The organism is Catenulispora subtropica, from assembly GCF_039531675.1.
GTDB lineage: Bacteria > Actinomycetota > Actinomycetes > Streptomycetales > Catenulisporaceae > Catenulispora > Catenulispora subtropica.
On sequence record NZ_BAAAQM010000063.1, the window covers coordinates 1 to 57,671 of the forward strand.

A 57,671-nucleotide genomic window follows, 5' to 3' on the forward strand; every position below is an offset into this window, starting at 1 on the left:
CCCAGGCCCACCACCAGGGCGGCGGCGGCGACCGCGGCCGGGGTGGCCACGGCGTGGCCGACCGCCGCCGCGCGCCAGGCCGCCGCGGCCAGCGCGAGCATGCCCACGGTCTGGAGCAGCAGCCTGAGCGGGGTCCGCGCGAACACCCGAGCGCGCAGCAGGTACGCCACCCCGAGGTCGGCGGCGGCGATCGCGCCGAGCACCCCGTGGCCGGCGGCCGAGGCCGCGCCGCCGACCGCCAGCACGCCCCCGCCGAGCAGGAACGCGCCCATCAACCGGTCCAGGCGCGCCGAGGTCCGCCACAGTTCGGCCTGCTCCCGGGCGGGCAGGTCCACCTGGATCCGCTCGGCGGTCGCGGGCAGGGCCGGCAGCCGCTGGCCGGCCATCCGGAACGCCAGACGGGGCACGGCCAGCACGAACGCCAGCCCGAGCACCCCGGCGACGACAGCGCTCTGCGACAGCGCGGTGTGGAACGCGACGCCCAGCGCCCCGGACACCACGGTCCCGGCCGCGATCACCGTGGTCGTGGCGAACGGCTCCAAGCCGCCGGCGCCGCCGCCCGGCTCGTCGAGGACCGCGGTTCCCGTCTGCGAGCGGCGCGGCGCTCCGGCGGCCAGTGTCGGATCCGCCGAGCCCACGGCTGCCGCGGTCGCCGCCGACGCCAGCAGCGCCGCCGCCCCCGCCCACAGCGCCGCCGCCGACTCGGGGTGTTCCGCGGTGTGGGCCACCGCGTCCGCGGCGAGCCAGCCGCCCACCGCGGACCAGCCCACGACGGCGATGCCCAGCACGGTCCCGGCGGGGCGCACGTTGAGGAACCGGGCCGCGACCGCCGCGCCGATCAGCAACAGGACGGCCACCGCTCCGGCGATCCCGGCGCGCTGCCCGACCGGTCCCGGCCCGGCGGCGACGCCCGCCGCCCCGGCCGCCAGCGCCACCGCGCCCAGAGCCGGCCCCGCCCAGTGCCCGGCGGCCTCGCGCAGCCGGTCCTCGCGCTCGCGCACCGCGGTCGCCAGGCCGTCCACGACGTCGTCGAACACCGCGGCCGGCGCGGCCGCCCGGCGCGGCCGCAGGTAGAGCGTCTCGCCGTCGTGGACGCGCAGCTCGGCGAGGGTCCGCGCCTCGGAGAGCGGCGCGCCGCCGAGCCGTTGCAGCACCCAGCCGTCGTGGGCCAGTCCCTGGTCGGCCAGATCAGGCCCGGCAAAGCTCAATACCGCTGGTAGGAAGTCCGCCAGCGGCACCGCTGTCGGCAGCGCCAGTTCCAGCACGTTGGCCGGGGTCGCGATCGACAACCGGCACAAGTCGGCCTCAGGCAGCGTCGCTCGATTGCTCAACGTCCTGTTCTTCTTCCCTTTGCGCACGGACCGGACAAGTGGTCGACTATCGCGGGTCGTGCGGACGGACCGCCAGGGGAAGCAGAGCGAACGTTGAGCATCCGTGAATACCGGCCGGTGCCGCGCCGCACCGCGCCGCCTTTCCCTCAAGGTGAGATCGTCTTCCAGGAACCGCCCGCGATCCCGGAGCCGGTCCCGGGCGGGCTCGGCCAGGCGGTGATGGCGCTGCCGATGGCCGCCAGCAGCGGCGCGATGGCGATGATGTTCCTGCAGCCGGGCGCCCGCGCCACCAACTATCTGGCCGGCGGCATGATGGCGGTGTCCTCGCTCGGCATGGTCGGCATGCAGATGGGCCGCGGCGGCGGGGACAAGAAGTTCAAGCTGGCCGGCGACCGCCGCGACTACCTGCGGCACCTGGACCAGAACCGGCGCCAGGTGCGCAAACACATCGACGCGCAGATAAAAGCCCTGTTGTGGCGGCACCCGGACCCGGCGGCGCTGTGGTCGACCGCGATGAGCGGCCGGCTCTGGGAGCGCGGGCCGGCCGATCGGGACTTCGCCGAGGTGCGGCTGGCCACCGGCCCGATGGCGCTGGCGGTGCGGCTGGCGCCGCCGCAGACCAAGCCGGTCGAGGACCTGGACCCGGTGTCGGCCAACGCGCTGCGCCGGTTCCTGCAGGCCTACAAGACCATCCCCGACCTGCCGATCGCCGCGAACCTGCGGGCCTTCGCCCGGGTGGCGTTCGACGGCGACGGCCCGGCCGCGCGCGCCGTGGCGCGGGCGCTGCTCACCCAGCTCGCCGTCTTCCACAGCCCCGAGGACCTGCGCATCGCCGTGCACTGCGGCGACACCACGCGCGAGCGCTGGGAGTGGGTCAAGTGGCTGCCGCACGCCCTGCACGCCACCGAGTCCGACGCGGTCGGCCGGGTGCGGCTGATCAGCGACAGCTTCGCCGACCTGGAGCGGCTGCTGGACCCCGGCGACTTCCGGGAGCGCGGCCCGCACGAGCCGCCGGGACCGGGCGCGGCGCCGGCGGCCCGCGAGCCGTTCACCGTGATCCTGCTGGACGGCGGTGAGCTGCCGCCGGACCACCGGGCGCTGCGCACCGGGTACCGCAACGCGGTGCTGCTGGACCTCACCGGCGCCCCGGTCGCGCCGGACGCGCCCGTCGCGACCCTGCGGTTGCGGGCCGCCCGGGAGGGCGCCGACGCCGTGCTGGCGGCGGTGACCCCGGACCGCTCCGGCGGCGAGGACGTCAACGCCCTGGGACGAGCGGCGACCCTGAGCACCGCCGAGTCCTCGGCCGTCGCGCGGATCCTGGCGCCGCTGCGCGTCGCCGGAGCCGGCGAGGCGTCCGGGCGCGGCGCCGGCGACATCTCGTTCACCAGCCTGCTCGGCATCCGCGACGCGCGGGGCCTGGAGCCGGCGCAGACCTGGCAGGCCCGGCCGAACCGGGAGCGGCTGCGCGTCCCGATCGGCCTGACCGAACAGGGGCTGCCGGCCGAACTGGACATCAAGGAGGCCGCGCAGGGCGGCACCGGCCCGCACGGCATGATCATCGGCGCCACCGGCTCCGGCAAGAGCGAGCTGCTGCGTACCCTGGTGCTGGCGATGGCGGTGCGCAACGACCCCGAGATCCTGAACTTCGTGCTCGTCGACTTCAAGGGCGGCGCGACGTTCCTGGGGCTGGACAAGCTGCCGCACACCTCCGCGGTGATCACCAACCTGGCGGACGAGCTGCCGTTGGTGAAGCGCATGTACACGGCGCTGCACGGCGAGATGGTGCGGCGTCAGGAACTGCTGCGCGCCGCCGGGAACTACGCCTCGCTGCGCGACTACGAGGCGGCGCGCGCCTCCGGCGTCCCGCTGGCGCCGCTGCCGTCGTTGTTCCTGGTGGTCGACGAGTTCAGCGAACTGCTGGCGGCGCACTCCGAGTTCCTCGAGCTGTTCGTGATGATCGGGCGGCTGGGGCGCTCACTCGGCGTGCACCTGCTGCTGGCGTCGCAGAGGCTTGACGAAGGGCGCATCCACGCGCTGGAGGGGCACCTGTCCTACCGCGTCGGCCTGCGCACGTTCTCGGTCGCGGAGTCCCGCGCCGTGCTCGGCGTCGGCGACGCCTACGACCTGCCGTCGACCCCCGGGCACGGGTTCCTGCGCTGCGGCACCGACCCGCTGATCCGGTTCCGGGCCGGATACGTGTCGGCGCCGTACGTGCCGCCGAAGGCGGGCGAGGAGACCGAGGACTCGGGGCGCTATCACGTGATCCGGTACCGGTCGTCCTACCTCGCCCCTCGGGTCGCCCCGACGGCCGAGCAGGAGGCGGCGGAGCCGGAGGAGGAGTTCACCAGCCCGCCGATCTCCGAGACCACGCTTCAGGTGCTCGCCTCGCGGATGCAGGGGCGAGGCCGCCCGGCGCACCGGATCTGGCTGCCGCCGCTGTCGGCGCCGCCGACGCTGGACGCGCTGCTGCCCGAGGCCGTGGCGGCGCTGACCGGCGGGCTGCCCGAGCCGGATCCGCGCGCCACGCACTACGGGCCGTCGCCGGCCGGGGCCGCGACCCCGGCGCGCGGCGTGTCCGGGCCCGACGACACGCTGCTGGCCGTGCTCGGCGTCACCGACCGGCCCTTCGAGCAGCGGCACGACCCGCTGGTCGCGGACCTGGCCGGCGCGGCCGGGCACGTGGCGGTGGTCGGCGCGCCGCTGTCCGGCAAGTCGACGATGCTGCGCACCCTCATCAGCTCCCTGAGCCTGCGGTACCCGCCGCGGGACACGCAGTTCTACTGCCTGGACTTCGGCGGCGGCGGGCTCACCGCCCTGTCGGATCTGCCGCAGGTCGGCGGGGTGGCCGGACGCCTGGACGCGGAGAAGGTGACGCGGACGGTCGCCGAGGTGCAGATGCTGCTCGCCGACCGGGAGCAGGCCTTCGCGGCGGCCGGCGTCGGCTCGATGAGCGAGTACCGGCGGCGGCGCCGGCTCGGCGAGTTCGCGGAGGATTCGTTCGGAGACGTCTTCCTCGTCATCGACGGATGGTTCACCTTCCATCAGGACTATGAGCGGATGGAGCCCGCGATCCAGGACATCGCCGCCCGCGGGCTGGGGTTCGGCGTGCACCTGGTGATCACCGCCGCACGGTGGACCGAGGTCCGGCCGTGGCTGCGCGACCTCATCGGCACCCGGCTGGAGCTGCGGCTCGGCGATCCGATCGACTCCGAGGTGAACGCGGCGCTGGCCAAGGAGGTGCCGGCGGTCCCGGGGCGCGGCCTGACGACCGGACGCCTGCACTTCCTCGCCGCGCTGCCGCGCATCGACGGGGACCGAGACCCCGCGACCCTCGGGGAGGGCACGCGGGACCTGGTGCGCCACATCACCAAGGCGCACCCCGGGCAGGCCGCGCCGCCGGTGCGGATGCTGCCGACGCTGCTGCCGGCCGCGCGGCTGTCCCAGCCGGCCGCGCGTTCGGCGGTGGCCCTGGGCTGGGACGAGACCCGGCTGGAGCCGGTGCTGCACGACTTCGCGACCACGCCGCACCTGATGGTGTTCGGCGAGAACGAGAGCGGCAAGACCAACCTGCTGCGGCTGGTGGCCCGGGCGGTGACCGAGCGCGCGGACCCCAAGGAGGTCAGGGTCCTGCTGGCGGACACCCGGCGGCGGCTGCACGACGCCGTCCCGGCCGCCAAACAGCTCGGCTACGCGGTCACGGCGACGGCGCTGGAGGATCTGCTCAAGGAGATCACCCCGGTGCTGCTGCAGCGCGTGCCCGGACCGGATGTGGAGCCGGCGCGGCTGCCGCTGCGCGACTGGTGGACCGGGCCGGAGCTGTACATCGTCGTGGATGACTACGACCTGATGACCGGCAGCCGCGGTACGCCGCTGGCACCGGTGCTGGAGCTCCTGCCGCAGGCCGCCGAGATCGGGCTGCACCTGGTGCTGGCGCGGTCCACGGCCGGCGCCGCCCGCGGCATGGGCGACCAGGTGCTGCGGCGGCTCTGGGAGCTGAGCACGCCGGGGCTGCTGCTGTCGTGCAGCAAGGACGAGGGCCAGTTCCTCGGGGACGCGCGGCCGATGCGGCTGCCGCCCGGGCGGGCGCAGCTGGTCTCGCGGCGGGCCGGAACGATCCTGGTGCAGACCGCGTGGGCCGGCGAGGAGGCGGTGTGAGGGCCGGACTGAGGCGGCGGCCGTCGCCGGGCGGCGCCCTGGTCGTGGCGGCGCTCGTCTCAGGGCTCGTCGTCGCTCCGGTCGGCGGCGCTCCGAAGGCTGTCGCGGACGACTGCACGCCCTCGGTCTCGCCGGTGGCGCCGTCTCCGCAGACGCCGTGGGCCCAGACCGCGTTGCGCTACGCGGACCTGGCCCCCTACGTGGCCTCGGGAGCGAAGATCAAGGTCGCGGTGGTCGACTCCGGGATCGACGTCTCGGCGCCGCAGCTGGCCGGAGCCGTCGACGTCGCGGGAAGCGTGTCGCTCGTCGATCCGAAGACGTATCCGCCGACCGCCGACGTGCTGGGCCACGGGACGATGGTCGCCGGGATCATCGCGGCGCGGGCGCGCCCCGGGGTCGGGGTCGTGGGGCTGGCGCCGTCGGTGGTCAGCCTGCTGTCGATCCGGGCGTATCGCACGTGCGAGAACGAGAACGCGCCGATCGCGCAGGGCATCCGCGAGGCGGTCAAGCGCGGGGCGAAGATCGTGAACATCTCGGCCGGCACCTCGACCGACACTCCTGACCTGGCCTCCGCGGTCCAGGACGCGGAGGCGGCGGGCGTGCTGGTCGTCGCCGCCGCCGGGAACCTCGGCGACCAGCAGAACGGGAACCCGCCGCAGTATCCGGCGGCGTACCCGGGGGTGGTGGCGGTCGCGGCGACCGGTCCGGACCGAGCGGTGACGTCGTACTCCGAGCACGGTGCCTACGTGGAGCTCGCGGCGCCCGGCGGTACCGCGGAGGCGCCGGTGATCGGCGTCGGACCGGGCGGTGGCGGGGTGTCGGCCTCCGGGATCGGGACGTCGTTCGCGACGCCGTTCGTCGCCGCGACGGCCGCGCTGGTGTGGAGCCGTGATCCGGGGCTGACCGCGGAGCAGGTGCGGCAACGGCTGTACGCGACCGCGGACCGGATGGCCGCCGGGGCTCCCGACGAGAACTACGGATGGGGCGTCGTGGACCCCTATGCCGCGCTGACTCAAGTGGCGGCGCCTGGGTCCGCCGGCCCGCCACGGGCCTCGGTGCCCGCGCCGTTGACCTTCGCGACGCCCCCGCCGAAGCCCGACGCGACCGGCCGAGCCCTGGCCGTCGGCGGGGGCGGGATATTGTCCGCCGGGGGTGTCGCCGGGGCCGTGTGGCTGGCCCGGCGCCGACGCCGGGGCATCGCGTGAGACCGACTCTTCCGACCGACGAGATCCATGGGGAACCGCTGTATGTGGGGTGAGGGAACCGTCCTGGCCGGGCGCTACCAGCTGCGCCGGCGTATCGGCGGCGGGTCGATGGGCGACGTATGGCAGGCCCAGGACACGGTCCTGGGGCGCGACGTCGCCGTCAAGATCCTGCTGCCCGCGCTGCTGGACGACGCCGGCTTCGCCGCCCGCTTCCACACCGAGGCCCGGGTCCTGGCGGCGCTGAGCCATCCCGGCATCGTGTCGGTGTACGACTACGGCCAGACCGACGATCCGCGCACCGCGTTCCTGGTCATGGAGCTGATCACCGGCCGGCCGCTGTCGGAGCTGCTGGACGAGTCCGCGCCGCTGTCCGAGGCCACGACGCTGACGCTGGTCGCGCAGACCCTGGAGGCCCTGCAGGCCGCGCACGACCAGGGCATCGTGCACCGCGACGTGAAGCCGGCCAACCTGATGCTGCGCGGCGGCGCGGTGGTGGTCACGGACTTCGGCGTCGCCCGCACCGCCGACGCCCGCCGCCTCACGGCCGCCGACGTGGTCCTGGGGACAGCCGTCTACGCCGCCCCGGAGCAGGCCCGGCACAGCGCCGTCACCGCCGCCGCAGACCAGTACGCGGTCGGCGTCATCGCCTACGAATGCCTCACCGGCGCTCCGCCCTTCGACGGCGACACCCCGCTCGGCATCATGATGAAGCACCTGCAGGAACCGGTGCCGCCGCTGCCGGACACGGTGTCGGCGCCGGTCCGCGAACTGGTGATGCGGGCGCTGGCGAAGGACCCGACGGCGCGGTTCGCCAGCGCGCGCGAGATGGCCGGGACGGCGCGCCGCATCGCCGACGGGAACAGCTCGATCACGCGGATCGGGTCGCCGCAGGACAGCTTCCAGACCGGGGTCGACGTGGCGGCGGCGGTGGCCGCGGCGGCGCCGAAGGCCCGGTCGGACGGCGACTTCCTGTCGTTCACGGTCGTGCCGAAGGCGGCGGAGGAGCCGGAGGAATCGCAAGCGACCGAGGTCGAGGCCGAGACCGAAACTGAGGCCGATCCGGAACCGGTCGAGGAGAAGGCCGCGACGGGGGCGGTGGCGGAGGAGATAACGCCGCCGTGGGCTTCGTACGCGGTGCGCCCGGCACAGGGCGAGGGCGCGGACTGGGCGTCGTTCACGGTGACGGAGCCGAGTCCGGAGGAGACGGTGTCCCTGCCGGGAGAGGACGAGGTCGCGACCGTTCCGCTGCCCGACGGTGAGCCAGAACTCGAAACGGATGAGGAGGCACAGCCCGAAGCGGCTGCTCCGGCACGGCCGGCGCGGCTGGCCCGCGACGACTCGTTCACGGCCGGCGTGCAACCGGAGCCCGTGGCCGCTGAAGCGGCTGCACCGGCCCGCCCCGTGCGGTCGGCTCGAGAGGATTCGTCCACGACCGGCGGGCGACCCCGATCAGTGGTTCCCGAACCGGCGGAGGTGGTTGAGAGCGTCGGCGGGCGCGAAGCTCCGGAAGCCCCTGATGATCACGGAGCCGAGGGGCCTGAAACAGAGCTCGTCGAGTCCCCGCCGGAACCGCCCAACCGCCGCCGCACCCTCGTCTTCACCGGCGCCGCCGCCTTGGTCGCGGCCGTGGTGGCGGTGGCCGTCGCCTATCCGCTCTCGCGCTCCACCACGGCGGCGCCGGCCGCCGTGGCCTCGTCGACGAGCCAGTCCGCGCCGGGAGTTACAGGGTCGGGGTCCTCGACCAGCGTGTCGCAGGGCACGTCTTCGTCCAGCGGCTCGTCGAGTGCGTCCTCGGCTTCGTCCTCCTCGGCGTCGTCGAGTTCGAGCAGCTCGTCCGCCGCGGTCAGCAGTTCGTCGAAGCCGGCGGCGCCGAGTGCGACGCAGGGCGGGGCGTCCAGCCGGCCGAGCAGCGCCGCGCCGCCGGCGTCGAGCGGTCCGGCGTCGTCGGTCTCGTCGGCGTCGCAGGCGCCGCCGCCGGTGAGCTCGACCACGGCGCAGGTCCCGCACAAGTCCGGGCAGATCACCAATGTCGGGGACGGCGGCGCCATCGACGTCTACGGCAACTCCAGCGGGGCGCCGCTCTACACCGACGGTTCGCAGCTCACCGTCGAGCCGCCGTCCGGGCGGCAGGGGCAGACGTTCCAGGCCACCGCTTCGACCGCCGGCGGGCACACCGTCTACCAGTTCGGCGACGGACTGGACACGAATCAGGTGCTCGACGCGGACTCCTCGGGCGACGGCCGGATCGCGTTGTGGCACTGCTCGTGCGGGAACACCAACCAGCTGTGGTGGCTGGCCCGGGACGCGAACATGCCCGCCGGGGCGTTCTACCTCCACAGCGAGCGGTTCGGCGACTGCCTGACCGACAACGGACAGGGTCAGGCGGTGTCGTTGAAGCCGTGCGCGAGCGGCAACAAGGCGCAGCAGTGGTTCCTGCCGTGAGTGCCGATGCCGGTGCCGGTGCCGGTGCCGGTGGGGAGCCTCGTCAGAGGTCGTAGGGGATGCCGCGCACCGCGTGGTCGGCGTGCCCCACGACCTCCTCCAGCAGCCGGCGGATGTGGCCGCCGCGCAGGCGGTAGAGCCGGGCGCGGCCCTCGGCGCGCTGTTCGACCAGGCCGCCGAGGCGGAGCTTGGCCAGGTGCTGGCTGGCGGCGGTCGGCGTGCAGCCCGCGGTCTCGGCCAGCGCCGTGACGCCGAGCTCGCCGCCGCGCAGAGCCCACAGCAGACGCAGGCGGCTGGGTTCGGCGAGCAGGTCCAGGAAGCCCACGGCGGTGTCCACGACCTGATCGGGCAGGGTCGGGTCCGCGGGGTCGTGCCGGTGCTCGGGCGCGGGCTCGGCGGCGGGGGTCGGGGGCTGCGCGCCTTGGTGGGCCATGCGCGCCATCCTCTCACCCGCCCGCTCGGGGGGTCCGGCCCCAGGGGGCGGGCCCCATTCCGGACGGGGCGGAACGGGGCCGCGGCCGGTCAGGCCGTTTCGACCTCGAATTCCTCAGCCTTCACGCCGGCGAGGAAGGCAGCCCACTCGGACCGCGAGTAGACGATCACCGCGCCGTCGGGCCGCCGTGAGTGCCGGACGCCGACCGAGCCGTCGGCCAGCCGGGCCACCTCGACGCAGTTGGTCGCGCCGTTGCTGTGGCTGCTCTTGCGCCAGGCGGCGCCGGTCAGGTCGGCACCGGCCGGGGTCGGGCCGGTGAGCTCCGCGCCGATCGAGCAGGCGCCGTACGTATCGGTTCCGTTCGCCGTGTCAGGAGTCGGATCGTGCCGGTCGTGCTGGTCGTTCCTGGTGCTCAACTAGCTCTCCATCTTCGTCAGCAGGTCGGCGAGCCAGAGCGCCGACCTCTCGGGGGAAAGCGCCGCGGCCCGCAGCTGATCGAACACCGACGCGTAATTGCGCACCTCGTCGACGGTCTCCAAGAAATGCGTTCGCGTCAGGTTGTCCAGGCATACCACGTCGTGTTCCAGAGGATTACCGAATCCTACAATCGCGAAAGGTTCGTCGAGCCCGGAATACGCACCCGCCGAATGGGTGATGATCTGGATGACGACATTCGGCCGCCGCGATTCTTCGAGGACCCGTTCGATCTGGCCGCGCATCACCTCCGGCCCGCCGACCATCTGCCGCAGCGCGCTCTCGTGCATGACCACGCGCAGCCGCAGCGGGTCCGGGCCGCCGAGCATCCGCTGCCGGGTGCGGCGCACGGCCACCAGCGCGTCGACGTCCAGCGGCTCGGTGCGCACCCGCCAGGCCTCGGCCACCGCCCGGATGTAGGGCTCGGTCTGCAGCAGGCCGTGGACCAGCTGCACCGTGTGCGCGTCGATCGTGGTGGCCGCCGCCTCGACGCTGATGTAGTCCGCGTACGGCTCGGGGATGGCCCGGCGGTAGTACTGCCACCAGCCCTTGTCGCGGATCTGGCCGGTCAGGTTCAGCAGCGTCGTGCGCAGCTCCTCGTCCCGCACGCCGTACACGTCCAGGGCGGCGGCCACGTCGATGCGGCGCAGCCGGCCCTGGCCGTTCTCCAGCCGCGACAGCGTCGAGTCCGAGATCTCCAGGCGCTCGGCGGCGCCCTGCAGGGTGAGGCCGGCCGAGAGGCGGAGCCGGCGCAGGGCCGCGCCGAGGCGGCGCCGGCGGATCGGCGGGGCGGTGGCGGCGGAGGGCGCGGCGGCGGGCGCCCGGGCGGCGGGCGATGGCACCGTGGCCGGTGGGGCGCCGGCCGGCGGGTGGGAAGACACGGGGGCGGCTGCGCCGCCCCCGTGCTCTGTGTCGTCCGGGTCCTGCGATCTGATCTGAGCGCGGGGACCGGAAGGTTCTGCGGATGTCATCGCCACCCCCTGGCGGTTCGCTTCTGCGATCGACGCCATTCTGCCCGACCCGGCCCCGGTGATTTCACGGAATCCCCTGCGCGCATCCGCCCGCGGTGGGATATTTCATTACGGGGTGCGCGCTGGGGGAGTCAAGTCGCGCAGACTTCGACGATGTGAGGCTGTCATGCAGCAATTACGCCACCCCGCCCCGGCGTGCCGCGCGAGCGGCCGTGAGGCCGGCGGCGGGGTGGCCGTCCGCGGGACCGGCGAACCGGCCGGATCGCGGACTCCGCAAAGCAGTGCTTTGTCCTGGTCGTTCCCGGGCTCCGCCCTGGACGTCAGCCTGTCGCGGCGCTGGCTGGCCGCCGCGGTCGAGGCCTTGTGGGGAGCCGGTGAGGACGCCGACCGGCTGGTGCTGGCCTACAGCGAGGTGGCGACCAACGCGGTCGTGCACGGCCGCGGCCCCGTCACGGTATCCGTCCGAATCCGCCCCGGAGCCGCGGTCTGCGAGGTCGGCGACTGCTCGACGTGCACGCCGGAGCCCCGGCACGCCTCTCCCGAGGACGTCTCCGGCCGCGGTCTGGATCTCGTCGCCCAGACCGTCGACCGGCTGCGGGTGACCGCCGGCGAGGGCGGCAAGAAGATCGTCTTCGAAGTCGGGCGCCGGCCGGGCGCGGCGGCCGGGTCCGGAGGAAGTCCGGTCCCCGAGTCCGCCGAGGGTCCGGTCGCCGAGGAAGAGGGCGCCATGAGCAGGGCCGCCCGAAGGCACCATCCGGCGCGAGCGGGGGCATGAAACGAGCCCGCGACCGGATGGTCCGGCGGTCGCGGGCTGGTGACCAACTGAAGGGATCAGGGTGCTGCCGCACCAGCGGCAGGTGCGGCACCACCCGGCCCAGCGGCCTGTCGCTCGGCGGCCCTCCGCATCGGGACCGGCTCCGGCTGGCGTTCCCCGCCGGCTCCGGCTGGCGTTCCCCGCGGGAGACCTGACCGGAGCCGCGGACCGGCCGACTGCCCGCGGCGTGCGGCTCAGACGCCGGCGCGCTCGATCCACACCGCGGTGTCCACCGGGATCCGGCCGTCCTCCGCGAGCGGCCCGCTCGCCAGCAGCACCCGCCCGGGGACCGGCTGCGTCACCGGCTCCGCGCCGAAGTTCACCACGCACGCGAAGCCGTCGCCCCGCTCGAAGGCGAGCACGTCGCCCGGGGCGTCCAGCCACGCGAAGGGCCCGTCGCCGAGCCCGGCGGTCTCCCGGCGCAGGCGCAGCGCATTGCGATACAGCCAGAGCATCGAGTCCGGATCCGCGGCCTGGCCCTCGACCGTGTAGCCCTTCCACGCCTCCGGCTGCGGCAGCCACGGCGGCGTCCGCGCGCCCTCGGGGCTGAAGCCGAACGGCGGCTCGGTCCCGGACCACGGCAGCGGCACGCGGCAGCCGTCGCGGCCGGGGTCGGCGGGGTTGCGGCCCTTGCGCTCCCACATCGGGTCCTGGCGCAGGTCGTCGGGGATGTCCTCGACCTCCCACAGACCGAGCTCCTCGCCCTGGTACACGTACACCGAACCGGGCAGGGCCTGGGCCAGCAGGGCGGCGGCGCGGGCCCGGCGGGTGCCGAGGTCCAGGTCCACCGGGCGCCCGAGGTGGCGGGCGTAGATCGCGAACGACGTGTCCTCGCGGCCGTAGCGGGTGACCACGCGGTCCACGTCGTGGTTCGACAGCACCCAGGTGGGCGGGGCTCCGACCGGGGCGTGCAGGCTCAGCGTCGCGTCGACCACCTCGCGCAGCTTGGCGGCCTCCCACGCGCAGCCCAGGAAGGGGAAGTTGAACACCGTGTGCATCTCGTCCGGGCCCAGGTAGCGCGCCAGCCGGGCCGCGTCCGGCAGCCAGACCTCGCCGATCAGCACCCGGTCGCCGGGGTAGGAGTCCGCGACGGTGCGCCAGGCGCGGTAGATGTCGTGCACCTCCGCGCGGTCGGTGAACGGCGTGTCGTCGCCGTCCGCGACGTCCGGCAGCTCCGGGTCCTTCGCCGGCAGCGCGGCGGAGTCGATGCGGAAGCCGTCCACCCCGCGGTCGAACCAGAACCGCAGCACCGACTCGAACTCGGCCCGGACGTCGGGGTGCCGCCAGTTGAAGTCCGGCTGCGCCGGGTCGAACAGGTGCAGGTACCACTCCCCGGGTTCGCCGTCCGGCTCGACGACACGGGTCCACGTCGAGCCGCCGAAGTGGCCCTGCCAGTTGGTCGGCGGCAGTTCGCCGTCCGCGCCCCTGCCGGGACGGAACCAGAACCGCTCCCGCTCCGGCGAACCCGGCCCGGCGGCCAGCGCGGCCTGGAACCACGGGTTCGCCGAGGAGGTGTGGTTCGGCACGATGTCGATGACGATCCGGATGCCCAGCGCGTGCGCCTCGGCGATCAGCGCCTCGGCCCCGGCCAGGTCGCCGAACAGCGGGTCGATGACGCGGTAGTCGGTGACGTCGTAGCCGGCGTCGGCCTGCGGGGACAGATAGAAGGGGTTGAACCAGACCGCGTCCACCCCGAGCTCGGCCAGGTGCGGCAGCCGCGCGCGCACGCCGGCCAGGTCGCCGACGCCGTCGCCGGTGCCGTCGGCGAAGCTGCGCGGGTAGATCTGGTAGATGGCGGCCGAGCGCCACCACGGCGCCTGGGAATGCTGCAGCGCGGACACGGGAACCTGCTCTCTGTACTCGAAGCAGACGCGGATGCGGAATGCGAGACGTGATGTGACGGGACAGGATTCAGGGCCCTGTCAGCCCTTGACGCCGCCCACGGTCAGGCCGGCCATGATGTTGCGCTGGAACACCAGGAACAGCGCGATGGTCGGGATCGAGGCCAGGAACAGCCCGCCGATCAGGGCGTTGTCCGGCATCGAGGTGGCCGCGGTGTTGACGCCGACGTTCAGCGTCTCGTGCTCCGGCACCGTGATCAGCGGCCACAGGAAGTCCTTCCAGACCGCGACCACCGCGAAGATCGACACCACCCCGAGGATCGGCCGGGAGATCGGCAGCACGATCCGCCACAGTGTGCGCAGCGGTCCGGCGCCGTCCACCGCGGCGGCGTCCAGCAGGTCGTTCGGGATGGAGTCGAAGAACCGCTTGAGCAGGAACACGTTGAAGGCGTTGGCCACCGTCGGCAGCCAGATCACCCAGGGGGTGTTCTGCAGGTTCCAGTGCACGATCGGCAGGTCCAGCACCGTCAGGTACTGGGGGACCACCAGCGCGGTGGCCGGGATCAGCATCGAGGCCAGCATCGCCGCCAGAATCCAGTTGCCGAGGATCGGCCGCAGCTTGGACAGCGAGTAGGCGGCCGCGACGCAGAAGACGAGCTGGAACACCAGCGCGCCGCCGGCGTAGACGATCGTGTTCCACAGCAGCTGCGCCATCCCCAGCCGGTCCCACGCCAGGGTGAAGGCGTGCGTGGAGGGGTGAGCGGGCAGCAGCACCGGGGGAGTGCGCACCAGTTCCTGCGAGCTCTTGAAGCCGCCGGTCGCCAGCCAGAAGAAGGGGAAGATGAAGACCGCGGTGGCGGTCAGCAGCGCGATGCCGAGGGCGATCCAGTACGCCCGCTTGCCGCGCGGGGTGTTCAGCCGCGAGCGGGAGATCAGGGTCCGGTGATAAGTCTGGGCAGCCATCTCAGTCCTCGCCTCCGCGGCGCTCCAGCCAGACGTACACGGCTGAGAAGATCGCCAGGACCACCAACATGATCACGCCGAGCGCGGCGGCGGTGTTGAACTTGTTGTAGGTGAACGCGTAGTTGTAGAGCAGGTAGACGATCGTGGTGGTGGAGCCCTCGGGGCCCCCGCCGGTGAGCACGAACGGTTCGGTGAACACCTGCATCGTCGCCACGATCTGCAGCATCAGCATCAGCGACAGGATGAGCCGGGTCTGGGGGATCGTGACGTGCCGGACGCGCTGCAGGATGCTGCAGCCGTCCAGTTCCGCGGCCTCGTAGAGATCGCCCGGAATCCCTTGCAGCGCGGCCAGGTACACCAGCGTCGCCGAGCCCATGTTGCCCCAGGTCGAGACCAGCACCAGCGAGGGCGTCGAGCTGGATTTGGACGCGTACCACTGTGAGGTGGGCAGGTGCAGGAAGTGCAGCCCCTGGTTGAGCAGGCCGTACCCGGGGTCCATGAAGTAGCGGAACAGCAGGATGCCGGCCACCGGCGGCAGCATCACCGGCAGGTAGACGAGGATCCGGAAGTAGCCCTGGGCGTGCCGGAACTCGTTGATGACGATCGCGACGACGAACGGCGTGGCGAACCCGAAGACCAGCGCCAGGCCGCTGAACTTCAGGGTGTTGCGCCAGGCCGACCAGAACTCGGGGTCGTTCACGATCTGGCGGTAGTTCGCCAGGCCCGCCCAGGTCGTCACGTTGCGGTGGGTGCGCTGGAAGGACATGACGATCTCGCGGACCATCGGGTACCACGTGAACAGCGCGAAGCACAGCAGCGCGCCGAGCAGGAAGGCGTGCGCCCGGGCGTTGCGCGCGGCCGCGCGGCGCAGTTCCTTCCAGGCGCTCCGGCGTCCGCTCCGGGCGGTGCCCCCGCGCACCCGCTCGGGGGACATGACATAGGCCATCGTTGTCGACTCCTTGCTTCTCGATCGGCGCTTGTCGACCGGCCCGGCTCCCGACCGGCCGGGGACCGCCGCGGGGCGGCCGGCCCGGGTCCCTCATCCCCGGGCCGGCCCACCCCCGCGCGAGGCGGCTACTGGTTGGCCAGGATCTGGTTGACCTGCGACTCGGCGTTGCCCAGGAGCTTGGCCGGATCGGCGCCGGCGTCGGTCATGGCGGCCGACATCGCGGTGTCCAGCACCTTGTAGAGCTGCTGCGCCGCCGGCGGTTCGAGGACCGGCGGGATCGGGTTGTCCACGAACGGCTTGTACTGGTCGACCGGCAGCGTCGCGGACGTCGTCAGATCGGTCTGGACCTGCGTCATCTGGGGCGAGGACGGGTTCCAGAAGAACTTCTGCGGCAGGCCGATGGCGGCCGGCTTGTCCGTGGAGGCCAGGGCCTTGGCCCGGGCGAAGTCGAACTGGCCCTTGCCCGGGGTGAGGTACTCGAAGTCGATCCAGGCGATCAGGGCCTTGATCTGGTTCGGGGTCAGCCCCTTCTTGAAGTAGTAGACGTCGCCGCCGGCCAGGGTGCCGGTGGCCGGGCCGCCGGCGCCGGGGATCGGGCCCATACCGAACAGGCTCTTGTCCGCGCCCATGACCTCGACCAGGTGCTGGATCACGTCCGGCGCGCCGATGAACATCCCGACCTTGCCGGTGGCCAGGGGCGGGAAGGCGGCGTCCCACTTGGGCACCGGGGTGGCGCCGATGCCGCCGTCCTTGCGCATGTTCGCCAGCCGCTGCAGGACCTGCTTGCCCTGGTCGCTGTTGAAAGCGGCCTTCTTGCCGTCGTCGCTGACCATCTTGCCGCCGAGGCTGTCGAGCTCCGAGGCGAAGTGCCAGCCGCCGGTGTTGCCGCCGCTGTAGTCCTCGTAACCGGTGATCCCGCCGCCGAGGGCGGAGATCTTGGCCGCGTCGGCCTCGACCTCGTCCCAGGTGGTCGGCGGCTTGTCCGGGTCCAGGCCGGCCTTCTTGAACAGGTCGCGGTTGTAGATCAGACCCTGGGTGTAGTAGTTGATCGGCAGCGAGTAGGTCTTGCCGCCGTCCTGCATGTTCTGCTTCACACCCGGCAGCAGCTGCGAGAAGCCCGGCAGCGTCTGGTCGTTGACGTAGGCGCTGATGTCGATCGCGTCGCCGGAGTCCAGCACCTGGTTCTTGTCGGTGAAGTAGGCGTGGAAGGCGCCGGTCTCGTTGTGCGCCTTGAGCATCGCGGTGAACTGCGGCGGGTCCTCGACCTGGCCGACGTACGGCTTGGCGTTGACGGTGACGTTCGGGTAGAGGATCTTGAAGGCCTGCAGGTCGTCGGCGTAGGTCGCCTTGTTCGCGGCCTGGTCCGCGCCGGGTGCGCCGTCGATGGAGATGGTCACCGTGGCGTTCGAATCCAGCGGCTTGCCGTCGGCGACGCCGTCCGCGGCGTTGCCGCCGCCCTTGCTCCCGGTGTCGCCTCCCTTGGAAGAACTGGAGGAGCTGGAGGAGCAGGCCGCACCCGTGATGGCTATACCGGCCGCCACAACCAGCGCGACCACCGTGCGTGATCCGTTGCGTTTCATGCGTGTAACCCCTGACTCGATGGATGGGGATGTGCCGTACCGCTGTCATCCGGCGTGCGGCAAAGGTACAACCGTCAACAGGTGCCTGCAAGAGTCCGATGAAACATTGGAAGAATACGACTGGGTGACGAATGATCCACTGCCTCTTCTCGCTCCCGGTCGACGAGGGGGTCAATGGTTGCCTTCGAATCTCGGATTCTTGCGCGGCTTGGCGGGAACCCATCGCGTTCTTGCTGTTTCCTGCTCTACTCTTGCGGCATGACGAGCAGACTCGCCGAGGTGGCGCAGAAGGTGGGCGTCAGCGAGGCCACCGTGAGCCGGGTCCTCAACGGCCGCCCCGGGGTCTCCGAGGCCACCAAGACCGCGGTGCTGACCGCGCTGGACGTGCTGGGCTACGAACGCCCGACCCAGCTGCGCGGCGAACGCGCGCGGCTGATCGGCCTGGTACTCCCCGAGCTCCAGAACCCGATCTTCCCGGCGGTGGCCGAGGTGGTGGGCGGCGCCCTGGCCCAGCGCGGCTTCACGCCGGTCCTGTGCACCCGCACCGCCGGCGGCCTGTCGGAGTCCGACTACGTGACGATGCTGCTGGACCAGCACGTCTCCGGGGTGGTCTTCGCCGGCGGCCACTTCGCCGAGGCCGACGCCCCCCACGAGCACTACCACCTGCTCCGTGAGCGCGGCATCCCGGTGGTCCTGTTCAATGCCGCCGTCGAGCACCTGGAGCTGCCGCAGGTCTCCACCGACGACACCGTCGCGGTCGAGCAGGCCTTCGGCCACCTGGCCTCCCTCGGCCACGAGCGCATCGGCCTGGTAATCGGCCCCGAGGACCACGCCCCGTCCCGCCGCAAGCTGGCGGCGTACCGGGAGCAGTGCGCCCGCCACGGCCGTGAGGTGGACGAGAGCCTGATCGAGCACGCGATGTTCGCCCTCGAAGGCGGCCACGCGGCGGCGACCCGCCTGCTGCGCGCGGGCGCCACGGGGATCATCTGCGGCAGCGACCCGCTGGCGCTGGGCGCGATCCGGGCCGTGCGCCGGGCCGGGCTGCGGGTGCCGCAGGACGTGTCGGTGATCGGGTTCGACGACTCGGCGTTCATGAACTGCACCGACCCGCCGCTGACGACGGTGCGCCAGCCGATCGAGGCCCTGGGCCGCGCGGCGGTGACGCTGCTGGTGAACCAGATCGAGGGCGCCCGGGTGGCGGCGGAGGAGCTGCTCTTCGAGCCGGAGCTCGTGGTGCGGGGATCGACGGGATCGGTGGCGGCGCGGGCCGGGACCGGTGCCGCGGCTTCCCAGTCGTCCCCGGTGGGAAGCTGAGGCGCTGACCGGACTCGCCGTCCCGCCGTCGCCCCACGCTTCCCCGTGTTACCGTTTTGGATCCAGTCCGGCTGATCCGCACAGGGAGGCGCCGTGTCCGACCCGGCATCGCGGCCGCCGACCGCGCAGCAGTTCGTGCTGGCCGAGGTGCGGCGGGCGATCACCTCGGGAGAGTTGAAGCCGGGGTCCGCCATCCGGCAGGAGGCTTTGGCCGAGCGGCTGGAGGTGAGCCGGGTTCCTCTGCGCGAGGCGCTGAAGACGCTGGAGGGCGAGGGGCTCGTCACCTACCGGGCGCATCGGGGGTACCGGGTCGCCGAGCTGTCGATGGCTGATCTGCGTGAGGTCTATCGGTTGCGGGAGATCCTCGAAGCTGAGGCGGTGCGGGCGGCGGTTCCCCTGCTGGACGAGAGTGTGTTCGCTGAGCTGGAGGCTGCTCAGGAGGTCGTGGAGCGGGCGGCCGGCGACGGTGCCGTCGAGGATATGGCGCGGGCCAACCGACGGTTTCACTTCACGTTGTTCGAGGCCGCGGGGATGCCGCGGTTGGCGCGGATCATCGGCACGCTGTGGGACAGCACCGACGCCTATCGCAGCCTGTACTACGCCGGGGAGGAGAACCGGCGGCATGTCGTGGCCGAGCACCGCGCGGCGTTGGCGGCGTTGCGGGCCGGTGACGCCGAAGGGGCCGTGCGGTGGTTCGACCGGCATCGGGGTGCGGCGGTCGACGTTCTGGCCCATCAGCTCGAGGGCTGAGCCAGCCACTTCCGGAGCGCGTTTCCGTCCGCGTCCAAAGCCGGCGGCGCGCTCCGATACGAGGCGGGAGTCGCCCCGAAGCGCACTGGATGCGCGCTCTGGCGCACGCCTTCCACCTCGACCGCAGCGTCGAGACCGAGTGACTCCGCGAGCCCGAAGGCTCCCGCCAGGTCGTTGATGGGCCCGCACGGTACGCCGACTGAGGTCAGAGACGTCGTCCAGTGTTCCGCGGACGCGGTCGCCAGAAGCGCGTTCAGCTCCGCCGCCAACGCCTCGCGGTGCGCGACCCGCTTCTCGTTCGTCGCGAAGCGATCGTCGGCGGCGAGCCGCGGTGCGCCGAGCGCTGTGCACAGGCTGTGGAACTGGCGGTCGTTGCCGGCCGCGATCACCATCGGGCGGTCCGCCGTTTCGAAGACCTCGTACGGCGCGATGCTCGGGTGCCGGTTGCCCATCGCCCGCGGCACCGTGCCCGCCGCCAGGTACGCCGAGGCGTGGTTCACCAGGCCCGACAACAGCGACGTCAGCAGCGAAACGCTCACCTGCTGGCCCTCCCCGGTCGCGTCGCGGTGGCGGAGGGCGGCCAGGATGCCGAACGCCGCGTGCAGCCCGGTCACCACGTCGACGAGGGCGACGCCCGCCTTCGTCGGCGCGTCCGGTTCGCCGGTCACGCTCATCAGCCCGCCGACCGCCTGGGCCAGCAGGTCGTAGCCGGGCAGAGCGGCGCCCGCGCCGTCGCCGAAGCCGGTGATCGAGCAGTACACGACGCCGGGGTTCGTCTCGCGCATCGCCGCGTAGCCCAGCCCGAGGCGGTCCATCGTGCCCGGCAGGAAGTTCTCGACCACCACGTCCGCGCGCCGTATCAGCTCCCTGGCGAGGGTGGCGTCCCCGGGTGTGCGCAGGTCCAGGGCGACGGAGCGCTTGTTGCGGTTCACCCCGAGGAAATAGGTCGCGGTGCCGTCCGGGGCGAACGGCGGGCCCCAGGCGCGGGTGTCGTCGCCGGTTCCGGGGCGCTCCACTTTGACCACGTCCGCGCCGAGGTCGGCCAGCAGCATGGTGGCGTACGGGCCGGCCAGGACCCGGCTGAAGTCGGCGACGAGGACGGTGGACAGAGGACCGGTCATGGCCGAAACGATACTGGATCCAAAATCCATTCTGTGGTGGAGTAGGGGCCATGCCCTCCAAGCCTGTCTCCCCGCTGGACCTGTTCGCGATCGACGGTCTGCTCAGCGACGAAGAGCGCGCCATGCGCGACCTGGTCCGTTCCTACGGCAGCCGCGAGCTGCGCCCGCACATCGCCGACTGGTTCGAGGCCGGCACGCTGCCGGCCCGGGACGTGGCGCGCGGCCTCGGCGCGCTCGGCGTGCTCGGCATGCACCTGCACGGCTACGGCTGCGCCGGCACCAGCGCCCTGTCCTACGGTCTGGCGTGCATGGAGCTGGAGGCGGTCGACTCCGGGCTGCGCTCGCTGGTGTCGGTGCAGGGTTCGCTGGCGATGTTCGCGATCTGGCGGTACGGCTCCGAGGAACAGAAGCAGGCCTGGCTGCCGCGGATGGCCGCCGGTGAGGCGATCGGCTGCTTCGGGCTGACCGAGCCGGACTTCGGGTCCAACCCGGCCGGCATGCGGACGACGGCCAAGCGGGAGAACGGCGGCTGGGTGCTGAACGGCACCAAGATGTGGATCACCAACGGGTCGGTGGCGGACGTCGCCGTGGTGTGGGCCGGGACCGAGGACGGGATCCGCGGGTTCGTCGTCCCGGCCGGCACGCCCGGGTTCAGTGCTCCGGAGATCAAGAAGAAGCTCTCGCTGCGGGCGAGCGTCACCAGCGAGCTCGTGCTCGAGGACGTGCGACTGCCGGAGGACGCTCTGCTGCCCGGCGCGCGGGGCCTGTCCGGTCCGCTCGGCTGCCTGGACGAGGCCCGCTTCGGCATCGTCTTCGGCGCGCTCGGCGCGGCCCGCGACTGCCTGGAGGCGGCCATCGCCTACTCCCTGGACCGCGAGGTCTTCGACCGGCCGCTGGCCGGCTTCCAGCTCACCCAGCAGAAGCTCGCCGACATGGCGCTGGAGCTCGGCAAGGGCATGCTCCTCGCGCTGCACCTGGGCCGGCTGAAGGACGCCGGGCACCTGGACCCGCGACAGGTCAGCCTCGGCAAGCTGAACAGCGTGCGGGAGGCGCTGGCCATCGCCCGCGAGTGCCGCACCATCCTGGCCGCGAACGGGATCACGCTGGAGTACCCGGTGCTGCGCCACGCCAACAACCTGGAGTCGGTGCTGACCTACGAGGGGACCAGCGAGATCCACAGCCTGGTCATCGGGCGGGCGCTGACCGGGATTTCCGCGTTCGTGTAGCCGTGCCGACTGATAGCGTCGCCGCTCACCTGATCGTGAGGGGAGAGAACGATGGTCACGGGGTGGAGCGTGCGGCGCCGGAGTGCGTTGGCGGTGTCGGCGGTCGTCGTGGCGGCGGCCGCGGGCTGCGGAGGCTCGTCGAAGGCGGCGAAGAGCGGGCTCGCCGCCGACGCCGCCGACGCCGCCGGCAAGACGGTGAGTTTCGAAGGCGACGCGGTCGCCGAGGGCATGACCGGGAAGCTGACAGGCGTCCTGGACTTCTCCGGGGACGTGCGGGCGGACTTCACGATCACGATCGCCGCGTCCGATGACCCGAAGGCGCCGCCGCGGATGCGGACGGTCATGGACGGCGAAGCGGAATACCGAAGCGCGGAGGCGTACACGAACGCCCGTCCCCAGGCCGCCAAAGCCCTGGGCGGGAAGCACTGGGTCAAGTCGGAGGCCTCGTCCGTCCTGCACCTGAACACCTCCGGCGCGGTGCTCGGCGCCGTGACGCTGGAGACCGACACCGACCTGGTCGAAGCCCTGGCGGCGGTCTTCGAGTCCGGCGTGCTGAAGCCGGACGGCGCCGGCCACTACGCGGGAACCGTGGACGCCGGCACGCTCGGGGCCTCCACGTTCGACGCCGCCCACCGCGCGGCGATCACCTCGGCGATGCGGCGGACCTCGGTGACGGCGGAGAAGCTCGAGGTCTGGCTCGGCGCGGACGGCCTCCCGGCCGAGATCAAGTACGTCGACGACGTGGCCGCGGGCAAGAAGCCCTCGCACGCCGACCTCCGGTTCCACGACTGGGGCAAGCCGGTGACCGTGGCCTCGCCCCCGGCGTCGGACACGATCGGCTTCGACGACTTCCTGACGGCGCTCAAGACCACGATCGCGGCCGGATAGCCCGATCGCTCTGCGGTGTTTGGGGGACGTACGCTCAGCCCCCTAATGTGTGGACGTGCGGAGGAGCGGAGCACTGATGTCCGAATCGGGGGAGTGCGGGAAGCGGGGCCGTCACGCGTCCGGACCTATGGGGGTTTGGCGGTCGCCGGGGGTTGGAATCGCCGCAAACATGCACAAGTCGTCGGTTCATCGGGTCATCACAGCTGTCGCGGCCGGTCTGATCGCCCTCGGCGCGGCAGCCGGTCCGGCCGTCGCCGCGGCGGCACCGTCGCCGACGACGCCCACGTCCCCGGCCTCGACCCCGCTGGGGCCGACGGTCACCGCACCCGGCACGCCGCCGATCCCGGCGGACGTGCAGGCCGGCGCGTTCGTGCTGGCGGACCAGGCCACCGGGCTCGTGCTCGCCGAGCGGGCGCCGCACCAGAAGCTGCGGCCGGCCTCCACGCTCAAGGTGCTGACGGCGCTCGCGCTGCTGCCGAAGCTGGACCCGGCGGCCGTGCACGTGGCCGTGCCGGACGACCTCGCCGACTTCACCAAGAACGAGCCCGGCGGCAGCGCGGTCGGCGTCAAGCCGGGGCTGTCCTACCGGGTCTCGGACCTGTGGAACGGCGTGTTCCTGCGCTCCGGCAACGACGCGGTCGCCACGCTCGCGCGGATGGCCGGCGGGGTGCCGGCGACGGTGGACCTGATGCGCCAGACCGCGCAGCGCCTGCACGCCGACGACACCACCGTGGTGAACGCCGACGGATACGACGCCGACGGCCAGCTCTCCAGCGCCTACGACCTGGCCCTGATGGCCCGCGCCGGCCTGATGGACCCCGGCTTCCGCGCCTACTGCTCGCTGCAGCGCGCCAGGTTCCCCTCCGTCAACGGCACCACCTACGAGATCGACAACGAGAACCGCCTGCTCGGCAAGTACCAGGGCATGATCGGCGTGAAGAACGGCTACACGTCCCTGGCGCACCACACCTTCGTCGGCGCCGCCCAGCGCAACGGCCGCACCCTCGTCGTGTCGGTGTTCGACGCCGGCACGGACATCTACCAGCAGACCGCGAAGCTCCTCGACTGGGGCTTCGGCGTGGCGGCCGGCGGCCCCGGCGTGGACCAGCTGACCACCCCCGACCCGCTGGCGCGCTCGGCGGTGCCGAACGAGGCGCTGCCGCCCCCGGACGCGCAGCACCGCCCGGCCGCCGCCGACGGCGCCGACCGGCCGTCGTCGCTGCCGTCGCAGGCGGCCTCGGCACCGGCGAAGGGCGCGAAGCACGGGAGTCTGCTGGGCGATGTCTTCATGACGCTGTTGTACGTGGTGCTGGCCTTGGTGGGGGCCGTGGTGGCGCTGCGGGCGCGGGTGTTGTGGAAGCAGCGGAAGGAACGCTCGGCTTCCGACAGCTGACCACGGACGGATGTCCGCGTGCTGCATGGCGATCTCGATCGGTACCGCGACAAGATCATCACTGTGGACGGCGGCCGTTCGGCTTCGTGGCGGCGGCCTGACCCGCCCTCACCCCGCCAGCGAATCCAGGAACTCCCCGATCACCGGCGCCATCTCCGGCAGCTTCTCCTCCAACGCGAAGTGTCCCGTCTGGAACACGTGCAGCGCGGCGTCCGGCACGTCGCGCAGGTATGCCTTCGCGCCCTCGACAGTGAAGAACGCGTCGCCGTCGCCCCACAGGATCAGGGTCGGGGGGCGGTGCTCCGCGAGCCAGCGCTGCCAGGCCGGGTACAGCTCCACGTTGCTGTGGTAGTCCAGCGCGAGGGCGATCTGGGCGGCGTCGCGGCCCGGCAGGTCGAGGTAGTGCTGGTCCAGGGTCCAGCCGTCCGGGGCGATCAGGGCGGGGTCGGTGGTGCCGCCTTCGTACTGGGAGCGGGTGACCTCCTCGGTGAGGATGGCGCGGACGCGGTCCTCGGCGCCGGGGACGCCGGGCTTCTCGGCGGTGAGGGCGCGGGCGATGGGGGACAGGCCCTCGGTGTAGGCGTTGGCGTTCTGGACGATCAGGCCCGCGAACCAGTCTGGGTGGCGCTCGGCGAGGCGGAAGGCGACCGGACCGCCGAAGTCGAAGGCGTAGACGGCCAGGCGGCGGCCGCCGGCGGTGAGGCCGAGGGCCTCGATGAAGCCCTCGACGACGTCGGTGAGGGACGCGAAGGAGTACACGAAGTCGTCGGGGGCGACCGTGCGGCCGAAGCCGGGGTAGTCCGGGGCGATCAGGCGGTGGTCGGTTCCCAGGGCGTCCATCAGGCGGCGGTACTGGGCCGAGGAGCTCGGGAAGCCGTGCAGCAGCAGGACGGTCGGCGCGTCGGCGCGGTCCGGGCCGGTCTCGCGGTAGAAGACGCGGACGCCGGAGACGTCGGCGGTGCGGTGCGTGATCGCGGGCAGAGTCAGGGCGCTCATGCGATCGATTCTAACGGATGGTTCCCCTCTATGCGTTAGAAAAGGAGACGGGGATCACGAGGCCCGGCACCGGGTCAGGAGGCCGTGCTCGACGCCGTCTCCGAGGTGCACAGCATCAGTCCGATCGAGTTCACGCAGTAGCGCCACCCGCCGAGCTCCTCCGGCGCGTCCTGGAACAGGTAGCCCAGGTGTGAACCGCAGACGGCGCACCGGATCTCGGTCCGGAGCATGCCCTGCGACCGGTCCTCGTACTGCTCGATCAGGGCTTCGTCCAGCGGGGCGGAGAACGCCGCCCAACCGCATTCGGCGTTGAACTTGTTCTGCGAGCCGAACAGTGCGGTGTCGCAGCCGCGACACTGGTAGATGCCCGGGTCGTCGTTCTCGACGTATTTGCCCGACCAGGGGTTCTCGGTACCGAACTCGCGCAGCGTCCGGTAGGCGGCAGGTTCCAGGTGCTGCCGCCACTCTGCCTCGGTGCGCTCGACCTTGTACGCCATGTAGTCGAGCCTACTCAAGTCACGCCCGCGCGCCAGAGTTTTGAGAAGGCGTTACCCGCATGAGCCTTGACTCGGTACGGTCTCGCGCGGGGGTCCGGAGCAGGGCGAATGCGTGTACGAGCCCGTATTCCGATGCTTAGGCGGGCATCGGGCGGCACCAGGTTGACGTGAGACGGCATCAGGCCGCGTGTCCCCCGGTCGCCTTGACGACCGCCGTCTCGACCGGGCCCGTGACGGCCACCGCGCCGCCGAAGATCTCCACCGCCGCCGCGTCGCCGCGGGCGAGGACGACGCCGCCCGCGGCACCGTCCTTCCACTGGGTGCGGGAGGCGATCCGCGCGGTCTCGTACCGGTCGCCGCCGCCGAGGCGGGTCACGGTGGCCGCGCCGGCGGTGCCGCTCGGCGGGGTCGGGCCGCCGAGCGGGGGCGGAGGCGGAGCGGTCGGAGTGGGCACGGTGACCTGCTGCTGCACCGTCGAGTACTGCAGAGTGCCGGTGGTCACGGACAACGTGACGTAGTACGTGCCGGCGTGGGCGTAAGTGTGGGGGACTGGTGCGACCGGACTGTTCTGGACGTAAGGATCCGTACCGTCGCCCCAGTCGATGCTGACCGTGGTGATATAGGAACCGCTGGTGTCGCCGTTGGACGGCATCGGGGTCGAGGCGGTGGCGTCGGCGTGCACCAGCAACGGGTTCGACGCGTCAGGAGTCACCGTCAGCTTCGCCGTCGCCTTGATGACGGTGCCCAACGTGTACAGCTGGGGCTCGGCCTGTGATGACAGCCCGTCCTGGTCGGTCACGGTCAGGCCCAGGGACAGCGGCCCCTGCGGACCGGAAGCGAAGGGCCGTGCCTACCGCTCCTCGCCGATCCCGGCCCGCCGCGCCACGGCCACCGCGGCCAGCGTCGAGTGCACCCCGAGCTTCCCGAGCACGTTCTGCATGTGGGTGCGCACCGTGTTCGGCGACAGGAACAGGTGCTGCGCGATCGCCGCGCGGGTCATGCCCGAGACCATGCACTGCAGGACCTCGCGTTCGCGCGGGGTCAGGGCGCCGACCAGGGTCTCGTGTTCGTTGCGCTCCTGCTCCGCGGCCATCAGGTCGGTCAGGACGTAGGTGAGCAGGCGGGGCGGGATGTGCGTCTCGTCGCGGAGCACGCCGCGGACCACCTGCAGCAGGTGCTCGACCGAGCCGTCCTTGGCGACCCAGGCGTTGACGCCGCCGCGGACGGCTTCGGCGACGCGCTTCTCCTCCTCGCCGGCGGTGACCATGACGATGCGGACGTCGGCGTGGGCGGCGCGGATCTCCGTGGCGAAGCGGATGCCGTCGCGGCCGTCCAGGTCGACGTCGAGCAGGACCACGTCCGGGCGGCGTTCCTCGATCAGCCTGCGCGCGCCGTCGATGGTGGTGGTGGCGGCGACGCCGAAGCCGGGCTCGGCCCGCAGCCTGGAGGCCAGGGCCTCGGCGAAGGTGCGGTGGTCGTCGACGACCAGGATCCGGACCTCGCCGAGTCCGGTGCCGTCGAGCCGCTCGTCCAGGCGGTCCTCGAGTCCGAGGGCGGAGGCGTCAAGCATGCCGCCATCATGTCCCGGACCTGCGATCCGGCTCCACCACCATGTGGTTGAGGCCGCACTACTCCAAATGACGTAGACGCCGATCTGGACGCCCGGCGCCCGGTTACCGGGTCACGCCCAGCCGGTCGACGGCGCCGACCCGGGCCACGATCGCCGAGGCCTCGACGCGGGAGTGCGCGCCCAGCTTCACGAGCACGTTCTGCACGTGGGTGCGCGCCGTGGACTGCGCGATGTCCATCGCCCGCGCGATCTGCTTGGTGGACTCGCCCTCGACGATGCGGCGCAGCACCTCGCGCTCGCGCGGCGTGAGGTAGCGCAGCGTGCGCTCGGCCTGGTCCACGTCCGGGGCCTTCAGGTGCCGTACGGCGGCGCGCAGCAGCTCGGGGTCGACCGCGACCTCGCCGCCGGCGACGCGCTCCAGGATCTGCACGATGCCGTCGATGCGCTGGTCCTTGCGCGTGAAACCGGAGACGCCCAGGTCCAGCGCGGCGCTGACGATCGCCGGGTCGTCGGTGGCCGAGACCATCAGGACCTTGGTGCGGGGGTGCCGCTCCAGCACCGCCTGCGCCAGCTCCAGCCCCGCGGTCACCATCCGGCTGTTCGGCCGGGACACCGGGAAGGCCTGCTCGCCGACGCTGGACGGGGCCAGCTGCGGGGCGCCGGGCCGGCTCAGCCGCTGCGCCACGGCCATCGGGAAGTGCACGTCCAGCATCAGGATGTCGGGGTCCAGCGACGCCACCGCGGCCAGCCCCTGCGCCGGGGTCGAGGTGACGGCCTCGACCTGGTAGCCCTTGGCGGTCAGGGACGCCGCCAGCGACTCGGTGAGCAGGGTGTGGTCGTCGCAGAGCACGATCCTGGTGGGCATCAGAAAGCGCCTCCTGGGAGCAGGGAGAGCTGGACCGAGGCGACCGGGCGCAGCGCCGAGGCCGGGATCCGCGGCGGGTCGGTCAGACCGGCCTGCGACGGCAGCAGTATCGCGGCCACCGCGGTGTCGTCCTGGCCGGTCGCGGTGATGTGGAAGGAATGGGGAGTGTGCGGGGCGCCGGCCTCGGCCGGTGCCTCAAGCGGTTGAGCGGACGCCGCCGCGTTCGGCGCGGGGACCTCGCCGCGGGTCCGGTCCGGGGCGCGGAAGACGTCGAACAGGCCGGGGGCGGGCTCGGGCGCGGGCTCGACAGCAGCGGGCTGCGGCGCACCGGACGCCAGCTGCGGTGTGCTCCCGGCGCTGAACAGCGCGCCGTGCGCGGTCGACCCGCTGGGCGTGGCCTGTTCGGCCGAACCGAAGGGACCGGCGACGGCGCCGCTGGTGAGCTGGGCCTGCTCCGGAGGCCCGCTGATCGCCGTCGCCCCCGGTATCGCGCTGATCCGGGTGGCGACCGCGTGGCCGCCGGTCACCGCGGCCGGGTCGTCGTCGACCCCGTCCGGATCGTCGTCGAAGTCGTCGAAGTCGTCGAAGTCGTCGTCGAACGCATCGAACTCGTCGAAGTGGTCGAAGTGGTCGAACTCGTCGAAGTCCACCACCACCGCCGGCCGCAGTCCCCCGGCGGCCAGCTCCTCGGCCAGCGCCGCCAGCGAGACCTCGCCGTGGATGGTCTTGGCCAGCTCGTCGTCCGCGCTCAGCGTCCGGACCGGGGTCACCGGCAGCACCATCCGGATCAGGGCGCCGCCCAGCGGGCCCTCGGCGACCTCCACCGAGCCGCCGGCCGCCTCCACCGTGCGGCGCACCACGGCCAGGCCCAGGCCGTGCCCGGCGGGGATGTTGCCGAAGCCGGGGCCGCTGTCGTCGACCTCGATGACCGCGCGCTCGCCCTGGCCGGTCTCGAAGCGGCGCACCGTCACCTGCACACGGCCGCTCCCGCCGGCCGCGCGGGTGCCGTTGGACAGCACGTTGCCCAGGGCGCGCTTGAACAGCACCGGGTCGACCGTGACGTGCAGCGGTTCGTCGGCGGCGGCCAGGGATATCCGGCCGCTGAAGGTGGCCCGCCAGCGCTCCACCGACTCCGCGGCCAGCCCGGCCACGTTGCACGGCACCGGGTCGCCGAGGCCGTCGACCCCCTGTTTGGCGTCGTCCAGGAACTGGCGGACCGTGGCCGATATGTCCTCGGTCTGCGTCATGATCTCCTGCAGCACCTCGCGCACCCGCTCCGGCACGTCGGGCCGCATCTCGGCGGCCGAGGCCAGCATCAGGATCGCGGCCACCGGCTGGCGCAGGTCGTGGCAGACCTCGCGGACGCGTTCCAGCGGGATCGCGGTCCCGCCGTGCGCGTAGAGCATGGCCTCGCGGCGGTGCGAGCCCTGATACGCCTCCAGGTCGGTGCCGGGGGCGTGGGCGGAGCCGGGGACCGCGAGGGCGCCGGAGGTGCCCCGGCCGGCCGCGGCGGCATCCGCGGCCTGCTGGGCGCGCAGCTCGCGCAGGTCCAGCAGCACCGTCTCGTCGGTGCCGCGCAGGTACGGGTCGGCGGGCGCGGCCGGACCGCCGGGGCCGCCCGGGCCGTTGAAGCCGCTCGGCCGGGCTACGTCAGGCGGAGGAGGCGTGGCCTCCGTCGTCGCGCTCATGCTCGTTCCCCACCCCAGGTCCTCCGGGCGCGGTGCAGCGGCCGGAGCGACGGACGCCGGGCCCCGGCCCGTCCGTTCGCGAAGCGTGCCACCCGCCTCCCCCTCGCTCCAGCCGTGCTGCCGAACAGCCGGCCAATGGTCAACGAGGTCCGGTCCCGTCTACTCGGAGAGTGAGAGCCACTCATCCTCCAGACGGAGTCGTTCCTCATGCAACTCGCGTAGCTTAGCGTCCGCTTCGGCTGCTGCGAGATAGTCTCCCCCAATTCGGGAGAGCTCCTCGTGCAGTTTCGCCTCGGCCTCGGCGATCTTGTCCAGGCGCCGTTCGATGCGCGCCAGCTCCTTCTTCGCCGCCCGCTGCTCCTGCGAGCTGGTACTGCCCTTCGCCTGGTTCGACGGTTGAGTGGCGGATTTGGTTGTACGCGGTTCGGCCGGACGTGTGACCTGCTCCGCGCGGTGCGCCAGGTACTCGTCGACGCCGCCCGGCAGCAGCCTGATCCGCCCGTCGCCGTAGAGCGCCGCCACCCGGTCGGTGGTGCGCTCCAGGAAGTAGCGGTCGTGGCTGACCACCAGCAGGCTGCCGGGCCAGCCGTCGAGGATGTCCTCGAAGGCGGTGAGGGTGTCGATGTCCAGGTCGTTGGTGGGCTCGTCGAGCAGCAGCACGTTCGGGGCGTCCATCAGCAGGCGCAGCAGCTGCAGCCGGCGCCGCTCGCCGCCGGACAGGTCGCCGACCCGCGTCCACTGCTTCTCGCCGGTGAAGCCGAACCGCTCCAGCAGCTGGGAGGCGGTCAGGGTCTTGCCCTTGCCGAGGTCCACCGTGGAGTGGACCTTCTCGACGGCCTCCAGCACCCGCCACGCCGGATCGACCTCGGCGACCTCCTGCGACAGGTGCGCGGGCTTCACGGTGACGCCGGTGACGACCCGGCCGGAGTCCGGCTTCACCTCGCCGAGCAGCAGGCGGACCAGCGAGGACTTGCCGGAGCCGTTCACGCCGATCAGCCCCAGCCGCTCACCGGGACCGAGCTGCCAGGTGACGTCCTTGAGGAGCTGCTTGCGGTCGGTGCCGTCACCCACGGCGTAGGAGACGTCCTCCAACTCGTAGACCGTTCGCCCGAGCCGGCTGGCGGCGAACTTCTGCAGCTCGGCGCTGTCCCGGGCCGGCGGCTCGGCGGCGATGAGGGCGTTGGCGGCGTCGATGCGGAACTTCGGCTTGCTGGTCCGCGCCGGGGCGCCGCGCCGCAGCCACGCCAGCTCCTTGCGCAGCAGGTTCTGCTTGCGGTCCCACTCGGCGTCGGCCTGCCGCTGCCGCTCGGCCCTGGCCAGGATGTAGGCGGAGTAGCCGCCGTCGTAGTCGAGCACCTGCCCGTTGACGACCTCCCAGGTCCGCGTGGTGACGGCGTCCAGGAACCAGCGGTCGTGGGTGACGGTCAGCAACGCCGGTTTGGCGGTCGCCAGATGCCGGGCCAGCCACGCGATGCCCTCGACGTCGAGGTGGTTGGTGGGCTCGTCCAGCAGCAGCAGGTCGTGCTCGCCGATCAGGGCCTTGGCCAGCGCCACCCGCCGCCGCTCCCCACCGGACAGCGGCCCGATCCGCGTGTCCATCCCCTCGGGGAAGGCCGGGAAGTCGGTCCCGCCGAACAGCCCCTCGATGACGTCGCGCACCCGCGCGTCGGCCAGCCACTCGTGATCGGACTTGTCGGCGACCAGCTCATGCCGGATGGAGGCGGTGGGGTCCAGCGTGTCGTGCTGCCCCACGAACGCGACCCGCAGCCCGCCGGTGTGCGTGACCCGGCCGCTGTCCGGCTCGTCCAACTTCGCCAGCACCCGCAGCAGTGTCGACTTTCCGCCACCGTTGCGCCCGACCACACCGATCCGGTCCCCCTCGGACAGGCCGAGCGAGACTTTGTCCAGGAGGGTGCGGGCGGTGTAGGACTTGGAGACGTTCTCGAGGTTGACGAGGTTGACCGCTTGGGGTGCCATTCCGACAACGCTACCTGGTGGTGGCCGGGGTGATGGTCAGATGTCCGTGAGATCGATCTCCACGGGGAAGCCGAGGTCGGTCTTGACCGTGTCGTCGAAGACGCCGGTCCCGCGGTAGGTTCCGGTCGCCTCGTCGAGCACGTACGTGTACACCACGGGAGTGTTGCCTTCGAGCTCTACGCGCCAGTAGAACCGAATACCCGCGGCGGCGTACTCGAGTGGCTTGTGCAGCCGGTCGGTGGTCTCCGAGCCGGGCGAGACGACTTCGACCACCGCGAGCACCGCCTCGCGCGGAAGCCGGCGGTCGCGAGGGGTGCCCGCCTCGTAGACGAGGACGTCAGGCCGACGATTCAGCAACGGGATGTCGCGCAGCCGGAGATCGACATCGAACGTCGTGCGCCAAGCGGGCCTGCCCGCCGCTTCGACGGCGTTCGCGATGCGTCGGATCACGTCGTTGTGGAACGGGCTGGGGCTTGGGCTGATGTGGACCATTCCGTCGACGATCTCGATGTTCCGGCACAGTTCTTCCGACATTGCGTCGTACTGCTCTGCGCTTATCTGCTCGTGCATCCACGAGTAGTCGACCGTCTCCACGGACATGGCTCCACTCCTCTCTTCGATGTCGTGACCAGCCTAGCTATCGGTCGCGATGTTCGACACACCCGAAAGGACCAAATTGAGCAGTCGTGCCGCCCCCGCCTTGTCCAACGGGTTGTTCCCGTTTCCGCACTTCGGGGACTGCACGCACGAGGGACACCCCTCCAGGCACTCGCACGCCGCGATCACGTCCCGCGTCGCCGTCAGCCACGCCACCGCGGACCCGTACGCGCGCTCGGCGAAGCCCGCGCCGCCGGGGTGGCCGTCGTAGACGAACACGGTGAGGCGCTCGGTGTCGGGGTGGAGGGGGAAGGAGACTCCGCCGATGTCCCAGCGGTCGCAGGGGGTGAAGAGGGGGAGGAGGCCGATGGAGGCGTGTTCGGCGGCGTGGGCGGCGCCGGCGCTCATGGCGGTGTCGAGCAGGGCGTCGGGAAGGGCGGCGAGGTCGACGGTCCACCAGACGGCGCGGGTGCGAAGGGTGCGCTCGGGGAGGTCGAGGGGTTTGGTCTCGACGATCTGGCCGGTGCCGGCGCGGCGCTTCAAGTAGGAGACGACCTGGGTGCTCACCTCGACCGAGCCGAAGTGGAGGGAGACGTCGTCGCCCCAGTCCTGGGTCTGATCGGTCTCCAGGATGGTCACCTGGACCACGTCGCGGGCCATCGTCGTGTAGTCCGGGTCGGCCCGGCGGACCTGCGCTATGTTCAGCTCCAGATCCAGCTTGTCGACCAGGTACGTGTGGCCCTGGTGCAGGTACACGGCGCCGTCGTGGACCGTGGAATGCGACGCGCCCTCGTCCACCGTGCCCAGCAGGCGGCCGGTCTGGCCCTCCACGATCCGCACCGGCACGCCGCCGGTGCCGCGCAGGTCGGTCAGCGCCGACGGCCGCTCGCGCCGGGTCCAGTACCAGCCGGTGGGCCGTCGGCGCAGGTACTCGCGGCGGGTCAGGTCGGACAGCAGAGCCTCGGTGCCTGGACCGAACAAGGCCAGGTCCGTGTCGGTCAGCGGGAGCTCCGCGGCGGCGGCGCACAGGTGCGGCGCCAGGACATAGGGGTTGTCCGGGTCCAGGACGGAAGCCTCGACCGGCCGGTCGAAGATCGACTCCGAGTGGTGCACCAGGTAGGTGTCCAGCGGGTCGTCGCGGGCGATGAGCACCGCCAGCGCCCCCTGCCCGGCTCGGCCCGCCCGCCCCGCCTGCTGCCACAGCGAAGCCCGCGTGCCGGGGAACCCGGCCATCAGCACGGCGTCGAGCCCGGCGACGTCCACGCCGAGTTCCAGCGCCGTCGTGGCGGCCAGTCCGACGAGCGCCCCGTCCGCCGCGGGGTCCATGTGCAGCGCGGCTTCCAAAGCCCGGCGCTCGCTCTTCAGATATCCGCCGCGATAGGCCGCGATCCGCTTCCCATATCCGGCTCGGCGCTCCTCCAGGTGATCCCGGGTCTGCATCGACACTTGTTCGGCGCCGCGGCGGGAGCGGGTGAAGACCACGGTGCGGACGTCGTCCAGGACCAGGTCGGTGAGCAGGTCCGCGGCCTCCGCGGTGGCGGAGCGGCGGACCGGGGCGCCGCGCTCGCCGATCAGCGTGGTCAGGGGAGGTTCCCAGAGGGCGAACACCAGGGGGCCGCGCGGGGAGGCGTCGTCGGTCACCGCCGAGACCTCCACCCCGGTCAGCCGGGAGGCCGAGGCGGCCGGTTCCGCGGTGGTGGCCGACGCCAGTATGAAAGTCGGACTGGCGCCGTACCGCTCGCAGACCCGGCGCAGCCGGCGCAGGACCGCGGCGACGTGCGAGCCGAAGACCCCTTTATAGGTGTGGCACTCGTCGATGACGACGTAGCGCAGCCGCCGCAGGAACGGCGCCCACCGCGCGTGGCCGGGCAGCAGCGAGTAGTGCAGCATGTCCGGGTTGCTCAGCACGTAGTTCGCGTGTTGCCGGACCCAGTCCCGCGCTTCGGCGTCCGTGTCGCCGTCCAGCAGGCCGGCGCGCAGTCCCGGTACGTCCAAGCGAGTGAGACGCCTGAGTTGGTCCGCGGCCAGCGCCTTGGTCGGCGCCAGGTAGAGCGTGCCGCCGGCGTTCTCCCGGATCGCGGTCAGCGCCGGCAGCTGGAAACCCATCGACTTGCCGGAGGCGGTGCCGGTGGCCAACGTCACATGCCGGCCGTCGCGGGCAGCCTCGGCCGCCGCCACCTGGTGCCGCCAAGGCCGGTCCACCCCGCCGGCCTCGCGGAACGCCCGCACCACGGCTTCGTCGGCCCACTCCGGCCACTCGGCGTGCTCCGCGTCCCGGGCGGGCACCACCCGCACATGCGTCACACGCTCCGCACGCGACGCGGGAACCGATATCAGCCGCTCCAGCGTTTCCGGGATGACGGAATCCCCGGGCATCGGATCCGGTGTGGACACACCACCCGCGCCGGGGTTTTGCTGGTAAGGAGGAGTCGGCGACATCGCGAACCAGTATCAGGCACGGCGCGGCGCGGTAGGGCGAAACCGCCTCACCCGCCGCCCGCCGCCACCCGTCAAGGAGGCACTACGTGCCGCTCAGCTCGCTAGAACGCGGCGGCGCAACCGGCATCATTCGAGGGCACTTGCCGCGAATCGTGGCCGAGTGTCACCCCGAGGTGATTGACTGTGCTCAAGCCCTGACCCGGGCGAGGCTGTACTTTGTGTTGCCGAGGACACACCTTTTCACCCCCGCCGCGGCGGGAAGGCACCGATTTTGGAGGCCGGCAGTGGACCTGAAGCTGGAGACGCGAGACGAGAACGGCCGGACGATCGTCAAGGTCGGCGGGGAGATCGACGTGTACACCGCCCCGAAGCTCCGCGAGCAGCTGGTCGAGCTGGTCGGCGCCGGGAAGTACCACCTGATCGTGGACATGGAGGACGTCGACTTCCTCGACTCCGCCGGCCTCGGCGTGCTGGTCGGCGGCCTGAAGCGGGTCCGGGCGCACGACGGCTCGCTGCGCCTGGTGTGCACCCAGGAGCGGATCCTGAAGATCTTCCGGATCACCGGCCTGACCAAGGTGTTCCCGATCAGCGACAGCGTCGAGCAGGCTGTGACCGCCGTCGACTGAGCGGACGCCCGGCGGGTCCGCCCCCGGTGCCCGCGGCGCGACCGCCCCAGGGTCGCGTCGCACCGTGGGCGGCTCCGCCTCCCGGCCGTCCAATCCGCACTTTGTTCCTAAGGGGTCTGCAATGGATGCGCAATCGTCGGCCATCGGCACGGTGGCCAAGACGGAGAGCGCCACGGCCGTCCTGCTGCGGTTCACGCCGCAGCCCGAGCACGTCCGGACCGCCCGCCTGGTGGCGGTCGCCCACGCCCGCCGGGTGGGCGTCGAGGCCGGACTGCTCGACGAGGTCCGCCTCGCCGTCGGTGAGGCCTGCTCCCGGGCGGTCGGCCTGCACCAGCGGCACTGCCCGGGCGAGCCGGTCGTGGTGGTGCTGGACGCGGTCGACTCCACCGGGTCCGGCCTGGCGCCGGACCGGTTCGTGGTGACGGTCGCCGACAAGGTGTCCGGGGCCGTGCCCTCCCCGCGGGACGGCGCGCCGGCCCGCGAGGGCGGCGCCGCGGCCGAGGACGAGGACGACCTCGACGACGCCGAGATGGGTCTGGCGGTCCTCACCGGGCTGGTCGACGACCTCGACATCGCCGCCACCCCCGACGGGGGAGCCGTCCGCATGGGCTGGCCGGTCAAGGACTTCTGAGAAGGGCGGTCACCACCTGTTCGCCGATTGCGGCGCGTCATCCCACATCAGAGCGGAGCACTCACTCACCAATACGAGTGAAAGTGGCCTTCGTCACATAGCGATCCGTGAGGTCGGCGAAACGATCTGTTGACCGACCTCGTGTATTCACGCGTAGACTCCCCTGCCATTGGCTGTGATCTGAGTTACAGCGTCGGAAAACGGATCGTCACAGTGGAGGACGCATGCCGCCAATCGCGGACAGCGGCTCGACGGTGATCTCATTGGCCGGGGGAAACCTCGCCTGGATCTTCGTGGTGGCCGTGATCGCCCTGGGTGCGCTCGGTGTCGCCGGCATTCTCGTCAAAGAGGTGCTGGCGGCCAGTGAGGGCACGGAGAACATGAAACGCATCGCGGCAGCGGTGCAGGAAGGCGCGTCCGCATACCTGACGCGGCAGTTCCGCACGCTGTCGATCTTCGCGGCCGCCGCCTTCTTCCTGCTGCTCGCGCTGCCGGCCGACGACTGGTCGCAACGCGTCGGCCGCTCGGTCTTCTTCCTGGTGGGGGCCGCCTTCTCGGCGACGACCGGGTATGTGGGGATGTGGCTGGCGGTCCGCGCGAACGTGCGCGTGGCGGCGGCCGCGAACGAGTCCGGCTCGCCCCGGGCGATCCGGATCGCCTTCCGCACCGGCGGTGTGGTCGGCATGTTCACGGTGGGCCTGGGCCTGTTCGGCGCGGCCGTCGTGGTGCTGATCTACAAGGAGAACGCCCCGAACGTGCTCGAGGGCTTCGGCTTCGGCGCGGCCATGCTCGCGATGTTCATGCGGGTCGGCGGCGGCATCTTCACCAAGGCCGCCGACGTCGGCGCCGACCTGGTCGGCAAGGTCGAGCAGAACATCCCCGAGGACGACCCGCGCAACGCCGCGACCATCGCCGACAACGTGGGCGACAACGTCGGCGACTGCGCGGGCATGGCCGCGGACCTGTTCGAGTCCTACGCGGTGACCCTGGTCGCGGCGCTGATCCTGGGCAAGATCGCCTTCGGGACCCAGGGCCTGGTGTTCCCGCTGATCGTGCCGGCGCTCGGCGTGATCACCGCGGTGATCGGCATCTTCGCGGTGTCGCCCCGGGTCGGGGACCGCAACGCGATGGCGGCGATCAACCGCGGCTTCTTCATCAGCGCCCTGGTGGCGGTGGTGCTGGTCGCCGTCGCGGCGTTCATGTACCTGCCGGACAAGATCAGCGCGCTGGACGGGGTGAGCCCCGGCGTCCTGGCCGAGGCGGCCACCAAGGACCCGCGCTGGATCGCGCTCGGCGCCGTGGTCATCGGCATCGTGGTGGCCACCGTCATCCAGGTGCTGACCGGCTACTTCACCGAGACCACCCGGCGCCCGGTGCGCGACATCGGCAAGACCTCGCTGACGGGACCCGCGACGGTGGTGCTGGCCGGCATCTCGGTCGGCCTGGAGTCCGCGGTGTACTCGGCGATGCTGATCGGCGGCGGCGTCTTCACGGCCTACCTGCTCGGCGGGACCTCGCTGACGCTGTCCCTGTTCGCGGTGGCCATGGCCGGCACCGGCCTGCTGACCACGGTCGGCGTCATCGTCGCGATGGACACCTTCGGTCCGGTCTCGGACAACGCGCAGGGCATCGCGGAGATGTCCGGCGACGTCGGCGAGGAGGGCGCGCAGGTGCTGACCTCGCTGGACGCGGTCGGCAACACCACCAAGGCGATCACCAAGGGCATCGCGATCGCCACCGCGGTGCTGGCCGCGACCGCGCTGTTCGGGTCCTTCACCCAGAAGATCGGCGAGGCCGTCGACAAGGTCGGGCCGAAGGCCGTCGGGGACAACCCGGAGAACATCCTGCAGTACAACGGCATCCTCAACGTCGGCAACCCGCGCAACCTGTTCGGCCTGATCATCGGTGCCGCGGTGGTCTTCCTGTTCTCCGGTCTGGCGATCAACGCGGTCTCCCGCGCGGCCGGCGCCGTGGTGTTCGAGGTCCGCCGCCAGTTCCGCGAGATCCCCGGGATCATGGAGGGCACCGGGCGGCCGGAGTACGGCCGCGTGGTGGACATCGTGACCACCGACTCGCTGCGCGAGCTGATCACGCCGGGCCTGCTGGCCGTGATGGCGCCGATCGCCGTCGGGTTCACCCTCGGGGTCGGGGCGCTGGGCTCCTACCTGGCCGGCGTCATCGGCTGCGGTGTGCTGATGGCGGTGTTCCTGTCCAACTCCGGCGGCGCGTGGGACAACGCGAAGAAGATGGTCGAGGACGGCCACTTCGGCGGCAAGGGCTCCTCGGCCCACGAGGCCACGATCATCGGTGACACCATCGGCGACCCGTTCAAGGACACCGCCGGGCCGGCGATCAACCCGCTGATCAAGGTGATGAACCTGGTCAGCCTGCTGATCGTGCCGGCCGTGGTGCAGCTGTCGGTCGGCACGGACGCCAACGCGGGGATCCGCGCGCTGATCGCGGTCGTCGCGGTCGCGGTGGTCGTCGGCGCGGTCTGGAACAGCAAGCGCAAGTCGATCGCCGTGTCGGACTCGAACTCGGACGCCGGCTCCGGCCCCGGGACCGCGGTGGCCGCCGCGGTCGAGAACGCGGCGGGTGCGTCAGGTGCACCCGGTGCGCCGCGGAACGGCGACGAGGACAAGACGGTCGAGGCTTCGGCCGGATCCGTCTGAGTCTTCTCCTTATTAATGGGTGCCCCCGGCCTTCCGGCCGGGGGCACCCGCTTTCTGGCATGCCGACCCACGGTTACCCACGACAATGGGTCCATGGAGAAGTTGCGCGAAGCCCTGATCAAGGCCGACTACACCGTGGACGGCGTCCTGGAGGTCCTCGGTCCGCTCGCTTACGCGGCGCTGGCCCGCAGCGAAAGTGTTCCGGCCTTGCGCGCGACCGGTGGCGGAAGCCCCGTGGAGACCCTGATCCGGCTCTTCCTCTTGCAGCAGACCGTGGACCGGAAGGCGGTCGAGGCGGCACTTCCGGTGGCGGATTGTCTGGCTGCCGGACTCGTCACGGTGGACGGGGATCAGGTGCGGGCCGCCATCGACATCCGGCCCTACGGCGACGACGACGGCCACGACTGGTATCTCGTCAGCGACCTGTCCGGCGGGCTGCACGCCCAGGGGCAGGGACACCCCGTGCGGGAGGACCACGTCCTCGGCGTCGGCGGCGCGTCGACCACGCTCGCGCAGCTCACCATCCGCGAGCGGTTCGGCTCCGCGCTCGACGTCGGCACCGGCGGCGGGGTGCAGGCGCTGCACCTGTCGACGCACGTTGGACGGGTCGTCGGGACCGATCGGAACCCCCGAGCGCTCAAGCTGGCGAAGCTGACGCAGCAGTTGTCCGGGGTCGAGCCGTTCGACCTGCGGGAGGGGTCGCTGTTCGAGCCGGTCGGCGGGGAGAGGTTCGACCTCATCGTGTCGAATCCGCCCTTCGTCATCTCACCCGACAACGCCGCGCAGGGCGGCCGTTTCGTCTACCGCGACTCGGGGCTGCCCGCCGACGAGGTGTGCCGGCAGCTGGTCGCCGACGCGCACGAGCACCTGACCGAGGGCGGCTGGTGCCAGGTGCTCGCCAACTGGCTGCACGTGGACGGCGTCGACTGGCGGGAGCGGGTCGCCGGGTGGGTGCGGGAGACCGGCTGCGACGCCTGGGTGGTGCAGCGGGAGGCGCAGGACCCGGCCGAGTACGTCGAGCTGTGGCTGCGGGACTCCGGCGAGTACGGCACGCCCGACTACCCGCGGCGCTACGACGCCTGGCTGGACTACTTCGAGCAGCAGCGGGTCTCCGCGATCGGGTTCGGGTGGATCACCCTGCACAACGCCGGCTCCGAGAGCCCGCTGATGCGGCTGGAGGAGATCTCGCACCCGGTGGAACAGCCGCTGGGACCGCACATCCCCAGCTGGTTCGCGCGCCACGACTTCCTGCGCGACGTCGACGACGACGAGCTGATGCGGCGCCGGCTGGCCGTGGCGCCGGACGTGCGGTGGGAGCAGGTGGCGCGGCCCACGTACGAGAGCGGCGGCGGGTGGGCGAGCGAGTCGTCGCGGATCAGCCAGCAGGAGGGGTTCATGCGGTCGGCCGACATCGACGCGGTCGGGGCGGCCGTGGTCGGTGGGGCGGATGGGGAGACCCCTCTCGGGGAGATCCTGGACGCTGTCGGCGAACGGTACGGGATCGACGGCCGGAGCCTGCGGGCCGGTGCGGTCGAGGCCGTTCGGGGGCTGGTGGAGGACGGATATCTGTTCCCCGTGGAGTAACCGGTTCCCTGGTCGTCATCTGGGCGGATGGCCGCCCCAGGGGCCCCGGGAGCACCCGGGCGTCCCACGGTATGGCGTTTTCCGGTTCCGTCCTATACGCCAGTTCGGGTTAACGTTCGGTTGTACGCCGACCATTCAAGACAACGAGTAGGACACAGTAGACAGCGCGGGGACGTTCGGCTGAGGTACGGTCACTCTCCGTTGGTGTCGCGGTGGGACGGCCACGTGTCGGGCCGCGGTGTGCGGGGTACGCCCAAGCGCGTATCCCTTGGGGCTAGCAGCTGGAAGCAGAGGTAACGGTGGCAGGCAAGGGTTCAGCGGACTCGGGAGGCGCGACGCGCCGACTGGTCATCGTCGAGTCGCCGGCCAAGGCGAAGACGATCAAGGGCTACCTCGGTGCGGGCTACACCGTCGAGGCCTCGGTCGGCCACATCCGCGACCTGCCCGCCGGCGCCGACGAGGTACCGGAGAAGTACAAGGGCACGCCGATGGGCCGGCTCGGAGTGGACGTCGACGGCGAGTTCGAGCCGCTGTACCTGGTCAACGCCGACAAGAAGAAGCAGGTGGCCAAGCTCAAGGACCTGCTCAAGGAAGCCGACGAGCTCCTGCTCGCGACGGACGAGGACCGCGAGGGCGAGGCCATCGCCTGGCACCTCCAGGAGGTGCTCAAGCCCAAGGTGCCGTCCAAGCGGATGGTCTTCCACGAGATCACCCGGGAGGCGATCCAGGAGGCCGCGCAGAACACGCGGGAGATCAACCTGCAGCTGGTCGACGCGCAGGAGACCCGGCGCATCCTGGACCGGCTGTACGGCTACGAGGTCTCGCCGGTGCTGTGGAAGAAGGTCCGGACCGGGCTCTCGGCCGGACGCGTGCAGTCCGTGGCCACCCGGATGGTCGTGGAGCGGGAGCGGGAGCGCATGGCGTTCACCGCGGCCGAGTACTGGGACCTGACCGGCGCCTTCGAGACGCTGAAGGCGGCCGGGCCGGACGACCCGCGCGGGATGACCGCCCGGCTGGCGAACGTCGACGGCAAGCGGGTCGCCGCCGGCCGCGACTTCGGCTCGAACGGTCAGCTCAAGCCGACCAGCCAGAACGTCGTGCACCTGACCGAGGTGACGGCGAAGGCGCTGGCCGCGGCGCTGCGCGAGGCCGACTTCAGCGTCCGGGGCGTCGAGCGCAAGCCGTACCGGCGCTCCCCCTACGCGCCGTTCCGCACCACCACGCTGCAGCAGGAAGCCAGCCGCAAGCTGGGCATGGACTCCAAGCGCACCATGCGGGTCGCGCAGAGCCTGTACGAGAACGGCTACATCACCTATATGCGTACCGACAGCATCACGCTGTCGGACACGGCGCTGAACGCCGCGCGGACCCAGGTGCGGGAGCTCTACGGGGCCGACTACCTGCCGGACGTGCCGCGGCGCTACGACTCCAAGGTGAAGAACGCGCAGGAGGCGCACGAGGCGATCCGGCCCTCCGGCGACACCTTCCGCACGCCGGCGCAGACCGGTCTGAGCGGGGACGAGTTCCGGCTCTACGAGCTGATCTGGATGCGGACCGTCGCCTCGCAGATGAAGGACGCGACCGGGCACACCGTCACGGTGAAGGTCGGCGGCGCGGCCGCGGACGGCCGGGACGTCGAGTTCACCGCCAGCGGCCGGATCATCTCCTTCCACGGCTTCCTGAAGGCCTACGTGGAGGGCACCGACGACCCGGACGCCGCGCTGGACGACTCCGAGCAGCGGCTGCCGGCGGTCTCCGAGGGCGACGCCCTGACCACCACGAAGATGACCGCGGACGGGCACTCGACCAAGCCGCCGGCGCGGTTCACCGAGGCCTCGCTGATCAAGGAGATGGAAGAGCGGGAGATCGGGCGGCCCTCGACGTACTCGACGATCCTCGGCACCATCCTGGACCGCGGCTACGTCTTCAAGAAGGGGACGGCGCTGGTCCCGTCGTTCATCGCGTTCGCCGTGGTGGGGCTGATGGAGCGGCACTTCGGCGACCTGGTGAACTACGAGTTCACCGCGCGCATGGAGGACGACCTGGACCGGATCGCCCGCGGCGAGGCGCAGCGCGTGCCGTGGCTGCGGCGGTTCTACTTCGGGCCGACCGAGGCCGAGCGCACCGGCGGGGGCGCCGGCGACCACGGCTCCGTGGCCGACCACCTCGGCGGGCTCAAGGACCTGGTCACCGACCTGGGCAACATCGACGCCCGGGAGGTGAACTCGTTCTCGGTCGGGGACGGCATCGTGCTGCGGGTCGGCCGCTACGGCCCGTACATCACCCGCGACTTGGAGGACGGCACGCAGCAGCGCGCGAACGTGCCGGACGACCTGCCGCCGGACGAGCTGACCGTGGCCTTCGCCGAGGAGCTCTTCCAGCAGCCGAGCCAGGACCGCGAGCTGGGCAAGGACCCGGCGACCGGCTACGAGATCGTGGCCAAGTCCGGCCGCTACGGGCCGTACGTCACCGAGGTGCTGCCCGAGGGCACCCCCACCCGCGGCAAGAACGCGGTGAAGGCCCGCACCGGCTCCCTGTTCAAGAACCAGTCGCTGGACACGGTCACCCTCGACGAGGCGCTGATGCTGCTGTCCCTGCCCCGCGTGGTCGGCACCGACCCGGAGACCGGCGAGGAGATCACGGCGCAGAACGGCCGCTACGGGCCGTACCTGAAGAAGGGCACGGACTCCCGCTCGCTCACGTCCGAGGACGAGATCTTCGAGATCGGCCTCGAGGCGGCCCTGGAGATCTACAAGCAGCCCAAGGCCCGTGGCCGCGGCGCCGCCAAGCCCCCGCTGCGCGAACTGGGCCCGGACCCGGTCTCCGGCAAGCCGATCGTCATCAAGTCCGGCTTCTACGGCGAGTACCTCACCGACGGTGAGACCAACGTGACCATCCCCAAGAGCGAGACGGTCGAGGGGATCACGCCGGAGAAGGCGCACGAGCTGCTGGCGGAGAAGCGGGCCAAGGGGCCGGCGAAGAAGACCGCGAAGAAGGCGGCGGCGAAGAAGACCACCGCGAAGAAGACGGCGAGCAAGACGACGGCCTCGGCGAGCAAGACGGCGGCGAAGAAGACCGCGGCGAAGAAGACGGCGAGCTCGGGGTCGAAGTAGCTGCCAGGGGTGAATGTGGTCGGGTTTTCTTCACTCGCGCGAGTGAAGAAAACTCTCGACCGGCGCTACGCTGAGTAGGAAGACGGAGGCGGTTCGTAAGATCGGAGTATGAGCGCGGCGACCCTTCCTCCGGCCTTGGAGCAGTCTTCGGGCGAGCCTCCCGAGGAGGCTTGGCCGAGCTGGATCGTGCCTCCGGTCGACGGTTTCACCTCCGCCGATCTCGACAGGTTGCCAGGGCTCCCCCGTCACACCGAACTGCTCAACGGGAGTCTGGTCTTCGTGTCTCCACCGGGTGCCTGGCACAGCCTGGTGATGTTCTTCCTTCGCAGCGTCCTGCGCTCCGCCGCACCTGATGGCTGGCGAGTCACGCACGAGATGACCGCCTGGCTCGATGACCGGAACCGGCCCGAGCCCGATGTGCTCGTGGTCGCCGAGTCCGCCATGCGCCCGGACAAGACCGAGACGTTCTACCGGCCCGAGGACATCGCTCTGGCCATCGAGATCGTCTCTCCCGAATCCGTCGAGCGCGACCATGAGGTCAAGCCGCCGAAGTATGCGCGCGCCGGCATCAAGCATCTGTGGTTGATCGAGCGCGACGGCGAAGCGGCCGTGGCATACGTGTACACCCTCGATCCGACGACGGGCGACTACAGCCTGATCGGCACCTACCGGGACCGCCTGAAAGTCTCCGTGCCCTTCGATATCGACATCGATTTCGGCACGCTCGACGACTTCCGCTGACGGCCCCGCTCGCCTGATCAGCCGCTCCCGGCGCGGTGGACCCGTCATAATGGCGCGCATGAGTTCGAGCGCGCGCCGGGTCCACGGCGTCCACCTCAGGGAAGCGGTGGAAGGGGACGCGGCGGCGATCGGGCGGGTCCGCCACGCGTCGTGGCAGGTGGCGTATTCGGGGTTGATGCCGGCGGACTATCTGGCCGGGTTGTCGGTGGACGGGTTCGTGCTCAGTGCGCGGCGGATGCTGCACGACCGGGCGGTGCGGCGGATGTCGGTGTTCGTGGCCGAGGTCGGCGGCGTGGTGGTCGGGTTCGCGTCGGTGGGGCCGAGCCGGGACTCCGGCCCGCGTGAGCAGCCCGACGTGGGGGAACTGCACGCGATATACCTGGACCCCGCGATCTGGCGGCTGGGCATCGGGCGGCGCCTTCAGGAGATGGCACTGCAGCGGCTGCGGGACGAGGGGTATCGCGAGGCGACGTTGTGGGTGCTGGCGACGAACACCGCGTCGCGGGCGTTCTACGAGCACACCGGCTGGCGCCACGACGGAGGTGTGTCCGGGTTCGAAGCCGGGGCCGAGGTGCTGGACGAGACGCGGTACCGCAGGACCCTGTGAGGTGAGGCCGGCGCGGGTTGTCCGGTGACCTCCGGCGCCACCCGTTCGGGGGAAACGGCGGCCTCCTGACCACGGATCTCCTCAGTGCGTCCATTTTGAGATGAAAGATGACGTGTGGTGTGGGTAGCTCATCTCCCAGTCATCGATCCCTCGGGCGGCGCGGAAGGAGTCCGGCATGCGGGTGCGGGTGCGGGGACGCGGCCGACGCGTGACGCTCGTGACGGCGGGCGCGATGGTGGCGGCGTTGCTGGGCGCCGCGGCGCACGCGGATCCGGGCGGCACGGGTGGCACGGGCGGCACGGGCGGCACGGCCCCCGTCATCCCCGGCCAGGGCGCCGTCGACCGCGCCCAGGCCGACGTCCGCGACCGGCAGGCCGCCGTCGACCGGATCCAGGCGTCCCTGGCCACCGCCGACCGCGTGCTGCACAGCCTGGAAGCGGCCGCCGGCCTGGCCGCCGAGGACTACGACACCGCCGTGGAACAGGCCACGATGGCCGCCCGGGCCGCGACCGACGCCCAGAACCGGGCCGCGGCGGCGCTCGACGCCCAGCACGAGGCCGAACGACGGCTCGGAGCCTTCGCCGCCGAGATGTACCGTCAGGGCCCCGACATGGCCCAGCTGGCCGCCCTGCTGCACGCCGACTCCCTGCACGACTTCGCCACCCGCCGGCAGGCCCTGGCGAACTACGACGCGGCCGGCGCGCTGGCGGTCAAGGACGCCCGCCGCGCCACCCGGGACGCGAGCGCGGCCCGCCAGAAGGCTGAGCAGGCCGCCCGCGACCGCGAGACGGCCGAGGCGCGGGCGCGCACGGCGCGGGACCGCGCGCAGGCCGCCGCGGTGGCGTCGCAGGCGCAGGTGACGGGGATCTGGGCGGAGCAGGACACGCTGTTGGGCCAGCTGGCCGCGGCGCATGGCGTCGCGGTGGGCCTGGAGCGGCAGCGCCAGGCCGGGCTGGCGGAGGCCGCGGCGCGGGCTGCGGCGTCGGCCGGCGGTCCGCACGCGGCGACGGGGCAGGAGCACTCGCCGGGGTCGCACTCCGCGTCGGCGGGCGGGTCACACGCCCTGAGCGCACCGCCGAACACCGACGGCGCCGTCCGCGTCATGCTGAACTACATCTACGCGCAGCTCGGCAAGCCCTACGTCTGGGGCGGCGCCGGCCCCGACGTCTTCGACTGCTCCGGGCTGGCCATGCGCGGCCTGGAAGCGGCGGGCTGGTCCTTCCCCCACCCCGCCCAGTGGCAGTACCTGGCGATGCACCCCCTCACCTACAGCCAACTCCGCCCCGGCGACCTGGTGTTCTGGGCCGAGGACGACTCCAACCCGCACACGATCTACCACGAGGCGATCTTCATCGGGAACGACCGCATCATCCAGGCCCCGCGCCCCGGCGGGGTGGTGGAGCAGCAGTCGTTGTGGGTGAACGGGCCGCCGAGCTTTTATGGGCGGCCGTGAGGCGGGTTCACTAGGCTGCCGGACGTGGGGACAGGGTTCGACGTCGCGGCGGAGATCGGTGACGGTCTGCGTGACCGTGAAGAGGCCTGGGCGTTCATCCGGAGGTTCTTGGCGGCGTGGACTGTCGCGTTGACCGACGCGGACGGGTGCGACGAGGCCGAGCTCGCCGAGGCCGAGGAACGACTCGGACTGCGACTTCCGACGGCGCTGCGTGAGGGCCTTGCGTTGCTAGGACGTCGGCAAGACCTGCAACAGCAGGATCCGTTGCGGCGTCCGGCGCAGTTGGTCGTGGTGGACGGCGTGCTGGTCTTCCGTACCGAGAACCAGGGGTGTGCCCACTGGGGTGTGCCTGAGGCCGACCTGGGGCGGGATGATCCGCCCGTCGTGGTCCAGACCGACCGGGGCGAGTGGCGGCCGTTCCTGGACCGGACGTCGTCGGCCTTCGTCGAGCTGGTGCTGACGGAGACGCTGCTCTTCGACGACGACCTCCGCGATGCGGCTGAGTTGCCCGCGGCGCTGGCCCCTGTGTTGTACGAGAACTTCCGGCGAGTCGGGTTCCCAGACCATCGAAGTTGGTGCGCCGGGATCGAGGGGCCGATCCGGTTCTTCGCCGGGCCAGGAGTCCTGATCCGGCAGGACGGCGGCGCGGACCTCGACTGGATTCACGTCGCGGGTCAGACTCCCGGACACCGGCGGCAGGTGCTCAAGCTGTTCCCGGTCGAGTGGGCGTTCGGCTGAGCGGGGAGGGTGGACAGCGCGGCCATCCGTCCGTCGGGGTGGCGTACCTCGACGCGGATGACGGCGGGGAGGACGTTGTGCGGTGTGCCGATCTGGCCCGGCGAGTGGGCGTCGCCGTCGCCGACCGCCGGGTGCCAGCGACCGTGGGGATGGCGGTGACCAGGGCGCGATGCCAGTCCGCGAGTGCCGCGTCGCTGTCGTCCCCAGCGGCTCGCGGCACCACCCCTGCAGGGGGTCAGGTCACGGCGGCCCGCCGCACCACCGGCCCGATGGCCGCCCCCGCGGCAGCGAACACCGCACCCAGCACCGCCCAGCCCGCGAGGCCGTGGCGCAGTGCGGTCTGCGTGACCACCAGTGGTCCGGCCATCTGTCCGGCCGCGACGCCGGCGTTGAACACGCCCTGGTAGGCGCCGACCGCCCGTTCGTCGGCGAGGTCGTAGCTCAGGGTCCAGGCGCCGGCCTGGGTCAGGACTTCGCCGGCGGTGAGGAGGGCGCCGCAGGTGAGGAGGACCAGGGTCGCGGCGGTCGGCGAGAGGCCCTTCGCGCAGGCCGCCACCAGGCAGGACGCCGCGAGCGCCGCGCCGCCGAGCCGGAGGGCCCGGGCCGCCGACGCGACGCCGTGTACTCCGCGTGCCACTCGGACCTGGACCAGGACCACCATGGCCGTGTTGGCGATCAGCAGGCCGGACACCAGGATGCGGGGTGCGCGGGTGTCCTGCAGCAGCCACAGCGGCAGGCCGACCTCGGTCAGCGCGAACTGGATCATCAGGGCGGCGTTCAGGGCCGCCACGATCTGATACCGGCGGGAGACACGGACCTTCACGGGGCGCCGCCGGTCGGTCCCGGTGGTCGCGGGTGGGGCCGGCTCGCGCAGTGTGATCCCGGGCAGCAGCGCCACCACGCCCAGGAAGCTGATCGCGTCGACCAGGATCGTCGTCTGATACACCGCTCGGTCGTCCGCTTGCAGCGCCAGTGCGGCCGCTGCGGCGCCCAGCCCGATCGCCACGTTGGTGACGGCCCGGATGTAGGCGCGGTCGGCCACCCGCGTCTCCGGGGCGAAGGCCTGTGCGTACAGCGCTTGGCGGACCGACGCCGCGCCCCGGTCCAGGGCCGTGGCCGCGCACACGACGATCGCGAACGCCCAGAACGTCGTGCAGAACGCGAGCGCGGCCATGGCCGCTGCTTCGCCGCAGAGCAGCACCGTCGACACCCGCTTGATCCCGTAGCGGTCCGCCGCGCGGCCGGCCGGGACGCTCGCGAGCACGCCGGCCAGGCCGGCCACGGTCAGCGCCACGCCGACGCGGGCGGCGCCGAAGCCGAGCGTGCGGGTGAAGAAGAGGGCCGCGACGGTCAGGTAGAGCCCGTTGCCGAAGCTGGTGATCAACGTCGCGGCTGCCAGGCGGGGGCCGGCGGGACCCGGGGCGGGGCGCGCGGCGGCCCGGCCCGCAGGCCGTGCGGAAAGCAAGGTCATGATGACAGCACAGCCCGCTAGCATCGGCATCGGAATCGATTCAGCGGGGGACTGAATGATCACGATCGAACTGGGCCTGGACGACCTGGCGGCCACCTCCTTCGCGTTCTCGGCGCTCATGGAGACCGGTATGAGCCTGCGCATGTGGACGCATGCCTCGGCCTACGCCGAGCACATCCCGCTGTTCAACCGCATGCGTCCGGCCTTCGAGCGCTTGGACACCGAGCTGATCACCTCGCTGGTGGGGTCGTGGCGGTGGATCCCCGACTTCCTCACGCCGCGTCCGACCACGCCGTGGCCGGACTTCCAGCGCGAGCTGGCCGCGCTGCGGGCGACCGCGCCGGAGACGGTCTGGACCGAGCTGGAGCGCACGTTCCTGCCCATCGAGGGGGCGGTGCCCCGGCGCCTGGCCGGGGCCCGGGAGGATCCGGAGCGGCTGCTGGCCGAGATCGCCGACACGTTGGAGGCGTACTGGGAGACGTGCCTGCTGCCCGAGTGGTGGCCGCGGGCGAAGTCGCTGCTGGAGGCCGACATCGTCTACCGGGCACGGGTGCTCGCCGAGCGGGGGGCCGCCACCCTGTTCCAGGAGCTCAGCAACCGGCTCAGCTGGGACGGGCGCCGTCTGGTGATCCGGTGGGAGGGGGAGCCGATGCCGGCCGCCCCGACCTACGACGTCGACGCGGCCGGACAGGGTCTGCTGCTGATCCCGACCTGTTTCTCGCACGGGGCCCTGAGCGTCATCACGCCGGTCGGGCCGCCGTGGATCGCGTACCAGGCCCGGGGTGTGGCGACGCTGGCCGAGCGGGTCGAGCCGCCGCCGCCCGGACCGGCGCTGGAGCGGCTGCTCGGTCCGCCGCGCGCCCGGCTGCTGCTGATGCTGGAGGAGCCGGTGTCGACGACCGAGCTGGCCCGGCTCTTGCGGGTCACGCCGGGCGCGGTCAGCCAGCATCTGAAGGTGCTGTCGGACGCCGGGCTCACGTCGCGGGCGCGGCACGGACGGAGCGTGCTGTATGTCCGGAGCCCGCTCGGGGACTCGTTGGCGGGGCTGTCACATTCGGGGGCGCCCAGAGGTCAGGCGCTCAACGGGGAAGTCCTCGACGAGCGCTGAGCCGGGGTCTTCCCAGGCGGCGAAACCCCCGGCGGGGACATCCCCGCCGGGGGTTCGACGTTCTCACCCGTCCGCCGCGGCGCCTGGGCCGGGCGCGCGGCGGGTCCCGCGCGTCCTACAGGTGGTGGACCTTCTCCTCCTCCGGCAGCTCCTCGAACCGCTTGAAGGAGCGCACGATCTCGACCTCGGCCTGGGCCCGGTTCTGCCACTCGGCGTGGTGGACCTCCTTGCCGGGCTCCAGGTCCTTGTAGGAGGTGAAGAAGTGCTGGATCTCCTGGCGTTCGAACTCGGAGATGTGGTGGTAGTCGCGCAGGTGCTCGAAGCGCGGGTCGGTGGCCGGCACGCACAGGATCTTGTCGTCGCCGCCGGCCTCGTCGGCCATGTTCAGCATGCCGATGGCCCGGCAGCGGATCAGGCAGCCCGGGAAGGTCGGCTCGTCCAGCAGGACCATGGCGTCCAGCGGGTCGCCGTCGAGGGACAGCGTGTCCTCGATGAAGCCGTAGTCGGTCGGGTAGACCATCGAGGTGAAAAGCATGCGGTCCAGCCGTATGCGGCCGGTCTTGTGATCGACCTCGTACTTGTTGCGCTGGCCCTTGGGGATCTCGATGAGAACGTCGAACTCCATGGTCTTTCCTCGTTTCCGCGCTTTCAGGTGCTGCTACTAGTGTCGCCCAGACAGGCGGTGACGACAGAGTTCGCAAGATCAAGGAGTGACCCGAGTGGCAAGACAGGTGCCGGGAACGCTGCCGACCGCCATTGTGTCAGCCGCGCTCGGGATCGTACTGGCCGGTGCCTGTGTCTGGGCGGCCGGTCCGTGGTCCGGCGGTCAGCGGGTGAGCGAACGGCACGACCGCGTCTCGGCGGCCGCGAAGCCGTCCGCGGCGGCCTCGCGGGACTCGGCGGCGCCGTCGTCTCCGAGCCCGTCGACACGGTCCACCGGCCCCGCGCACACCCCCGCCGCCGCCGCGCTGGTGCCCGTTCTCGCAGGTGGCAAGCCCGGGGGGACGGTGACGGGGGAGGAGCTCGCCGGGGTGCTCAGGCCGCTGACGGCCGCGCCGGGGCTGGGGAAGCACGTCGGCGTCGCCGTGGCGGATCCATCATCGTCCGCACTGTTGTTCGACGACAACGCCGGTGAGGGGTTCGCCCCGGCCTCGACGAACAAAGTGGTGACGGCGGTGGCCGCGCTGGGCGCTCTGGGGCCGGACAAGCGGTTAACGACGCGGGTGGTGCGGGGTCCGGACGGACCCGCCGGACCGGCGATCGTGCTGGTCGGAGGGGGTGATCCGACGCTGTCGACGCAGGCGGCGCCGGCCGATCCGGCCTGGCGCCCGGCGGCGCTGGACGACCTCGCGGCGGCGACGGCGAGCGCCCTGCTGGCGAAGGGCGTGAATTCGGTCACACTCGGCTACGACGCGTCACTGTTCGGCGGCCCTGCGCTGAATCCGACCTGGTCGGCGGGCTACACGGACGGGAACGTCGCGCCGGTCGCCGGGCTGATGGCCGACGAGGGCCGGGCTCGCCCGGCGGACGAGCTGAGTCCGCGGGTGGCGGAGCCGGCGGCGGCCGCCGCGGCGGCCTTCGCGGAGCGGCTGGCGGCGCACGGCGTGAAGGCGGTCGGGAAACCGGCGGCGACTTCCGCGAGCGGCGACCAGGTGGCGAGTGTGGCCTCGCCGCGCTTGGCGGACCTGGTCGAGCACATGCTCACGGTCTCGGACAACGATCTGGCCGAGGCGCTGCTGCGGCAGGTGGCGATCGCGGGCGGGAAGCCGGCGACGTTCGACGGCGGTGTGGCGGCGGTGCGGGACGAGCTGACGAAGCTGGGCGTGGACCTGGGCGGGTTGCAGACCGTGGACGGCAGCGGGCTCTCGCGGGAGGACCGGATCAGCCCGGCGTTCCTGGTGCGGGTGTTGTCGTCGGCGGCCGCGGACGACCATCCGGATCTGCGGGCGGCCCTGACCGGCCTGCCGGTGGCCGGGTTCACGGGCACCCTCGCGGAGGACGGGCGGTACACGAGTCCGCAGTCCTCGGCCGGCGCCGGTCTGGTGCGCGCCAAGACGGGATCTCTGACCGGCGTGGTGACGCTCGCCGGGCTGGTGCGGGACAACGACGGGCAGCTGTTGGTGTTCGCGCTGATGGCGGACCAGGCGGGGGACACGGCCGCCGCGCGGGCGGCGGTGGACCGGATGGCGACGACGCTGGCGGGATGCGGGTGCGGCGCGGCGGGGTAGCCCGCTAATCCCCGGAGGCCGGATCCGGCTCGACTCCCAGAGCGCACTGTTTCAAGGCCCCCACGTAGTCCGCCACGGCCGCGTGATTCCGCGTCAGTACCTCGATCCGGCGCGCCAGTTGGTCGCGGTGGCCCTCCAAGGTCGCGATGATCTCCGGGGTCGCGTCGGCGAAGTGGATCTCGCGCGGGTCGTCGAGGCAGGGCAGGATCTGCTTGATCAGGCGGGTCGGCAGGCCCGCCTCCAGCAGCCCGCGGATGTGGGTCACCTGGTCGACCAGCCGGTCGTCGTAGTCGCGGTAGCCGTTCGCGGCCCGGCCGACGCGGATCAGCCCCTGTTCCTCGTAGTACCGCAGCAGCCGGGGGGTGGTCTCGGTGCGCTCCGCCAGTTGCCCGATCCGCATGGCCGCCTCCGCCGGGTCGTCGCTTGACCTTCTCATCAATGTGAAGGTTCGACCATGGTCGCATGAGCACCGACCTCGATCTCTTCGATTACCGTCCCATCACCGAGCGCGAGCCGCTGATCTGGCCCGGAGGCAAGCGCGTCGCGTTCTACATCGGCCTGAACATCGAGCACTTCTACGTCGACCTGCCCGGCACCGCGACCTACGAGGGCACCACCGCCCTGACCCCCGACAGCCTCAACTACGGGTGGCGCGACTACGGACCCCGGGTCGGTGTCTGGCGCCAGATCAAGCTGCTCGACAAGCACGGCGTGAAGGCCAGCGCCCTCCTGAACTCCGACGTCGTCGACCGCTACCCGCAGATCATCGCCGCCGGGCGCGAGCGCGGCTGGGCCTGGCTCGGGCACGGCGCCAGCAACAGCCACCTTTTCACCGGGCTGGAGCGCGCGGACGAGGAGGGGAAACTGCGGGACGTCCTGGCCACCATCGAACGCGGCACCGGCGTGAAGCCGCGCGGGTGGATGGGCCCCGGGCTCATCGAGACCTTCCACACCCCCGAGCTGCTCGCCGAGCAGGGGGTGGAGTACGTCCTGGACTGGACGAACGACGACCAGCCCTACCGGACGAACGTTCCGGGGCTGCTGAGCCTGCCTTATTCGGTGGAGCTCAACGACATCGGGGTCTTCGTGAGCAAGGGCCTGACCGGGCCCGACTTCGTGCGGATGGTCAAGGACCAGGTGGACCAGCTGCACGAGGACGCCGCCGACGGCAGCGGACGGGTGTTCGCGCTCGCGCTGCATCCGTTCGTCACCGGGCAGGCCTTCCGGGCCCCCTACCTCGACCAGGCCCTGGACTACGTCGTGAACCACCCCGGAGTGTGGACCGCCACGTCCGACGAGATCGTCGATCACTATCTCTCGGTGACCGGTTGATCTAGGTTTCCCCGCGCCCTCCACATAGTCTGAGTGTCATGACGGCGAGAGCGCAGCTGGTCGACTGGCAACTGGCGGTGGCGACGGCCGAGCGGTTGGTGCGGCCCGGTCCGCCGACCTCTCCGGGCGAGGCCGCCGCCACCGTGGCCGATCTGCGCCGGTACGCCGTCGAGTCGCGGGAGCACGTCGCCGAGTTCACGCGGATGGCGAACCAGGGCAGCATCCTGACGGAGCCGCAGGTGCTGATCGTCGACCGGCCGGGCTGGATCCGGGCCAACGCCGAGGGGTTCCGGATCGTCACCGAGCCGCTGGCGCGCAAGCTCAACGAGAAGCGGGAGGGCGTGCCGCCGAGCGGCCTGGCCGCGCTCGGGCCCAAGGCCACCGGGCTGGAGCTGGGCACCCTGCTGGCCTACCTGGGGCACCGGATCCTGGGGCAGTACGAGATCTTCCAGGAGCCCGGACGGCTGCTGCTGGTGGCCCCGAACATCGTCAGCGTGGAGCGGGAGCTGCAGGTCAAGCCGGAGGACTTCCGGCTGTGGGTGTGCCTGCACGAGGAGACCCACCGGACCCAGTTCGCCGCCGTGCCGTGGCTGCGGGCGCACATCCTCGGCGAGATCGAGGCCTTCATCGCCGGGATGGACACCGACCCCGGGGCGCTGGCCAAGCGGCTGCGCGAGGCCGGGCAGAAGCGCCGGGAGACCGGGGAGAAGCGGCCGCTGACCGAGCTGGTGCAGACGCCGCAGCAGCTGGCCGTGCTGGACCGGATGGTCGCGGTGATGTCGCTGCTGGAGGGGCACGCCGACGTCGTCATGGACGGCGTCGGGCCGCGGGTGGTGCCCAGCGTCGCCGACATCCGGCGGAAGTTCGGGCAGCGGCGGGCCAAGGGGGCCAGCCGGATCGACGCCCTCGTGCGGCGGATGATCGGGATGGACGCGAAGATCCGGCAGTACCGGGACGGCGCGCGGTTCGTGAACGCCGTGGTCGAGCAGGCCGGGATGAGCGGTTTCAACCGGGTCTGGACCTCGCCGAACACCCTTCCCACCCGGGCCGAGATCGCGGACCCGGGCGCTTGGCTGACCCGCGTGCGACCCTAGGAAAAACGCAGGTTGGATCGGCCCCCCTCGCCGTAAGAGTGGTCCTGCGGAGTGTCGCCGCGACCTGAGCCGGGTCGCGTCGTTGCACAGGGAAAGATGCACCAGGGACCGCACGAAGGAGTAAGCACCATGGGTCCAGCCCCCGTCATCGCCTCGATACGCCTGGCCGTCCGCAGAGTCCTCGCCGACCACGCCCCCGGCTCGCTGGTGCTGGTCGCCTGCTCCGGCGGGGCCGACTCCATCGCCCTGGCCTGCGCGACCGCCTTCGTCGCCCCGCGCCTCTCGCTGCGCTTCGGCGGCCTGACCGTCGACCACAACCTGCAGGACGGCTCCGCGGCCCAGGCCGAGCGCGTCGTGCGCTTCCTGGCCGGGCTCGGCTTCGACCCGGTCGAGAGCCTGTCCGTGCACGTCGACGGGCGCGGCGGGCCCGAGGCCGCGGCCCGCGTCGCCCGCTACGGCGCGCTGGACGCCGCCGCCGAACGCCTCGGTGCCGCCACCGTGCTGCTCGGCCACACCCGCGACGACCAGGCCGAGACCGTGCTGCTCGGACTGGCCCGGGGCTCCGGCGCCCGCAGCCTGGCCGGGATGCCGGCGCGAACCGGCCGCTACGCCCGTCCCTTCCTGGACCTGCCCCGCGCCACCACCGTGGCCGCCGCGGGGGCTGAGGGCTTCGAGCCCTGGGACGACCCGCACAACACCGACCCGGCCTACACCCGCTCCCGGGTCCGGCACGCCGCCCTGCCCGCACTGTCCGCCGCCCTCGGGCCGGGGATACCGGAAGCCCTGGCCCGGACCGCCAAGATGCTGCGCGAGGACACCGAAGCGCTTGACGCCTGGGCCGCGCGGGAGTTCGAGCGGCTGCTGGAGCCGTCCGGCGACTGTGATCTGTCCCACTACCTCGACGTCGCCGAGCTGTCCGAGCTGCCCACCGCGGTGCGCCGCCGGGTGCTGCGGCTGGCCGCGCTGCGGGCCGGCTGCCCCGGCTCTGACCTGGCCGCGGTCCACATCGAGGAGCTGGACCGGCTGCTGACCGACTGGCGGGGCCAGGGGCCGTTGCACCTGCCCAGCGCCGTCGCGGTGGCCCGCCGGTATGGAAAGCTGGCCTTCGAGAGATCCGGAGCGCTGCGCCGCGGGGCCCCGGAGCCAGACCGCGTGGACGACGGCGAGGCGGGCGATCCCGACCGAGCCGCGGCCGCGCACCTGATGCCGGCATAACCGACGCACGAGGGACCGCAGCGTGGACGACAAGGACATGGGCCCGGACCTGGAGAAGGTCCTCATCTCGGCCGACGAGGTCCAGGCCAGACTGGCCGGGCTCGCCCGCGCTATCGAGACCGACTACGACGGCAAGGACGTGCTGCTGGTCGGGGTGCTCAACGGGGCGCTGGTGGTGATGGCCGACCTGATCCGCGAGCTGCACATCGACACCGAGATGGACTGGATGGCGATCTCGTCCTACGGCGCCGGCACCAAGTCCTCCGGCGTCGTCCGGATCATGAAGGACCTGGGCGCCGACATCCAGAACCGGCACGTGCTGGTGGTCGAGGACATCATCGACTCCGGGCTGACCCTGTCCTGGCTGCTGTCCAACCTGCGCTCCCGCGGGCCGGCCTCGCTCGAGGTGGTGACGCTGCTGCGCAAGCCGGACGCCGCCAAGGTCGCGATCGACGTCAAGTACGTCGGCTTCGACATCCCCAACGAGTTCGTCGTGGGCTACGGTCTGGACTACGCCCAGCGCTTCCGGGGCCTGCCCTTCATCGGTACCCTCGCGCCTCACGTATACAGTTCGTAGGCGGAATGACACTCCGGTTAACCACGTTGGGACCATTGTGGGTTCATTGGGAACGTCGCGCGGGAACGCAGTGACCGCGTACGGTCGTTAGGCAACAAGAACCACACCCCCCGCCGTGAACCGCTAGCACGAGTCGTAGAGGATCGATGGACGTCAAGCGTTACTTCCGAGGCCCGGTGATCTGGGTCGTCCTGGCCGTCGTGGCGGTCCTCGCGGTCATGCAGCTGGTCTCCTCGGCCGGCGGCCCGAAGTCCGTCGACACCTCCGTGGTGCTGGACGCCATCCACAAGAACCAGGTCGTCTCGGCCAAGGTCGTGGGCGGTTCCGGCTCCAGCGTCGAGGTGAAGGTGGAGCCGAACGGGACCGTCGCGCAGGCCCAGGGCACCGACAACCTCAAGGCCACCTACCTGAACGACCAGCAGGGCTTCGACATCACCAAGGCGCTCGACGAGTCGCAGAAGGCCGGCGGCCTGAGCAAGGGCTACAACGTCTCCCTGGCCAGGCAGAACGCCATCGTCGGCATCCTGATCACCCTGCTGCCGTTCGTGCTGATCGCCCTGGTCTTCCTGTTCCTGATGAACCAGATGCAGGGCGGCGGCTCCCGGGTGATGAACTTCGGGAAGTCCAAGGCCAAGCTGGTCAGCAAGGACACCCCGAAGACCACCTTCGCCGACGTGGCCGGCGTGGACGAGGCCGTGGAGGAGCTCCAGGAGGTCAAGGAGTTCCTGGAGGCCCCGGCCAAGTTCCAGGCCATCGGCGCCAAGATCCCCAAGGGCGTGCTGCTCTACGGCCCGCCCGGAACCGGCAAGACGCTGCTGGCCCGCGCGGTGGCCGGCGAGGCCGGCGTGCCGTTCTTCTCGATCTCCGGTTCGGACTTCGTCGAGATGTTCGTCGGCGTCGGCGCCTCCCGGGTCCGCGACCTGTTCGAGCAGGCCAAGGCCAACGCCCCGGCGATCGTGTTCGTCGACGAGATCGACGCCGTCGGCCGGCACCGCGGCGCGGGCCTGGGCGGCGGCCACGACGAGCGCGAGCAGACGCTGAACCAGCTGCTGGTCGAGATGGACGGGTTCGACGTCAAGGGCGGCGTGATCCTGATCGCCGCCACCAACCGCCCGGACATCCTGGACCCGGCGCTGCTGCGCCCGGGGCGCTTCGACCGGCAGATCGCGGTCGAGGCCCCGGACCTGAACGGCCGCAAGCACATCCTCGAGGTGCACTCCAAGGGCAAGCCGCTGACGCCCGAGGTGGACCTGGACTCGCTGGCCAAGCGCACCCCCGGCTTCACCGGCGCGGACCTCGCCAACGTCCTGAACGAGGCGGCGCTGCTGACCGCCCGCGCGGACAAGAAGCTCATCGACAACAACGCGCTGGACGAGGCGGTGGACCGCGTGGTCGCCGGCCCGCAGAAGCGCACCCGCCTGATGAGCGACAAGGAGAAGAAGGTCACCGCGTACCACGAGGGCGGCCACGCCCTGGTGGCGCACGCGATGCCGAACCTGGACCCGGTGCACAAGGTGACGATCCTGTCCCGCGGCCGCGCCCTCGGCTACACGATGGTGCTGCCGGAGGAGGACAAGTACTCCACCACGCGCAACGAGATGCTGGACAACCTGGCCTACGCCATGGGCGGGCGCACCGCCGAGGAGCTGGTCTTCCACGACCCGACCACCGGCGCCAGCAACGACATCGAGAAGGCCACCAACATCGCCCGCTCGATGGTCACCCAGTACGGCATGACCGAGCGCCTGGGCCCGATCAAGTTCGGCAAGGACTCCGGCGAGGTCTTCCTCGGCCGCGACATGGGCCACCAGCGCGACTACTCCGAGGAGATCGCCTCGATCGTCGACGAGGAGGTCAAGCGGCTCATCGAGAGCGCGCACGACGAGGCCTGGGAGATCCTGGTCGAGTACCGCGACGTGCTGGACAACCTGGTCCTGGAGCTCCTGGAGAAGGAGACCCTGAACAAGGAGCAGATCGCCGAGATCTTCGCCCCGGTGCAGAA

The 57,671-nt window shown here is 71.8% G+C and carries 46 protein-coding genes (1 of these 46 running past the window's edge); 25 read left to right on the top strand and 21 right to left on the bottom strand.

Going from position 1 to position 57,671, the window contains the following annotated elements; translation table 11 throughout:
* Positions 1-1,331, bottom strand: a 1,331-nt coding sequence (eccD, locus tag ABD466_RS37095; protein ID WP_344661948.1) for a type VII secretion integral membrane protein EccD, incomplete at its 3' end; no start/stop codon positions are given.
* A gap of 93 nt (positions 1,332-1,424) precedes the next feature.
* On the opposite strand from eccD, the gene eccCa reads away from it, so the two are divergent.
* The 3 genes from eccCa to ABD466_RS37110 are packed head-to-tail and all read left to right on the top strand — an operon-like array spanning position 1,425 to position 9,133.
* The gene (gene eccCa, locus ABD466_RS37100; protein WP_344661949.1) at positions 1,425-5,486 is read left to right on the top strand and encodes a type VII secretion protein EccCa; all 4,062 of its coding nucleotides are present in this window, start codon (positions 1,425-1,427) and stop codon (positions 5,484-5,486) included.
* Positions 5,483-6,691, top strand: coding sequence for a S8 family serine peptidase (locus tag ABD466_RS37105; protein ID WP_344661950.1), 1,209 nt, complete (start codon positions 5,483-5,485; stop codon positions 6,689-6,691). Before eccCa ends, ABD466_RS37105 begins: the two co-directional genes overlap by 4 nt.
* Positions 6,692-6,733: 42 nt before the next feature.
* Positions 6,734-9,133, top strand: a complete 2,400-nt coding sequence (locus ABD466_RS37110; RefSeq protein WP_344661951.1) for a serine/threonine protein kinase — start codon at positions 6,734-6,736, stop codon at positions 9,131-9,133.
* Positions 9,134-9,176: 43 nt separating this feature from the next.
* Here the strand turns inward: ABD466_RS37110 and ABD466_RS37115 are convergent, their stop codons facing one another.
* From ABD466_RS37115 to ABD466_RS37125, 3 genes are all read right to left on the bottom strand, one after another.
* Positions 9,177-9,566: an ArsR/SmtB family transcription factor gene (locus ABD466_RS37115; RefSeq protein ID WP_344661952.1), complete on the bottom strand. Its 390-nt coding sequence runs from the start codon at positions 9,564-9,566 to the stop codon at positions 9,177-9,179.
* A gap of 89 nt (positions 9,567-9,655) precedes the next feature.
* The gene (locus ABD466_RS37120; protein ID WP_344661953.1) at positions 9,656-9,982 is read right to left on the bottom strand and encodes a DUF397 domain-containing protein; all 327 of its coding nucleotides are present in this window, start codon (positions 9,980-9,982) and stop codon (positions 9,656-9,658) included.
* Positions 9,983-10,921: a helix-turn-helix domain-containing protein gene (locus ABD466_RS37125; protein WP_344661954.1), complete on the bottom strand. Its 939-nt coding sequence runs from the start codon at positions 10,919-10,921 to the stop codon at positions 9,983-9,985.
* 256 nt (positions 10,922-11,177) lie between these two features.
* Between ABD466_RS37125 and ABD466_RS37130 the strand changes: the two genes are divergently transcribed.
* The gene (locus ABD466_RS37130; RefSeq protein WP_344661955.1) at positions 11,178-11,786 is read left to right on the top strand and encodes an ATP-binding protein; all 609 of its coding nucleotides are present in this window, start codon (positions 11,178-11,180) and stop codon (positions 11,784-11,786) included.
* Positions 11,787-12,019: 233 nt separating this feature from the next.
* Here the strand turns inward: ABD466_RS37130 and ABD466_RS37135 are convergent, their stop codons facing one another.
* The 4 genes from ABD466_RS37135 to ABD466_RS37150 form a co-directional block, all read right to left on the bottom strand.
* Positions 12,020-13,666 carry a glycoside hydrolase family 13 protein gene (locus ABD466_RS37135; protein ID WP_344661956.1) on the bottom strand — a complete coding sequence of 549 codons (1,647 nt, stop codon included), beginning with the start codon at positions 13,664-13,666 and terminating at the stop codon, positions 12,020-12,022.
* A gap of 81 nt (positions 13,667-13,747) precedes the next feature.
* Positions 13,748-14,629, bottom strand: coding sequence for a carbohydrate ABC transporter permease (locus ABD466_RS37140; protein ID WP_344661957.1), 882 nt, complete (start codon positions 14,627-14,629; stop codon positions 13,748-13,750).
* A gap of 1 nt (position 14,630) precedes the next feature.
* The gene (locus ABD466_RS37145) at positions 14,631-15,575 is read right to left on the bottom strand and encodes a carbohydrate ABC transporter permease (protein WP_344661958.1); all 945 of its coding nucleotides are present in this window, start codon (positions 15,573-15,575) and stop codon (positions 14,631-14,633) included.
* A gap of 128 nt (positions 15,576-15,703) precedes the next feature.
* A complete protein-coding gene (locus ABD466_RS37150; protein ID WP_344661959.1) occupies positions 15,704-17,158 on the bottom strand; it encodes an extracellular solute-binding protein in 1,455 nt (484 codons plus the stop codon).
* Positions 17,159-17,416: 258 nt separating this feature from the next.
* Between ABD466_RS37150 and ABD466_RS37155 the strand changes: the two genes are divergently transcribed.
* Both ABD466_RS37155 and ABD466_RS37160 read left to right on the top strand, forming a co-directional pair.
* A complete protein-coding gene (locus ABD466_RS37155) occupies positions 17,417-18,472 on the top strand; it encodes a LacI family DNA-binding transcriptional regulator (RefSeq protein ID WP_344661960.1) in 1,056 nt (351 codons plus the stop codon).
* A gap of 93 nt (positions 18,473-18,565) precedes the next feature.
* Positions 18,566-19,222, top strand: coding sequence for a GntR family transcriptional regulator (locus tag ABD466_RS37160; protein WP_344661961.1), 657 nt, complete (start codon positions 18,566-18,568; stop codon positions 19,220-19,222).
* On the opposite strand, the gene ABD466_RS37165 is transcribed toward ABD466_RS37160, so the two are convergent.
* Complete coding sequence (locus ABD466_RS37165; RefSeq protein WP_344661962.1) at positions 19,207-20,343, bottom strand: CaiB/BaiF CoA transferase family protein; 1,137 nt, start codon at positions 20,341-20,343, stop codon at positions 19,207-19,209. The genes ABD466_RS37160 and ABD466_RS37165 overlap by 16 nt on opposite strands.
* 50 nt (positions 20,344-20,393) lie before the next feature.
* Between ABD466_RS37165 and ABD466_RS37170 the strand changes: the two genes are divergently transcribed.
* The 3 genes from ABD466_RS37170 to ABD466_RS37180 all read left to right on the top strand — a co-directional run bounded on the left by ABD466_RS37170 (position 20,394) and on the right by ABD466_RS37180 (position 23,850).
* Positions 20,394-21,569 (top strand): acyl-CoA dehydrogenase family protein, encoded by a 1,176-nt coding sequence (locus tag ABD466_RS37170; protein WP_344661963.1) that lies wholly within the window; start codon positions 20,394-20,396, stop codon positions 21,567-21,569.
* Positions 21,570-21,620: 51 nt separating this feature from the next.
* Entirely contained in the window at positions 21,621-22,457 is an 837-nt protein-coding gene (locus ABD466_RS37175; RefSeq protein WP_344661964.1) for an SCO4651 family lipoprotein, read from the top strand.
* Between the two features lie 169 nt (positions 22,458-22,626).
* A complete protein-coding gene (locus ABD466_RS37180; RefSeq protein WP_344661965.1) occupies positions 22,627-23,850 on the top strand; it encodes a D-alanyl-D-alanine carboxypeptidase family protein in 1,224 nt (407 codons plus the stop codon).
* A 108-nt stretch (positions 23,851-23,958) separates the two neighbouring features.
* On the opposite strand, the gene ABD466_RS37185 is transcribed toward ABD466_RS37180, so the two are convergent.
* The 9 genes from ABD466_RS37185 to ABD466_RS37225 all read right to left on the bottom strand — a co-directional run bounded on the left by ABD466_RS37185 (position 23,959) and on the right by ABD466_RS37225 (position 34,416).
* Positions 23,959-24,846: an alpha/beta fold hydrolase gene (locus ABD466_RS37185; RefSeq protein WP_344661966.1), complete on the bottom strand. Its 888-nt coding sequence runs from the start codon at positions 24,844-24,846 to the stop codon at positions 23,959-23,961.
* Between the two features lie 74 nt (positions 24,847-24,920).
* Entirely contained in the window at positions 24,921-25,343 is a 423-nt protein-coding gene (msrB, locus tag ABD466_RS37190) for a peptide-methionine (R)-S-oxide reductase MsrB (protein ID WP_344661967.1), read from the bottom strand.
* 178 nt (positions 25,344-25,521) lie between these two features.
* Positions 25,522-26,142 carry a PKD domain-containing protein gene (locus tag ABD466_RS37195; RefSeq protein ID WP_344661968.1) on the bottom strand — a complete coding sequence of 207 codons (621 nt, stop codon included), beginning with the start codon at positions 26,140-26,142 and terminating at the stop codon, positions 25,522-25,524.
* A 51-nt stretch (positions 26,143-26,193) separates the two neighbouring features.
* Positions 26,194-26,913 carry a response regulator gene (locus ABD466_RS37200; RefSeq protein WP_344661969.1) on the bottom strand — a complete coding sequence of 240 codons (720 nt, stop codon included), beginning with the start codon at positions 26,911-26,913 and terminating at the stop codon, positions 26,194-26,196.
* 103 nt (positions 26,914-27,016) lie between these two features.
* Positions 27,017-27,778, bottom strand: a complete 762-nt coding sequence (locus ABD466_RS37205) for a LuxR C-terminal-related transcriptional regulator (protein ID WP_344661970.1) — start codon at positions 27,776-27,778, stop codon at positions 27,017-27,019.
* Positions 27,778-29,466 (bottom strand): ATP-binding protein, encoded by a 1,689-nt coding sequence (locus ABD466_RS37210; RefSeq protein WP_344661971.1) that lies wholly within the window; start codon positions 29,464-29,466, stop codon positions 27,778-27,780. Before ABD466_RS37210 ends, ABD466_RS37205 begins: the two co-directional genes overlap by 1 nt.
* A 159-nt stretch (positions 29,467-29,625) precedes the next feature.
* Positions 29,626-31,443 carry an ABC-F family ATP-binding cassette domain-containing protein gene (locus tag ABD466_RS37215; protein ID WP_344661972.1) on the bottom strand — a complete coding sequence of 606 codons (1,818 nt, stop codon included), beginning with the start codon at positions 31,441-31,443 and terminating at the stop codon, positions 29,626-29,628.
* Between the two features lie 36 nt (positions 31,444-31,479).
* On the bottom strand, positions 31,480-32,043 hold the full coding sequence (locus ABD466_RS37220) for a Uma2 family endonuclease (RefSeq protein WP_344661973.1): 564 nt from the start codon (positions 32,041-32,043) through the stop codon (positions 31,480-31,482).
* Between the two features lie 33 nt (positions 32,044-32,076).
* The gene (locus ABD466_RS37225) at positions 32,077-34,416 is read right to left on the bottom strand and encodes a DEAD/DEAH box helicase (protein WP_344661974.1); all 2,340 of its coding nucleotides are present in this window, start codon (positions 34,414-34,416) and stop codon (positions 32,077-32,079) included.
* A gap of 347 nt (positions 34,417-34,763) precedes the next feature.
* Here ABD466_RS37225 and ABD466_RS37230 point away from each other — a divergent pair, with 347 nt between their 5' ends.
* The 9 genes from ABD466_RS37230 to ABD466_RS37270 all read left to right on the top strand — a co-directional run bounded on the left by ABD466_RS37230 (position 34,764) and on the right by ABD466_RS37270 (position 46,644).
* On the top strand, positions 34,764-35,105 hold the full coding sequence (locus tag ABD466_RS37230; protein WP_344661975.1) for an anti-sigma factor antagonist: 342 nt from the start codon (positions 34,764-34,766) through the stop codon (positions 35,103-35,105).
* A gap of 121 nt (positions 35,106-35,226) precedes the next feature.
* Positions 35,227-35,736: an ATP-binding protein gene (locus ABD466_RS37235; RefSeq protein WP_344661976.1), complete on the top strand. Its 510-nt coding sequence runs from the start codon at positions 35,227-35,229 to the stop codon at positions 35,734-35,736.
* Between the two features lie 224 nt (positions 35,737-35,960).
* Positions 35,961-38,408, top strand: coding sequence for a sodium-translocating pyrophosphatase (locus ABD466_RS37240; protein WP_344661977.1), 2,448 nt, complete (start codon positions 35,961-35,963; stop codon positions 38,406-38,408).
* A gap of 93 nt (positions 38,409-38,501) precedes the next feature.
* Complete coding sequence (locus ABD466_RS37245; RefSeq protein WP_344661978.1) at positions 38,502-39,992, top strand: DUF7059 domain-containing protein; 1,491 nt, start codon at positions 38,502-38,504, stop codon at positions 39,990-39,992.
* A gap of 299 nt (positions 39,993-40,291) precedes the next feature.
* Positions 40,292-43,105 (top strand): type I DNA topoisomerase, encoded by a 2,814-nt coding sequence (gene topA / locus ABD466_RS37250; RefSeq protein WP_344661979.1) that lies wholly within the window; start codon positions 40,292-40,294, stop codon positions 43,103-43,105.
* A gap of 108 nt (positions 43,106-43,213) precedes the next feature.
* Positions 43,214-43,846 (top strand): Uma2 family endonuclease, encoded by a 633-nt coding sequence (locus tag ABD466_RS37255; protein ID WP_344661980.1) that lies wholly within the window; start codon positions 43,214-43,216, stop codon positions 43,844-43,846.
* Between the two features lie 58 nt (positions 43,847-43,904).
* Complete coding sequence (locus ABD466_RS37260) at positions 43,905-44,453, top strand: GNAT family N-acetyltransferase (RefSeq protein ID WP_344661981.1); 549 nt, start codon at positions 43,905-43,907, stop codon at positions 44,451-44,453.
* Positions 44,454-44,628: 175 nt separating this feature from the next.
* A complete protein-coding gene (locus tag ABD466_RS37265; protein ID WP_344661982.1) occupies positions 44,629-45,906 on the top strand; it encodes a C40 family peptidase in 1,278 nt (425 codons plus the stop codon).
* A gap of 24 nt (positions 45,907-45,930) precedes the next feature.
* Positions 45,931-46,644 carry an SMI1/KNR4 family protein gene (locus tag ABD466_RS37270; RefSeq protein ID WP_344661983.1) on the top strand — a complete coding sequence of 238 codons (714 nt, stop codon included), beginning with the start codon at positions 45,931-45,933 and terminating at the stop codon, positions 46,642-46,644.
* A gap of 235 nt (positions 46,645-46,879) precedes the next feature.
* Here ABD466_RS37270 and ABD466_RS37275 read toward each other — a convergent pair whose 3' ends face one another.
* Positions 46,880-48,115: an MFS transporter gene (locus ABD466_RS37275; protein ID WP_344661984.1), complete on the bottom strand. Its 1,236-nt coding sequence runs from the start codon at positions 48,113-48,115 to the stop codon at positions 46,880-46,882.
* 55 nt (positions 48,116-48,170) lie between these two features.
* Here ABD466_RS37275 and ABD466_RS37280 point away from each other — a divergent pair, with 55 nt between their 5' ends.
* Complete coding sequence (locus ABD466_RS37280) at positions 48,171-49,223, top strand: ArsR/SmtB family transcription factor (RefSeq protein WP_344661985.1); 1,053 nt, start codon at positions 48,171-48,173, stop codon at positions 49,221-49,223.
* Positions 49,224-49,338: 115 nt separating this feature from the next.
* On the opposite strand, the gene ABD466_RS37285 is transcribed toward ABD466_RS37280, so the two are convergent.
* Positions 49,339-49,848: an inorganic diphosphatase gene (locus ABD466_RS37285; protein WP_344661986.1), complete on the bottom strand. Its 510-nt coding sequence runs from the start codon at positions 49,846-49,848 to the stop codon at positions 49,339-49,341.
* Between the two features lie 94 nt (positions 49,849-49,942).
* On the opposite strand from ABD466_RS37285, the gene dacB reads away from it, so the two are divergent.
* Positions 49,943-51,451, top strand: a complete 1,509-nt coding sequence (gene dacB / locus ABD466_RS37290) for a D-alanyl-D-alanine carboxypeptidase/D-alanyl-D-alanine endopeptidase (protein ID WP_344661987.1) — start codon at positions 49,943-49,945, stop codon at positions 51,449-51,451.
* Between the two features lie 4 nt (positions 51,452-51,455).
* Here the strand turns inward: dacB and ABD466_RS37295 are convergent, their stop codons facing one another.
* Positions 51,456-51,851: a MerR family transcriptional regulator gene (locus ABD466_RS37295; RefSeq protein WP_344661996.1), complete on the bottom strand. Its 396-nt coding sequence runs from the start codon at positions 51,849-51,851 to the stop codon at positions 51,456-51,458.
* Between the two features lie 62 nt (positions 51,852-51,913).
* On the opposite strand from ABD466_RS37295, the gene ABD466_RS37300 reads away from it, so the two are divergent.
* From ABD466_RS37300 to ftsH, 5 genes are all read left to right on the top strand, one after another.
* Complete coding sequence (locus tag ABD466_RS37300; RefSeq protein WP_344661988.1) at positions 51,914-52,783, top strand: polysaccharide deacetylase family protein; 870 nt, start codon at positions 51,914-51,916, stop codon at positions 52,781-52,783.
* A 38-nt stretch (positions 52,784-52,821) separates the two neighbouring features.
* Positions 52,822-53,877 carry a zinc-dependent metalloprotease gene (locus ABD466_RS37305; protein WP_344661989.1) on the top strand — a complete coding sequence of 352 codons (1,056 nt, stop codon included), beginning with the start codon at positions 52,822-52,824 and terminating at the stop codon, positions 53,875-53,877.
* 129 nt (positions 53,878-54,006) lie between these two features.
* Complete coding sequence (gene tilS / locus ABD466_RS37310) at positions 54,007-55,092, top strand: tRNA lysidine(34) synthetase TilS (protein ID WP_344661990.1); 1,086 nt, start codon at positions 54,007-54,009, stop codon at positions 55,090-55,092.
* Positions 55,093-55,114: 22 nt separating this feature from the next.
* Positions 55,115-55,669: a hypoxanthine phosphoribosyltransferase gene (gene hpt / locus ABD466_RS37315; RefSeq protein WP_344661991.1), complete on the top strand. Its 555-nt coding sequence runs from the start codon at positions 55,115-55,117 to the stop codon at positions 55,667-55,669.
* Positions 55,670-55,815: 146 nt separating this feature from the next.
* A protein-coding gene (ftsH, locus tag ABD466_RS37320; RefSeq protein WP_344661992.1) for an ATP-dependent zinc metalloprotease FtsH crosses the window boundary here: on the top strand, positions 55,816-57,671 show its 5' portion. 160 nt of this gene lie beyond the right edge of the window; the window shows 1,856 of its 2,016 coding nt (coding positions 1-1,856); it begins with the start codon at positions 55,816-55,818; the stop codon falls past the right edge of the window.

Bases quoted from the DNA above. Each gene is read 5' to 3' on its own strand.
- ABD466_RS37150 (WP_344661959.1), bottom strand. From the start codon at position 17,158: ATGAAACGCAACGGATCACGCACGGTGGTCGCGCTGGTTGTGGCGGCC.
- ABD466_RS37180 (WP_344661965.1), top strand. From the start codon at position 22,627: ATGCACAAGTCGTCGGTTCATCGGGTCATCACAGCTGTCGCGGCCGGT.
- ABD466_RS37130 (WP_344661955.1), top strand. From the start codon at position 11,178: ATGCAGCAATTACGCCACCCCGCCCCGGCGTGCCGCGCGAGCGGCCGT.
- msrB (WP_344661967.1), bottom strand. From the start codon at position 25,343: ATGGCGTACAAGGTCGAGCGCACCGAGGCAGAGTGGCGGCAGCACCTG.
- ABD466_RS37110 (WP_344661951.1), top strand. From the start codon at position 6,734: ATGTGGGGTGAGGGAACCGTCCTGGCCGGGCGCTACCAGCTGCGCCGG.
- ABD466_RS37235 (WP_344661976.1), top strand. From the start codon at position 35,227: ATGGATGCGCAATCGTCGGCCATCGGCACGGTGGCCAAGACGGAGAGC.
- ABD466_RS37280 (WP_344661985.1), top strand. From the start codon at position 48,171: ATGATCACGATCGAACTGGGCCTGGACGACCTGGCGGCCACCTCCTTC.
- ABD466_RS37300 (WP_344661988.1), top strand. From the start codon at position 51,914: ATGAGCACCGACCTCGATCTCTTCGATTACCGTCCCATCACCGAGCGC.
- ABD466_RS37240 (WP_344661977.1), top strand. From the start codon at position 35,961: ATGCCGCCAATCGCGGACAGCGGCTCGACGGTGATCTCATTGGCCGGG.
- ABD466_RS37145 (WP_344661958.1), bottom strand. From the start codon at position 15,575: ATGGCCTATGTCATGTCCCCCGAGCGGGTGCGCGGGGGCACCGCCCGG.
- ABD466_RS37200 (WP_344661969.1), bottom strand. From the start codon at position 26,913: ATGCTTGACGCCTCCGCCCTCGGACTCGAGGACCGCCTGGACGAGCGG.
- ABD466_RS37115 (WP_344661952.1), bottom strand. From the start codon at position 9,566: ATGGCCCACCAAGGCGCGCAGCCCCCGACCCCCGCCGCCGAGCCCGCG.
- ABD466_RS37175 (WP_344661964.1), top strand. From the start codon at position 21,621: ATGGTCACGGGGTGGAGCGTGCGGCGCCGGAGTGCGTTGGCGGTGTCG.
- ABD466_RS37155 (WP_344661960.1), top strand. From the start codon at position 17,417: ATGACGAGCAGACTCGCCGAGGTGGCGCAGAAGGTGGGCGTCAGCGAG.
- ABD466_RS37295 (WP_344661996.1), bottom strand. From the start codon at position 51,851: ATGCGGATCGGGCAACTGGCGGAGCGCACCGAGACCACCCCCCGGCTG.
- ABD466_RS37165 (WP_344661962.1), bottom strand. From the start codon at position 20,343: ATGACCGGTCCTCTGTCCACCGTCCTCGTCGCCGACTTCAGCCGGGTC.
- ABD466_RS37210 (WP_344661971.1), bottom strand. From the start codon at position 29,466: ATGAGCGCGACGACGGAGGCCACGCCTCCTCCGCCTGACGTAGCCCGG.
- ABD466_RS37140 (WP_344661957.1), bottom strand. From the start codon at position 14,629: ATGGCTGCCCAGACTTATCACCGGACCCTGATCTCCCGCTCGCGGCTG.
- ABD466_RS37220 (WP_344661973.1), bottom strand. From the start codon at position 32,043: ATGTCCGTGGAGACGGTCGACTACTCGTGGATGCACGAGCAGATAAGC.
- ABD466_RS37185 (WP_344661966.1), bottom strand. From the start codon at position 24,846: ATGAGCGCCCTGACTCTGCCCGCGATCACGCACCGCACCGCCGACGTC.
- ABD466_RS37205 (WP_344661970.1), bottom strand. From the start codon at position 27,778: ATGCCCACCAGGATCGTGCTCTGCGACGACCACACCCTGCTCACCGAG.
- tilS (WP_344661990.1), top strand. From the start codon at position 54,007: ATGGGTCCAGCCCCCGTCATCGCCTCGATACGCCTGGCCGTCCGCAGA.
- ABD466_RS37260 (WP_344661981.1), top strand. From the start codon at position 43,905: ATGAGTTCGAGCGCGCGCCGGGTCCACGGCGTCCACCTCAGGGAAGCG.
- ABD466_RS37225 (WP_344661974.1), bottom strand. From the start codon at position 34,416: ATGCCCGGGGATTCCGTCATCCCGGAAACGCTGGAGCGGCTGATATCG.
- ABD466_RS37285 (WP_344661986.1), bottom strand. From the start codon at position 49,848: ATGGAGTTCGACGTTCTCATCGAGATCCCCAAGGGCCAGCGCAACAAG.
- ABD466_RS37170 (WP_344661963.1), top strand. From the start codon at position 20,394: ATGCCCTCCAAGCCTGTCTCCCCGCTGGACCTGTTCGCGATCGACGGT.
- ABD466_RS37255 (WP_344661980.1), top strand. From the start codon at position 43,214: ATGAGCGCGGCGACCCTTCCTCCGGCCTTGGAGCAGTCTTCGGGCGAG.
- ABD466_RS37245 (WP_344661978.1), top strand. From the start codon at position 38,502: ATGGAGAAGTTGCGCGAAGCCCTGATCAAGGCCGACTACACCGTGGAC.
- ABD466_RS37265 (WP_344661982.1), top strand. From the start codon at position 44,629: ATGCGGGTGCGGGTGCGGGGACGCGGCCGACGCGTGACGCTCGTGACG.
- ABD466_RS37305 (WP_344661989.1), top strand. From the start codon at position 52,822: ATGACGGCGAGAGCGCAGCTGGTCGACTGGCAACTGGCGGTGGCGACG.
- ABD466_RS37275 (WP_344661984.1), bottom strand. From the start codon at position 48,115: ATGACCTTGCTTTCCGCACGGCCTGCGGGCCGGGCCGCCGCGCGCCCC.
- ABD466_RS37215 (WP_344661972.1), bottom strand. From the start codon at position 31,443: ATGGCACCCCAAGCGGTCAACCTCGTCAACCTCGAGAACGTCTCCAAG.